The organism is Saccharothrix carnea, assembly GCF_003014735.1.
GTDB classification, from domain to species: Bacteria; Actinomycetota; Actinomycetes; order Mycobacteriales; family Pseudonocardiaceae; genus Actinosynnema; species Actinosynnema carneum.
Genome location: NZ_PYAX01000007.1, coordinates 282,358 through 338,898, shown reverse-complemented (window position 1 = coordinate 338,898; position 56,541 = coordinate 282,358). Strand labels below are relative to the sequence as shown.

The 56,541-nt window shown below is 70.5% G+C and carries 58 protein-coding genes, 1 tRNA gene and 1 pseudogene; 27 read left to right on the top strand and 33 right to left on the bottom strand.

Annotated elements, in window-relative coordinates:
- Positions 1-79 precede the first annotated feature (79 nt).
- Positions 80-1,111, bottom strand: a complete 1,032-nt coding sequence (locus tag B0I31_RS22635) for an SDR family NAD(P)-dependent oxidoreductase (RefSeq protein WP_146173909.1) — start codon at positions 1,109-1,111, stop codon at positions 80-82.
- A 91-nt stretch (positions 1,112-1,202) separates the two neighbouring features.
- Between B0I31_RS22635 and B0I31_RS22630 the strand changes: the two genes are divergently transcribed.
- From B0I31_RS22630 to B0I31_RS22620, 3 genes are all read left to right on the top strand, one after another.
- The gene (locus B0I31_RS22630; protein WP_106617355.1) at positions 1,203-1,586 is read left to right on the top strand and encodes a MerR family transcriptional regulator; all 384 of its coding nucleotides are present in this window, start codon (positions 1,203-1,205) and stop codon (positions 1,584-1,586) included.
- 137 nt (positions 1,587-1,723) lie between these two features.
- Complete coding sequence (locus tag B0I31_RS22625; RefSeq protein ID WP_106617354.1) at positions 1,724-3,163, top strand: GuaB1 family IMP dehydrogenase-related protein; 1,440 nt, start codon at positions 1,724-1,726, stop codon at positions 3,161-3,163.
- Between the two features lie 74 nt (positions 3,164-3,237).
- Positions 3,238-3,948: a Pr6Pr family membrane protein gene (locus tag B0I31_RS22620; RefSeq protein ID WP_106617353.1), complete on the top strand. Its 711-nt coding sequence runs from the start codon at positions 3,238-3,240 to the stop codon at positions 3,946-3,948.
- Here B0I31_RS22620 and phoH2 read toward each other — a convergent pair.
- Positions 3,936-5,225, bottom strand: coding sequence for an RNA 5'-3' helicase PhoH2 (gene phoH2, locus B0I31_RS22615; protein ID WP_073895799.1), 1,290 nt, complete (start codon positions 5,223-5,225; stop codon positions 3,936-3,938). The two genes, B0I31_RS22620 and phoH2, sit on opposite strands and share 13 nt — an antisense overlap.
- Before the next feature lie 462 nt (positions 5,226-5,687).
- Positions 5,688-6,926, bottom strand: a complete 1,239-nt coding sequence (locus B0I31_RS22610; protein WP_106617352.1) for a DUF885 domain-containing protein — start codon at positions 6,924-6,926, stop codon at positions 5,688-5,690.
- Positions 6,927-7,158: 232 nt separating this feature from the next.
- Here B0I31_RS22610 and B0I31_RS22605 point away from each other — a divergent pair, with 232 nt between their 5' ends.
- Positions 7,159-7,470: a hypothetical protein gene (locus B0I31_RS22605; RefSeq protein WP_106617351.1), complete on the top strand. Its 312-nt coding sequence runs from the start codon at positions 7,159-7,161 to the stop codon at positions 7,468-7,470.
- A gap of 343 nt (positions 7,471-7,813) precedes the next feature.
- The gene (locus B0I31_RS22600) at positions 7,814-8,173 is read left to right on the top strand and encodes a hypothetical protein (protein ID WP_106617350.1); all 360 of its coding nucleotides are present in this window, start codon (positions 7,814-7,816) and stop codon (positions 8,171-8,173) included.
- 76 nt (positions 8,174-8,249) lie between these two features.
- Here the strand turns inward: B0I31_RS22600 and B0I31_RS22595 are convergent, their stop codons facing one another.
- Positions 8,250-8,996, bottom strand: coding sequence for an isoprenyl transferase (locus B0I31_RS22595; protein ID WP_387488059.1), 747 nt, complete (start codon positions 8,994-8,996; stop codon positions 8,250-8,252).
- Positions 8,997-9,113: 117 nt separating this feature from the next.
- On the opposite strand from B0I31_RS22595, the gene trhA reads away from it, so the two are divergent.
- Positions 9,114-9,785, top strand: a complete 672-nt coding sequence (gene trhA / locus B0I31_RS22590; RefSeq protein WP_219910758.1) for a PAQR family membrane homeostasis protein TrhA — start codon at positions 9,114-9,116, stop codon at positions 9,783-9,785.
- Positions 9,786-9,824: 39 nt separating this feature from the next.
- Here trhA and B0I31_RS22585 read toward each other — a convergent pair whose 3' ends face one another.
- From B0I31_RS22585 to B0I31_RS22550, 8 genes are all read right to left on the bottom strand, one after another.
- Positions 9,825-11,048, bottom strand: a complete 1,224-nt coding sequence (locus B0I31_RS22585) for a tyrosine-type recombinase/integrase (protein WP_106617348.1) — start codon at positions 11,046-11,048, stop codon at positions 9,825-9,827.
- Positions 11,049-11,084: 36 nt separating this feature from the next.
- A complete protein-coding gene (locus B0I31_RS22580; protein ID WP_073895785.1) occupies positions 11,085-11,264 on the bottom strand; it encodes a helix-turn-helix transcriptional regulator in 180 nt (59 codons plus the stop codon).
- A gap of 14 nt (positions 11,265-11,278) precedes the next feature.
- Positions 11,279-12,907 carry a replication initiator gene (locus tag B0I31_RS22575; RefSeq protein ID WP_106617347.1) on the bottom strand — a complete coding sequence of 543 codons (1,629 nt, stop codon included), beginning with the start codon at positions 12,905-12,907 and terminating at the stop codon, positions 11,279-11,281.
- On the bottom strand, positions 12,904-14,370 hold the full coding sequence (locus B0I31_RS22570; RefSeq protein ID WP_106617346.1) for an FtsK/SpoIIIE domain-containing protein: 1,467 nt from the start codon (positions 14,368-14,370) through the stop codon (positions 12,904-12,906). The genes B0I31_RS22575 and B0I31_RS22570 overlap by 4 nt, the downstream gene beginning before the upstream one ends.
- A gap of 345 nt (positions 14,371-14,715) precedes the next feature.
- Positions 14,716-14,925, bottom strand: coding sequence for a transcriptional regulator (locus B0I31_RS22565; protein WP_245950246.1), 210 nt, complete (start codon positions 14,923-14,925; stop codon positions 14,716-14,718).
- A 62-nt stretch (positions 14,926-14,987) separates the two neighbouring features.
- Complete coding sequence (locus B0I31_RS22560; RefSeq protein WP_106617550.1) at positions 14,988-15,275, bottom strand: AMED_5909 family protein; 288 nt, start codon at positions 15,273-15,275, stop codon at positions 14,988-14,990.
- 10 nt (positions 15,276-15,285) lie between these two features.
- Positions 15,286-15,705: a hypothetical protein gene (locus B0I31_RS22555; RefSeq protein ID WP_106617549.1), complete on the bottom strand. Its 420-nt coding sequence runs from the start codon at positions 15,703-15,705 to the stop codon at positions 15,286-15,288.
- Between the two features lie 135 nt (positions 15,706-15,840).
- Positions 15,841-16,620, bottom strand: coding sequence for a GntR family transcriptional regulator (locus B0I31_RS22550; RefSeq protein WP_106617548.1), 780 nt, complete (start codon positions 16,618-16,620; stop codon positions 15,841-15,843).
- 72 nt (positions 16,621-16,692) lie between these two features.
- Here B0I31_RS22550 and B0I31_RS22545 point away from each other — a divergent pair, with 72 nt between their 5' ends.
- Entirely contained in the window at positions 16,693-17,118 is a 426-nt protein-coding gene (locus B0I31_RS22545; RefSeq protein WP_106617344.1) for an NUDIX hydrolase, read from the top strand.
- Between the two features lie 320 nt (positions 17,119-17,438).
- On the opposite strand, the gene B0I31_RS22540 is transcribed toward B0I31_RS22545, so the two are convergent.
- The 4 genes from B0I31_RS22540 to B0I31_RS22530 form a co-directional block, all read right to left on the bottom strand.
- Positions 17,439-18,278 carry a DUF2188 domain-containing protein gene (locus B0I31_RS22540; protein WP_181320283.1) on the bottom strand — a complete coding sequence of 280 codons (840 nt, stop codon included), beginning with the start codon at positions 18,276-18,278 and terminating at the stop codon, positions 17,439-17,441.
- Positions 18,272-18,871: a hypothetical protein gene (locus B0I31_RS40070; protein ID WP_146173908.1), complete on the bottom strand. Its 600-nt coding sequence runs from the start codon at positions 18,869-18,871 to the stop codon at positions 18,272-18,274. The genes B0I31_RS22540 and B0I31_RS40070 overlap by 7 nt, the downstream gene beginning before the upstream one ends.
- 278 nt (positions 18,872-19,149) lie before the next feature.
- Positions 19,150-19,707: a hypothetical protein gene (locus B0I31_RS22535; RefSeq protein WP_106617342.1), complete on the bottom strand. Its 558-nt coding sequence runs from the start codon at positions 19,705-19,707 to the stop codon at positions 19,150-19,152.
- Positions 19,708-19,782: 75 nt separating this feature from the next.
- Entirely contained in the window at positions 19,783-21,750 is a 1,968-nt protein-coding gene (locus tag B0I31_RS22530) for a thioredoxin domain-containing protein (protein ID WP_106617341.1), read from the bottom strand.
- 86 nt (positions 21,751-21,836) lie between these two features.
- Here B0I31_RS22530 and B0I31_RS22525 point away from each other — a divergent pair.
- A pseudogene (locus B0I31_RS22525) lies at positions 21,837-22,609 on the top strand (metallophosphoesterase); the annotation flags it as partial.
- Positions 22,579-26,118 carry a serine protease gene (locus tag B0I31_RS22520; RefSeq protein ID WP_106617339.1) on the top strand — a complete coding sequence of 1,180 codons (3,540 nt, stop codon included), beginning with the start codon at positions 22,579-22,581 and terminating at the stop codon, positions 26,116-26,118. The pseudogene B0I31_RS22525 and the gene B0I31_RS22520, both read left to right, overlap by 31 nt.
- Here the strand turns inward: B0I31_RS22520 and B0I31_RS22515 are convergent, their stop codons facing one another.
- Complete coding sequence (locus B0I31_RS22515) at positions 26,119-26,406, bottom strand: hypothetical protein (protein ID WP_342751492.1); 288 nt, start codon at positions 26,404-26,406, stop codon at positions 26,119-26,121.
- Positions 26,403-27,284 (bottom strand): mycothiol conjugate amidase Mca, encoded by an 882-nt coding sequence (mca, locus tag B0I31_RS22510; RefSeq protein ID WP_106617338.1) that lies wholly within the window; start codon positions 27,282-27,284, stop codon positions 26,403-26,405. Before mca ends, B0I31_RS22515 begins: the two co-directional genes overlap by 4 nt.
- A 111-nt stretch (positions 27,285-27,395) precedes the next feature.
- On the opposite strand from mca, the gene B0I31_RS22505 reads away from it, so the two are divergent.
- The gene (locus B0I31_RS22505) at positions 27,396-27,806 is read left to right on the top strand and encodes a DUF4307 domain-containing protein (RefSeq protein WP_106617337.1); all 411 of its coding nucleotides are present in this window, start codon (positions 27,396-27,398) and stop codon (positions 27,804-27,806) included.
- Between the two features lie 185 nt (positions 27,807-27,991).
- Positions 27,992-28,486 carry a transcription elongation factor GreA gene (gene greA / locus B0I31_RS22500; RefSeq protein WP_106617336.1) on the top strand — a complete coding sequence of 165 codons (495 nt, stop codon included), beginning with the start codon at positions 27,992-27,994 and terminating at the stop codon, positions 28,484-28,486.
- Between the two features lie 79 nt (positions 28,487-28,565).
- Here the strand turns inward: greA and B0I31_RS22495 are convergent, their stop codons facing one another.
- Entirely contained in the window at positions 28,566-29,060 is a 495-nt protein-coding gene (locus B0I31_RS22495) for an Lrp/AsnC family transcriptional regulator (protein ID WP_106617335.1), read from the bottom strand.
- A 75-nt stretch (positions 29,061-29,135) separates the two neighbouring features.
- On the opposite strand from B0I31_RS22495, the gene hppD reads away from it, so the two are divergent.
- From hppD to B0I31_RS22480, 3 genes are all read left to right on the top strand, one after another.
- On the top strand, positions 29,136-30,317 hold the full coding sequence (gene hppD / locus B0I31_RS22490) for a 4-hydroxyphenylpyruvate dioxygenase (protein WP_106617334.1): 1,182 nt from the start codon (positions 29,136-29,138) through the stop codon (positions 30,315-30,317).
- 175 nt (positions 30,318-30,492) lie between these two features.
- Positions 30,493-30,723, top strand: coding sequence for a hypothetical protein (locus B0I31_RS22485; protein ID WP_106617333.1), 231 nt, complete (start codon positions 30,493-30,495; stop codon positions 30,721-30,723).
- A 31-nt stretch (positions 30,724-30,754) separates the two neighbouring features.
- The gene (locus B0I31_RS22480; RefSeq protein ID WP_106617332.1) at positions 30,755-31,027 is read left to right on the top strand and encodes a DUF2277 domain-containing protein; all 273 of its coding nucleotides are present in this window, start codon (positions 30,755-30,757) and stop codon (positions 31,025-31,027) included.
- 225 nt (positions 31,028-31,252) lie between these two features.
- On the opposite strand, the gene B0I31_RS22475 is transcribed toward B0I31_RS22480, so the two are convergent.
- The 3 genes from B0I31_RS22475 to B0I31_RS22465 all read right to left on the bottom strand — a co-directional run bounded on the left by B0I31_RS22475 (position 31,253) and on the right by B0I31_RS22465 (position 35,099).
- On the bottom strand, positions 31,253-32,404 hold the full coding sequence (locus B0I31_RS22475; protein ID WP_106617331.1) for a cystathionine gamma-synthase: 1,152 nt from the start codon (positions 32,402-32,404) through the stop codon (positions 31,253-31,255).
- An 82-nt stretch (positions 32,405-32,486) separates the two neighbouring features.
- Positions 32,487-33,578, bottom strand: coding sequence for an RDD family protein (locus B0I31_RS22470; protein ID WP_106617330.1), 1,092 nt, complete (start codon positions 33,576-33,578; stop codon positions 32,487-32,489).
- A gap of 150 nt (positions 33,579-33,728) precedes the next feature.
- Positions 33,729-35,099: a cystathionine beta-synthase gene (locus B0I31_RS22465; RefSeq protein WP_106617329.1), complete on the bottom strand. Its 1,371-nt coding sequence runs from the start codon at positions 35,097-35,099 to the stop codon at positions 33,729-33,731.
- Between the two features lie 177 nt (positions 35,100-35,276).
- On the opposite strand from B0I31_RS22465, the gene B0I31_RS22460 reads away from it, so the two are divergent.
- Positions 35,277-36,497, top strand: a complete 1,221-nt coding sequence (locus tag B0I31_RS22460) for an acetyl-CoA C-acetyltransferase (RefSeq protein WP_106617328.1) — start codon at positions 35,277-35,279, stop codon at positions 36,495-36,497.
- A gap of 55 nt (positions 36,498-36,552) precedes the next feature.
- On the top strand, positions 36,553-36,765 hold the full coding sequence (locus B0I31_RS22455) for a hypothetical protein (RefSeq protein WP_106617327.1): 213 nt from the start codon (positions 36,553-36,555) through the stop codon (positions 36,763-36,765).
- A 199-nt stretch (positions 36,766-36,964) separates the two neighbouring features.
- Here the strand turns inward: B0I31_RS22455 and B0I31_RS22450 are convergent, their stop codons facing one another.
- Positions 36,965-37,765, bottom strand: a complete 801-nt coding sequence (locus tag B0I31_RS22450; protein WP_106617547.1) for a Bax inhibitor-1/YccA family protein — start codon at positions 37,763-37,765, stop codon at positions 36,965-36,967.
- A 249-nt stretch (positions 37,766-38,014) separates the two neighbouring features.
- On the opposite strand from B0I31_RS22450, the gene B0I31_RS22445 reads away from it, so the two are divergent.
- The 11 genes from B0I31_RS22445 to B0I31_RS22395 all read left to right on the top strand — a co-directional run bounded on the left by B0I31_RS22445 (position 38,015) and on the right by B0I31_RS22395 (position 48,127).
- On the top strand, positions 38,015-39,430 hold the full coding sequence (locus B0I31_RS22445) for an MSCRAMM family protein (RefSeq protein ID WP_106617326.1): 1,416 nt from the start codon (positions 38,015-38,017) through the stop codon (positions 39,428-39,430).
- Complete coding sequence (locus tag B0I31_RS22440; RefSeq protein WP_245950244.1) at positions 39,427-40,128, top strand: class F sortase; 702 nt, start codon at positions 39,427-39,429, stop codon at positions 40,126-40,128. The genes B0I31_RS22445 and B0I31_RS22440 overlap by 4 nt, the downstream gene beginning before the upstream one ends.
- 70 nt (positions 40,129-40,198) lie before the next feature.
- Positions 40,199-41,356, top strand: a complete 1,158-nt coding sequence (locus tag B0I31_RS22435) for a polysaccharide deacetylase family protein (protein ID WP_106617325.1) — start codon at positions 40,199-40,201, stop codon at positions 41,354-41,356.
- A gap of 77 nt (positions 41,357-41,433) precedes the next feature.
- Positions 41,434-41,529 (top strand): pyrroloquinoline quinone precursor peptide PqqA, encoded by a 96-nt coding sequence (gene pqqA, locus B0I31_RS22430; RefSeq protein ID WP_073895738.1) that lies wholly within the window; start codon positions 41,434-41,436, stop codon positions 41,527-41,529.
- 72 nt (positions 41,530-41,601) lie between these two features.
- On the top strand, positions 41,602-42,312 hold the full coding sequence (gene pqqC / locus B0I31_RS22425) for a pyrroloquinoline-quinone synthase PqqC (protein WP_245950242.1): 711 nt from the start codon (positions 41,602-41,604) through the stop codon (positions 42,310-42,312).
- Positions 42,309-42,578, top strand: coding sequence for a pyrroloquinoline quinone biosynthesis peptide chaperone PqqD (pqqD, locus tag B0I31_RS22420; protein WP_106617324.1), 270 nt, complete (start codon positions 42,309-42,311; stop codon positions 42,576-42,578). Before pqqC ends, pqqD begins: the two co-directional genes overlap by 4 nt.
- A complete protein-coding gene (gene pqqE / locus B0I31_RS22415) occupies positions 42,571-43,638 on the top strand; it encodes a pyrroloquinoline quinone biosynthesis protein PqqE (RefSeq protein WP_106617323.1) in 1,068 nt (355 codons plus the stop codon). Before pqqD ends, pqqE begins: the two co-directional genes overlap by 8 nt.
- Entirely contained in the window at positions 43,635-44,510 is an 876-nt protein-coding gene (gene pqqB / locus B0I31_RS22410; protein WP_106617322.1) for a pyrroloquinoline quinone biosynthesis protein PqqB, read from the top strand. The genes pqqE and pqqB overlap by 4 nt, the downstream gene beginning before the upstream one ends.
- Positions 44,511-44,568: 58 nt before the next feature.
- On the top strand, positions 44,569-45,846 hold the full coding sequence (locus B0I31_RS22405) for a sensor histidine kinase (protein ID WP_106617321.1): 1,278 nt from the start codon (positions 44,569-44,571) through the stop codon (positions 45,844-45,846).
- A complete protein-coding gene (locus tag B0I31_RS22400) occupies positions 45,798-46,445 on the top strand; it encodes a LuxR C-terminal-related transcriptional regulator (RefSeq protein ID WP_106617320.1) in 648 nt (215 codons plus the stop codon). Before B0I31_RS22405 ends, B0I31_RS22400 begins: the two co-directional genes overlap by 49 nt.
- A 53-nt stretch (positions 46,446-46,498) precedes the next feature.
- The gene (locus tag B0I31_RS22395) at positions 46,499-48,127 is read left to right on the top strand and encodes a DUF885 domain-containing protein (RefSeq protein WP_106617319.1); all 1,629 of its coding nucleotides are present in this window, start codon (positions 46,499-46,501) and stop codon (positions 48,125-48,127) included.
- Positions 48,128-48,285: 158 nt separating this feature from the next.
- Here B0I31_RS22395 and B0I31_RS22390 read toward each other — a convergent pair.
- From B0I31_RS22390 to B0I31_RS22350, 10 genes are all read right to left on the bottom strand, one after another.
- Positions 48,286-48,359: transfer RNA gene (locus B0I31_RS22390), tRNA-Leu, on the bottom strand.
- Between the two features lie 87 nt (positions 48,360-48,446).
- A complete protein-coding gene (locus B0I31_RS22385) occupies positions 48,447-49,517 on the bottom strand; it encodes a SagB family peptide dehydrogenase (RefSeq protein ID WP_106617318.1) in 1,071 nt (356 codons plus the stop codon).
- A complete protein-coding gene (locus B0I31_RS22380) occupies positions 49,498-50,616 on the bottom strand; it encodes an ATP-grasp domain-containing protein (RefSeq protein WP_106617317.1) in 1,119 nt (372 codons plus the stop codon). The genes B0I31_RS22385 and B0I31_RS22380 overlap by 20 nt, the downstream gene beginning before the upstream one ends.
- 3 nt (positions 50,617-50,619) lie before the next feature.
- On the bottom strand, positions 50,620-50,742 hold the full coding sequence (locus B0I31_RS42635) for a hypothetical protein (RefSeq protein ID WP_267935188.1): 123 nt from the start codon (positions 50,740-50,742) through the stop codon (positions 50,620-50,622).
- Positions 50,743-50,937: 195 nt separating this feature from the next.
- Positions 50,938-52,263, bottom strand: a complete 1,326-nt coding sequence (locus B0I31_RS22375) for an NAD(P)/FAD-dependent oxidoreductase (RefSeq protein WP_106617316.1) — start codon at positions 52,261-52,263, stop codon at positions 50,938-50,940.
- 170 nt (positions 52,264-52,433) lie between these two features.
- On the bottom strand, positions 52,434-52,940 hold the full coding sequence (locus B0I31_RS40750; protein ID WP_106617315.1) for a hypothetical protein: 507 nt from the start codon (positions 52,938-52,940) through the stop codon (positions 52,434-52,436).
- A gap of 79 nt (positions 52,941-53,019) precedes the next feature.
- Positions 53,020-54,414 carry a DUF58 domain-containing protein gene (locus tag B0I31_RS42630; RefSeq protein ID WP_106617314.1) on the bottom strand — a complete coding sequence of 465 codons (1,395 nt, stop codon included), beginning with the start codon at positions 54,412-54,414 and terminating at the stop codon, positions 53,020-53,022.
- On the bottom strand, positions 54,411-55,382 hold the full coding sequence (locus B0I31_RS22360) for an AAA family ATPase (RefSeq protein ID WP_245950240.1): 972 nt from the start codon (positions 55,380-55,382) through the stop codon (positions 54,411-54,413). Before B0I31_RS22360 ends, B0I31_RS42630 begins: the two co-directional genes overlap by 4 nt.
- A complete protein-coding gene (locus B0I31_RS22355) occupies positions 55,379-55,846 on the bottom strand; it encodes a hypothetical protein (RefSeq protein ID WP_106617313.1) in 468 nt (155 codons plus the stop codon). The genes B0I31_RS22360 and B0I31_RS22355 overlap by 4 nt, the downstream gene beginning before the upstream one ends.
- The gene (locus B0I31_RS22350; protein ID WP_106617312.1) at positions 55,843-56,502 is read right to left on the bottom strand and encodes a DUF4129 domain-containing protein; all 660 of its coding nucleotides are present in this window, start codon (positions 56,500-56,502) and stop codon (positions 55,843-55,845) included. Before B0I31_RS22350 ends, B0I31_RS22355 begins: the two co-directional genes overlap by 4 nt.
- Between the last annotated feature and the right edge of the window lie 39 nt (positions 56,503-56,541).

The following is a 56,541-nucleotide window of genomic DNA, read 5'->3' as shown; positions in this document are numbered from 1 at the left end:
CCAGCCGCCTCTCCAGGCCAGTCCGTCCGGTCGGGTCGGCACGGCGGCGGTCGGGTCGCGGCTGCGGTGGGCGCCTGACTCACGAGAGCGCCGCGGCGTGGTACTGGCGGATCAGCCAACGGTCCGCGATGCGCTGGGCGATGATCGACAGGCGGATCGGGCGGGGCTCGGAGGTGGGGGTGGTGAAGGTCGCGTCCGCGAAACCGGCGACGATTCCGTCGCCCAGCGCGGTTGCGTGCAGCACCTTCGCGGTGGCGCGAAATCCGTTCGGGACGGCGTGGTAGTAGGCGGAGATCTCCGCGGGACCCACGAGCAGGCTCGGGGTGAGGCCTTGGAACACGGCGTCCTCGGCGAACAGCGACACGATGTCCGACCACCGCCGATCGTCGAACGCCGTCTGCCAGGCGCCCACCAGGTCGGCCACGATGCTGTCCGCCCCGGCCTCCTCCGCCGCCCGCGCGCGGCCGTGAGTGCTGTGCACGACTTCCCGCTCCCACCGGTGCCGGGGTTGGGTGTGCAGCCGCCAGTAGTGCTCCGCGATGTCATCGGGATCGAAGGCCGTTCCCGGCGCGACCGGGCCGTCGACGGTGACGGTCGCCACGTGCACCCCGGCCGGACCGTACTGCTCGTCGAGCAGTCCCACGAGCGCTCGAACGCCGGCCTTGCCGAGGGACAGGCTCACGTACGCCGGCTTCGGCTCGGGCATCCCGCCGGTGATGATGAACGAACCGCTGCCGCGTCGCGCCATCGCCGGTGCGACGTGCGCCGCCGCCGTGATCGCGCCGACCACGTTGACCGCCCACGCGTCCTGGTGGCCGGCCACCGACAACTCACCCGGGAGGTCGGCTCGGATGACCGCCGCGTTGTACACGACCACGTCCGGCACGCCGATCCGCTCGCTCACGGCGTCGAGAGCCGAACGCAGCGCCGTCTCGTCCGTGCTGTCCGCGGCCCGGGCGAAAACGGGAACGCCCGCCAAGCTCTCCGCCACCGCGGTCAACTTCACCTCCGATCGTGCGACGACGGCGACCGACCACCCCTCGCGCGCGAAGCGACGGGCGACCGACAACCCGATGCCCGGTCCGGCCCCGATGATCACCACGCCCGACATGAACACACCTTCTTCCTCCTCCGACGACGGATGGAGGAAAGCTAAAGTCTCACACCAGTGAGAAGGTCAACCGCGAACGAGTGAGGCGCCCGTGCAGATCGGTGCCCTGGCCCGCAGAACCGGGGTGAACGAGCGCCTGCTGCGGTACTACGAGGAGCAGGGCCTGCTCCGGGCGCGCCGCCGGTCCAACGGCTACCGCGAGTACGACGAGTCCCACGTGACCACGGTGGGGCACATCCGCGCCCTGCTCGCGGCCGGGTTGTCCACCGCGGTCATCGCCGAGGTGCTGCACTGCGTGCACGGCGAGGGTGAGCGACTCCGACCGGCGCCCTGTCCCGGCATGATCGGCCACCTGCGACGGGAGCACACCCGGATCGACGAGACGATCACCCGGCTCCAGGCCTCCCGGCAAGCGCTCGACGCGCTCCTCGCCGACGCCCTGAGCGGGCCCGGTGACGAACCCGGCGCCAACTGACGCGACCGGGGGTGACGCGGTGGTGGCCGCACGAGTGCGGTTTGGAGGATGACACAACCGCAGACCCCGTACCGATCGCGCCTCTGGTGCGCACAACCAGGGCGAATTCGCCGCGACGCGGGTATCGTCAAGCTCTCGTGCGGTTCATCGAAGGGCATCGGCCCAGCTACGACCTGACCTACGACGACGTGTTCCTCGTGCCCGGCCGATCGGCCGTCGACTCGAGGTTCGGTGTCGACTTGTCGACCTCCGACGGAACGGGGGCGACGATCCCGATCGTGGTCGCGAACATGACCGCGGTGGCGGGACGGCGGATGGCGGAAACCGTGGCGCGGCGCGGCGGGCTGGTGGTGCTCCCGCAGGACGTGGCGCCGGAGGCGGTGGCGGAGATCGTCCAGTGGGTGAAGGCACGGCACACCGTGTGGGACACCCCGTTGACCCTGCGCTCCGGTGACTCGGTCGCCGACGCGGTCAACCTCCTGCACAAGCGCGCGCACGGCGCGGTGGTCGTGATCGACGACGACGGCCGGCCCACGGGTGTCGTGGACGAGGCGGCGTGCGCGGGCGTCGACCGGTTCACCCGGTTGCACGACGTGGCCGACGAACGGATCGTCACACTTCCGATGGACACCGCTCCGCGTGACGTCTTCGAGCGGCTCCACGACGGCACCCAGCGGGTCGCGCTCGGGGTCGACGCCGAGGGCCGACTGCGCGGCGTGATGACCAGCCTGGGCGCCCTGCGCGCGGGCGTCTACCAACCCGCCCTCGACGACGCGAACAGGCTGCGCGTCGCCGCCGCGATCGGCGTGAACGGCGACGTCACCGCCAAGGCCGAGCAACTGCTCCAAGCCGGGGTGGACACCCTCGTCGTCGACACGGCGCACGGTCACCAGGAGAAGATGCTCGCCGCGCTCAAGGCCGTCCGCGAGGCCCGCCCGACCGTCCCGGTCGTCGCCGGCAACGTCGTCACCGCCGAGGGCGTCCGCGACCTGGTGGAAGCGGGCGCGGACATCGTCAAGGTCGGCGTCGGCCCGGGCGCGATGTGCACCACCCGGATGATGACCGGCGTCGGACGCCCGCAGTTCTCCGCCGTCGCCGAGTGCGCCGCCGAGGCGCGCAGGCTCGGCAAGCACGTCTGGGCCGATGGCGGTGTCCGGCACCCGCGCGACGTCGCCCTCGCCCTGGCCGCCGGCGCGTCCAGCGTCATGATCGGCTCCTGGTTCGCCGGCACCTACGAGTCGCCCGGCGACCTGCAGCGCGACGAGCAGGGCCGGCTCTACAAGGAGTCGTTCGGCATGGCGTCCAAGCGCGCCGTGTCCGCCCGCACCCGCACCGACAACGCGTTCGACCGCGCCAGGAAGGGCCTGTTCGAGGAGGGCATCTCCACCTCGCGCATGCGCCTGGACCCGACCAGCCCCGGTGTCGAGGACCTGCTCGACGCCATCACCGCGGGCGTCCGCAGCGCCTGCACCTACGCCGGCGCCCAGACGCTGGAGGAGTTCCACGCCAAGGCCACGATCGGCGTGCAGAGCGCCGCCGGGTTCGCCGAGGGCCGCCCGCTGCCGTCTGGCTGGTAGACCGCGCGACCGCCAGGGCCCGGTGCCCTGGCGGTCGCCGAGCGAAACCGCCGCACCGGCCCGATGATCCGACGATGAGCAGCGCACCCCGGCACACCGGCTCACGGGTCTGGCACGGCGTCCTGGCGGCCGTGATCGCCGCGTCCCTGATCACCCAACTGGTCCTGATCTTCACCGGCGGGGCGGACGTCAACACCGGTCAGGCCGAGGGGCACGTCACGCTCGGTGTCCGCCTCATACGCCTGTTCAGCTACTTCACCATCCAGAGCAACCTGTTCGTGCTGTACGTGGCGATCACCCTGGCGCTGGACCCGGCCCGCGACGGCCGCGGTTGGCGGGTGGCCCGGCTGGACGCCCTGCTCGGCATCACGATCACCGGCATCGTGTTCGCCCTCGTGCTCGCACCGCTGGTCCACCACGTCGGCATCGGCTGGTGGGTGAACGCCGGCTTCCACCAGGTGTCACCGGTGCTCGCCGTGCTCGGCTGGCTGCTGTTCGGCCCGCGCCCGCGCGTCGACTGGGCGACCGCGGCCAAGGCGCTGCTCATCTGGCCGGTCCTGTGGATCGCCTACACGTTCGTCCACGGCGCGCTCACCGACTGGTACCCGTACCCGTTCCTCGACGCGACCGAGCTGGGCTTCGGCACCGCCCTGCGCAACGCCCTGTTCGTGCTGGTCGCCGCCGCGGTCCTGGCGGTGGTCGCGAAGGCCCTGGACGGCAAGATGACAGCCGCCCCGGTCCAGGCGACCGGGGCGGCTGCGGCGTCACGGCGTCAGGAGGCGTAGTCCTCCAGCATCTCGGTGACCAGCGCGGCGATCGGTGAACGCTCCGACCGCGTCAACGTGACGTGCGCGAACAGCGGGTGGCCCTTCAGCTTCTCGATGACGGCCGCCACCCCGTCGTGCCGCCCCACGCGCAGGTTGTCGCGCTGCGCCACGTCGTGCGTCAGCACGACCCGCGAGTTGGCGCCCAACCGCGACAGCACGGTCAGCAGCACGTTGCGCTCCAACGACTGCGCCTCGTCCACGATCACGAACGAGTCGTGCAGCGACCGGCCGCGGATGTGGGTCAGCGGCATGACCTCCAGCATGCCGCGGTCCATGACCTCCTCGACCACGTCCTGGCTGACCAGCGCGCCGAGGGTGTCGAACACCGCCTGCGCCCACGGCTGCATCTTCTCGCTCTCGGAACCGGGCAGGTACCCCAGCTCCTGCCCGCCGACCGCGTACAGCGGGCGGAACACCACGACCTTGCGGTGCTGGCGGCGTTCCATGACCGCCTCCAGCCCCGCGCACAGCGCGAGCGCCGACTTGCCGGTACCGGCCCGTCCGCCCAGCGAGACGATGCCGACCTCGGTGTCCAGCAGCAGGTCCAGCGCCACGCGCTGCTCGGCCGACCGACCGTGCAGCCCGAACGCCTCCCGGTCGCCGCGCACCAGCCGCAGCTGCTTGTCCGGCGTGACCCGGCCCAACGCGCTCGACGTGCCCGCCAGCAGCCGCAACCCGCTGTGGCACGGCAGTTCGCCGACGTGCGCCAGGTCGAACAGCGCCGGGTCGATCACGGTGTCGCGGTACAGCGCGTCCACGACGGACTGGTCGACGTCCAGGTCGGACATCCCGGAGTAACCGGACAACGTGACGTCGTGCGCCCGGTACTCCTCGGCGGCCAGGCCGACCGCGCCCGCCTTGACCCGCAGCGGCATGTCCTTGGTGACCAGCGTGACGCTGTCGCGCTCGGCCGCGAGGTTGAGCGCGCAGGCCAGGATGCGGGCGTCGTTGGAGTCCGTGCGGAAACCCGCGGGCAGCACCTCCGGGTCGCTGTGGTTGAGCTCGACGCGCAACGTGCCGCCCTGGTCGCCGATCGGGACCGGGTGGTCCAACCGGCCGTGCCGCAGGCGCAGGTCGTCGAGCAGGCGCAACGCCTCCCGGGCGAACCAACCCAGCTCCGGGTGGTGCCGCTTGCCCTCCAGCTCGCTGATCACCACGAGCGGCAGCACGACCTCGTGCTCGGCGAACCGCGTGGTGGCGAGGGGATCGGAGAGCAGCACGGACGTGTCCACCACGTACGTGTTGGTCGTCGGCGCGCCACGGCGCCGGGAAGTGCTGCGCGATGAGCCTGAGGAACGGCTCGCGGGTCGTCGTGCGTTCACGGCAACTCCCTCACGAACGCGGCACCCGCGTCCGCTCCTCGCTGGGCCAGGCACCACCCCGATCGACCGGCACGCCGTCTAGCTCAGGCGTGCCGACCACGAGGGCCGGGTGCCGGCCCCCTCGCGCTTACCGCCACGATCAGGGCCTCCCTGCGCGGTCCGCAGTGGACGCGTCCCGCCAACCGGAAGTTACCTCCGCAGGTCCCTCTTATGCAGGCAGCCACACAGGTGATTCGTCAATTCGTCACTTCTCCGCAAAACTGAAGAAAGATGGCCACGTTGGGTGCGCACGGGCCACCACCGGCCGTCACATCGGCGCAACACGAGCTCGTCCACGCAGCTCAGAGCCGGTGCGGCTGGACGTGGGACCCTCCGTCACCCAGGGTCGCCGGACAGCCAGGGCACGCCGGCCGCGACCTCCTCCGCCAACGCCGCCGGCACCAGTGGTTCGTCAAGAAGTCTCAGGTAGCGGTCACTCAACGTGTCCGTGCGGGCGCGGAGGTCGAGCCACGCGCGGACGAGGCGCACGCCCTCCACGTAGGTCGTCGTGTACGCCCGCCACAGAGGGTCACCGAGGAACCGCAGCATGTGGCGGGCACGGCGTTCGGGGACCAGCAGCCACCGGCACAGGTAGTCCACCACGTCATCCGGATGGGCACGCCGGTCGTGCAGCATCAGGGCGGCGTCCTGACGCACCGTGAGCAGGCCTGACAGCGCGTTCTCCACCCGCTCGGCGAGTTCGCCCTCCATCCGCAGGCCCAGGTCGGCCATGATCTCCTCGGCCCACCGGCCCCAGCCCGCGCCGACCACCGCGTGCAGGCCGAGTTCGGCCATGCCCTCGGCCATCAGGCACTGCGGCGTGTTGATCAGGAACAGCGACTGCTCGGCGTGCCCGCGCTTGCCGACCAGGCCCACCTCCTTGCGGCAGTGCTCGGTGTGGTGGCCGGGGTAGGACTCGTGCGCGACCAGGTGCGGCAGGTTCGACATGCGGTGGCCCAGGTCGGCGTTGATCGCCACCCTCGACCGGAAGCCGCCCAGGTAGTAGTTGAAGCCGCTCCACGGCTTGTCGGTGACCACCTCGTACTCCACCACCTCGTTCGAGGGCAGCTCGAACCGCTGCCGCACGCGGTCGCGCAGCGCGCTCGACAGGGCGTGCACGGTGGCCTTGAGCCGGCGCGGAGGCACCTCGTCCAGCACGCGGTGGTCGGCAAGGCGTTCGGCCAGCGTGCCGGGGCCGGGCAGCAGCTCGTCCAGGTTCGCGTGCGCGCGGCGGTAGGTGTCGGGGTGGCCGGGGCGGATGTCTACCTGGAAGTACGCACTCACCTCCTCCACGAAGCCGACGCGCACGCCCGCGAACTTGCGCGCGATCGTCTCGGCGGCCACCAGGTGGGCGTCCAGGAAGCGCTTGCGGTCCGGTTCCAGGTCGGCGCCGGGCAGTTCGCGGCGCAGCAGCCTGGCCTGCTCGGTCAGCGCGACGGGGTGCGGCCTCGGCTCGACGTCCACGGCGCGGCGCAGCGCCCGGTCGCCGGTGAACGAGTCGACCAGGCCGGGTTGCAGCCGGTCGAGCCGCAGCCCGAGCAGCAGGTACTCACGCACGATCCGGTCGCCGTCCACGGACTGAAGACCATACGAGATGACCGCCCGGTTTACCACAGTGGAACGGTGCCGACGAATTATGGCGACAAACGACACCGTAACGAGGGACAACCACGATCGGCCGATCACACAATGGTGTTACGTAGATCCACCTGGGGGCGGAGATTCGGTAGTTTGCCGGACAGGTGGCCACGCCCGGCTTCCGGGCGGTGCCGGATGAACCGGGGAAACCCGCAAAGAGGAGTGTGAAGTGCTGAAGAAGGCAGGTACGCTCGCCGCGGTCGTGGCCGGGCTGATGCTGGTCGGTGCCCCGGCGTTCGCCGTGACCGGTGAGCCCCACGAGGAGGAGCACGGTTCCGAGCCCGGCTTCACCTTCGTGAACGAAGACGACGGCGACGGGAACGTGGTCGACCAGTTCGGCCTGCTCAACTTCGGCAACGACTCCGACGTCGCGAGCGGCCTGAACGTGTGCGACGTCGAGGTGAACGCCGTGCTCGGCATCCCGGTCCTGTCGAACAACGACGAGAGCCTCTGCCTCACCTCGGACAACGACGGCAGCTGAGAGTTCCCGACCTGCCCGACCGACCTCCGAGCCGGCGGATGCGCCCAGGTCGCCGAACGGGCGACCGACGACGTGCGCACCGTCGAATAACCGGATAGCGCGCAATACCGTGGATATGCCCCGACACCAACATGTGGGCAGGACGTCCGGATTTCAAGTTCGGCGTCAAACCAGAGAATAAATCATTCACACGATGGTGTTCATCCGGGTGCAATCCGCAACACCAGCCAGTAAATTACCGGAGCGAGGGCAAACGCCTGAGCCGCAGACTCCCCGAATGCTCGGAACGCACGAGCAAGGTTATGGGCGTCACATCAATTCCCCACTAGAGGAGTGTGTTTACATGTTCAAGAAGGCAGGTGCCGTCGCCATCGCCGCGGCCGGTCTCATGCTGTTGGGCTCCCCCGCGTTCGCGACTCCGCACGGCGGGGACTACGACGACGGCCACTACACCGCCGTTGGCGAGTACCACAACCAGCAGTACTTCGAGGACGACGAGGACGGCGGCCAGTACGCCGACCAGTTCGGCCTCATCAACTTCGGCAACGACTCCGACCTGCTGAGCCAGGTCAACGTCTGCAACATCGAGGTCAACGTCCTCGCGATCCCGATCCTCTCGAACAACGACGAGAACCTCTGCATCGCGACCGACAACGACGACAACGACAGCGAAGACGCCGGGGACAACAGCTCGGAAGACTGAGTCCCACGCTGGAGTTCCCGAGGGCGGCACCTCCCGTTGGGGGTGCCGCCCTCGGGCGTTGCGGGGGTGCGGCGTCCTAGGAGCCGAAGCGGCGGTGCCGGATGGCGTAGTCGCGCAGGGCGCGCAGGAAGTCGGTGCGGCGGAACTCGGGCCAGTAGGCCTCGGTGAACCAGAACTCGGAGTGCGCGGACTGCCACAGCATGAACCCGGACAGCCGCTGCTCGCCCGAGGTGCGGATGAGCAGGTCCGGGTCGGGTTGGCCGGACGTGTAGAGGTGCTCGGCGATGTGGTCGACGTCCAGCACCTCGGCGAGTTCCTCGATCGTGCCGCCGGACTCGGCGTGCTTCTGCAGCAGCTTGCGGACCGCGTCGGCGATCTCCTGCCGGCCGCCGTAGCCGACCGCGACGTTGACCTCCAGGCCGGTGCGGCCCTTGGTGCGCAGTGCCGCCGCGGACAGCCGGGCCGCGGTCTCGGTCGGCAGCATGTCCAGCGCTCCGACGTGCCGGATGCGCCACGGGTTACCCGGTTCGGCGAGTTCGTCGACGATGTCGGCGATGATGTCGAGCAGCGGGTCCAGCTCCTCGGCCGGGCGGTTGAGGTTGTCCGTGGACAGCATCCACAGCGTGACCACCTCGACCTCGGCCTCGCGGCACCAGCTCAGCAGTTCCAGGATCTTGCGGGCGCCGGCGCGGTGGCCGTGGGCGACGTCGGTGAAGCCCGCCTCCTTGGCCCACCGGCGGTTGCCGTCGAGCACCACGCCGACGTGACGTGGTCGTTGCTTGCCGTCGAGCCATCGGTTGAGGCGGTACTCGTAGACCGGCAGGAGGAGCTTGTCCTTGATGCGCTCGCGAAGACCCACGCTGGAAGAGCGTACGCCGGGTGGTCGCGGTCACGCCGTCGTGTGCTGACCGGGTCACCTACGCTCCCGTAACCTCGGGGCGTGACCACGTCGACTCACCAGCCACAGCCGGCCCTGCGGCCCCGCCTGCGGGGATGGCTGCACCTCTGGTCGTTCGTGGTGTCCGTGGCGACGGGCGCCACGCTGGTCGCCCTGGCCGCCGCCACCGTGTCCGCGAAGGCCGCGCTGGCGACGTCGGTGTACGGGGTGACGGTGCTCGGCCTGTTCGGCGTCAGCGCCCTCTACCACCGGGTGAACTGGGTGAGCGTGCGGGCGCGGACGTGGATGAAGCGCCTCGACCACTCGATGATCTTCGTCTTCATCGCCGGCACCTACACCCCGTTCGCCCTGCTGGCGATGGACCCCGGCACCGGCAACGTGGTGCTGATCGTGGTCTGGGCCGGTGCCCTGGGCGGCGTGACGCTGAAACTGGCCTGGCCGCACGCCCCGAGGTGGCTGGGCGTGCCGATCTACATCGCGCTCGGCTGGGTGGCGGTCTTCGTCCTGCCCGACCTGCTGCACCACGTCGGCGTGGCGGCCCTGGTCCTGCTCCTCGTCGGCGGCCTGCTCTACACGGCCGGCGCCGTCTTCTACGCGACCCGCTGGCCGAACCCCTGGCCGGAAGTCTTCGGCTACCACGAGTTCTTCCACGCGGCCACCGTGCTGGCGGCGTTGTGCCACTACATCGCCATCTGGTTCGCGATCTACTCCTGACCTGGGCTTTCATGGCCTGGACACCCCTGATTTCCATGATCAGGCCGTCTCCAGGCCGTCAGGCCGTTTCCGGGGCTTGAAGAGGCGGTCGACCGCTCTGCGGCTGCGGTCGTGACTGGTCGGCATCAGGTGCGTGTAGGTCCGGAGCGTGAAGCCCGGGTCGTTGTGGCCGAGGAGCGCCGACAGCACCTTGATGGAGACGCCGTTCTCCAGCTGGCTGGATGCGTACAGGTGCCGGAGGCCGTGCATCCCGTCGTCCTGCGGCCGGTAGACGAGCCCTGCGGCTTCGAACGCCGGTCGCCACACGCCCATGTTGAACGTCTGGCGTCGGCATGCCTCACCGTTCATCGTGAGGACCAGACGGACCGTGAACGGCTCCCCACCCGGCCGTTCCCACGGAAGCGTGACGTCCACCGGCGGGTGTGCCTCCAGGTGATCGTCCAGGGCGTCCAGGACACCACCGCCCAGCGGCACGGTTCGGGTCTTCTTGCTCTTGGGCATGGCGAACACCAGCTGGTTCGCCACGATCCGCACTTGACGCACGACGTGCAGCTCCATCGCGTCGCGGTCGATGTCCTCCACCGCCAGGCCGAACACCTCTCCCTGCCGCAGGCCCGCCCCTCCAGCGAGGACAGGCGCTATCTGGAACTCGGCGGGCAACGCGAGCTGGACCATGCGCATCCGTGCCACCGGCCACGTGGTGACCTTGCGCTCCGGTGGTGACGGCCGCTGCACGCTCCGCGCCTTGCACGGGTTGGAGGTGATGATCTTCTCCTCCACGGCCGCGTTCAGGATCGAGGACAGCCGATCGAAGAGAAGTTGCTGGTAACGGAGGCTCAGGCTCTCCTCGGTCATCCAGCCGATCCACTCACGGACCCTCGGGATGGTCACGGCCTTCATGCTCATTGCGCCGAAGAACGGGGTCAGGCGCTTCTCCACCTGGTTGTGCAGGTTCTCCTGCGTCGCCGCGTCCTGCGACTGACCGCCGTACCAGGTCTCGACGTACGTGGAGAACTTGATCTCTCCGGCTTTCGGGTCGACGTACTTGCCTTCCCGCTTGTCTGACTCGACCGCCAGCAGGAAGTCTTCCGCCCGCTTCTTCTGCCGGTCCGGGAAGCTCTTGCTCTTCTCGGTGCCCTGTGGGTCGAGGTAGCGGACCTTGTAGCGCAGGCCCTTGCCGTACGAGGAGGTCTTGACCCGCGTGACCTGCTGCGTCACGGGGTCGCGCTCCTCCTTCCACCAGCGATCTTGGATGTGCCCCACGACAGACTCCTCCTGTCTGTTGAACTGCTGAAACAGCTAGGCGGCGAGGTCTTCGACCCACCGGCGGACTTGTGCAGGCACGTAGCGGAGGTGCTTGCCGACCTTCCGCACTGGCGGCCCGTAGCGACGCCATTTCCACTGGTAGAGCGTTTTCACCGGCACTCCCAGGAACGCCGAGACCTCTTCCACGCCCCACAGCGGTTCGATCTCCCCCACGGCTCCCCCCTTGATCAAGCTGCGATTGCTGAAAGGTCCGGCGGAGGTGCCGACGCGGCTTGTGCCTGCTGGTACTCGGCCTGCCAGGCGAGCCGCTGGGCGATCATGTGCATCAGCAGCTCTGTCCGGGACGGGGCGTGCGGGTCACCGGGGCGGACCGGTCCCCACTGGAGCCGGGCGCGTTCGTCCTCTGGCTTGGCGATGCCCGCAGCCTTGAGCGCTTCCCGAACGAACGTGGCCCGGTCCGCCTTGTGTTCGGCCAGCGTCTTGCCCGACCAGCGACGCGAGACCAGGACACGACGGCCGGGCAGGCCGAGGGTGTCTCGGCGGTGCGCCTTGCCCTTGCAGTGGCCAGGGGTGGTCTTGGACGTGACGCCCTTGGGTTGGACGCCGTAGAGCAGCCAGACCGCGCAGCGCTCCGAGCAGGGCGTGACGGCCAGCTCTGCGGCCAGGCGGTCAGCGTGGTCGGCCAGGCGTGGTGAGGTGTCCGCGTCCACCACTTCGGTGATCGACTTGGTGAGGTACTTGGTCAGATAGCCGATGTGCCGCCCGGACTCCTCCGTGCCGCCGAGGATGCCCTTGGAGTGCACTTGACGACCGAACTCGACCACGTGGGCCGGGCCGTCGAGGTCCGTCACGGCGTCGGCCCAGGTGGTCAACGGCTGCTCGGTGTCCGGGTCCACGAAGCCCTTGGTCCGCATGTCCCAGACCGGCAGCCGGTCGCCGCCGTAGACCATCCGGTCGTGCTGTGGCCACCACACCTGCAAGTACGTGGCCGCTGTGACCTGGCGGACGACCTTGTGCGGGATCGAGCCGCGCACGGCGAAGTGCGCATGAGGGGTGATCCGGCGCTGGGGCTCGACCGTGCCGAAGTACTGGACGTCCCAGCCGACGACCCGACGAAGGTTCTGCCACCACCGGTCGACCAGCGAGGCGAAGTGCACCGCGTCCCGAGCCGCCCGCCGGTAGTCGTAGGTGTCGGGGTCGACCGGGGCACCGTCCGGCCCGACCTTGCCGTACGAGTCGAGGGTGAGCGTGACGAAGGTCGACGGCCGGTACTTGCCCGCGAACTCGCGGCCGACCGTGCGCTTGGCGACCTTCCGCCGAGGCAGGTTGGGCGCGTCCTGCCTGCGCCGGGTGGACCGCGTGGGCGCCGGTCGCCCGGGCCTCTCGACGTTGGGGAGGTTCCCGCGAACTCCCTCCCGCTTCAGGTCCGCGTCCGCCTCCCGGATGCCCTCGCGCAGGTCTTCCACCTGATCGACCGCGCCCTCAGCCACGGCGCGGCGGTACTCGGCGGTCAGATCCGAGCGGTAGGTGACCAGCTCAACCTGGTCGACCGTGGGCGCGTGCCGCTCGGCCACGGGCTCGTGGTCGAGGTGCCAGCCCTCACGGCACTGGGCCATGCGGGAGCGACGGTTGCGCTCGGCGCAGGCCGGGCACTTGGACGCCTGAGTGGAGTTGCAACGGATACCGACGATCCGCACCTCTCCGGTGTCCAGGTCCACTACTTCGCGCAGCACGGGCCGGGTGCAGACGCCGTGTTGCTCGGCGGCTGCCTTCACCACGTCGAGAGATAGCGGCAGCCGGGCGCGTTCGGCCGAGGTCATGCCCGCCACGTCCAGCGGCACGGCAGGGATCGTCATGCCGCCACCTCCCCAGTGCCGTCCGGACGAGTGGGGAACTCGTGCACCGCCGCGTCAGCCAGGAAGACGCCCAGCTCGACCAAGTCCGCGTCGGTCACGTGAAAGGCCCGAGCCCGCTCCGGTTCTCCCCTGCCGTCTGTCTTCACCCAGGCGACGCCGGGTGTCTGCTCGCTGATCTCGTGGGCCGCAGCGCCACGGGCACGGGCACCGTCGCCAAGGACCATGTCGACCTGCGCCGACTCGTCCAGGCGTAGCGCGATGCGTGTACCGAACAGGTGTCGGAAGCCCACGACCTCCTTGCGCGGGTCCTGCACCAGGCCCAGGACACAGAAGCCCGGAGCCCGGCCCTGGGAAGTGATGGTCTGGATGGCGCGGGTGGCCCGCTCACGAAGGCCCTTGTCCGGTTGATAGGCGATCAGGTCCGCCAGCTCATCGACCACCAGCACCGTGAACGGCTCACCGTTCGAGCGCGCCCACAGCCGGCGGACACCCCGGTACCGTGCCGCCCGATCCTTGACTTCAGCCGCCAGCTCCTCCAGCAGCTCGACCGCCTCACGGCCGTTGTCGAACACCAGTCGGGCGAACGCGTCCGGGCACTGCCCCAGCTCCATACCACCCTTGGGGTCGATGCCCACCAGGCGCACGAGACCGGCCCGCACTGCCGGAGCGAGGTGCCAGATGATCGACCACAGCACCGATCCCTTGCCCGCACCCTGCACGCCGACGCCAAGGACTTGGTTGCCCTGCAAGCGAATCCGCCACGACTTACCGGTCTCCGTGCGCCCGACCACGACTCGCTTCAAATCGACCACATCAGCGTCATTGGCCAGTGCGGGCACTGGCAGCGACCGGGCCAACGGGTCGGAGTGGATGAAGTCGAGTTCGATCACCTTCGGCCGCAGCACCCGCACCCGGCACGACTGCGCTCCGAACGAGTGCGCCAGGCCGTCACGGCGCAGCTCCCACGCCTCAGGAGCCTGCGCCGGGATCATCCGCACCCGTACCCGGTCCCGCCATCCCTCGGAGCGGACCCGCCGCAGCCTGGGCCGGTACTCACGTCCCCGGTTGTCCTTGGCCAGCTCCGCCAAGCGCATGGTGGTGCGCCAACGCGGCACGTACACCGTCGCCCGCCGATACTCGGTGACGAGCCGGAACCACACGTGCCGCAGGAACGATGCCCGATCCAGGCCAGCCCAGACCGTGAGCCCCACCGTCAGGCTCAGCAAGGCCAGGACCAGCGGCGACAGCCCGAACCGCAGCCAGGACCAGGCCGCCGTCAACGGCGCCAGCGTGACCACCGGGTACCGGACCACGACGAGCGCCAGGCGTACGACGCCGACCACAGCCAGCCACACCACGGCGACCAGCAGTGCCAGCCACTTCAGCTTGCCCGGCACCAACGCCCACCACGGCACCCGAGGCCGAGCACCCTCGAACGGAGCCGGATCGACCCATCGCGCCATCAGGCCACACCCCTTGCAGGGGTGAAGATGAGCGCGAGCCACCCCAGGCAGGCGCAGCAGGCGAGCTGTCCGGGCGCGAACACACCGAACCGCTTGCACCGCTGGCACTTCGAACCGTTGGACAGCTTCCACCCTGACGAGGCGACGGCCCGATTTGACGCACGTCCCCCGCGACGAGATACCCTTGACATGTCTGGAATCCCTTGTGTGTCAACAAAAGTGCATGGCGAAGCCAGTCAGGTGAGTCGCAGGGAGACAGCCGGAGCCCGCCAAGACTTGGACTGTCTCCCCGCGACCATCACCGACCAGCCGCATCTGTTCAGTTGTCACGCACCCACGGCACGGCTACGACTCCGGCACGACCTCGAACAGGTCCTCGAACTGCACCGACAGCGGCGCGAAAGCCGCCAACGCACCGGCGATGAACGCCGCACCAGGCCGGATCTCGCCCGTCAACACCCGCGACACGGTCGAGCGGTTCACACCCATCGCGGGAGCCAACACGTAGTCGGAGTACAGCGCCGACCGACGCGCCGCCCGCTGAAACTCAGCCACCCGCAGCCGCACCGTGTACCGGTTACCTGCGCCGCTCTTGGCGACCGGTCTGGGCCGTCCCGTCACCGGTCGTTCCCATCGTTCGCCACCGACCCTGACGCCAGGGCACGCGCGATCTCCTCGCCCTTCTCCCGTTCCCGCTTCGCCCAGTACAACGCCTCGTGGTGATGTCCACGGTCGATCTCCGCGACCCGCCCGTACACCTCGGCCGACCGCAGGTAGAAGTCCCGCCACTGCTTCCGAGGCGCGTCCGGCGCGGGCATCACCGGCACCAACGCCGTATGCGCCTCGTGGAGCGTCCGCACCGCCCGAGCCTCCTTCCACGGATCAGGCTTCTTCTGCTGCGCCATCGCCTGCCACCTACGCCACAGCCGCCGGGGCATCCGGCTTGCCCGACGACCGCCGTCCCTTCGCGGCGTCCTGAGGCGACAACATCTCCTCGGCCCAGATCGTGTAGTTGACCCAGCCGTCCCGCACGTACGGCGACACCTTCAGACCGGTGAACACCGCCGGGCGGAACGGCGTACCGGGCAGCACCTCGGGCGGCACCGGCTGGTACTCCGAGGCGATCTTGACCACCGCCCCGGTGTTCTTGCCGCGCGCCGAGGGGTCCGTGCCCTGCACCGTCCACACCGGCAGGCCCGTCACCTTGTCGTTGGCCGGACGCGGCGCCTTGCCGTCGTTGAACTCTTGCGCCCGCTCCACCTTCAGCACGTAGAACCCTTGCGGGAACAGCTCGTCGAAGGTGATCGGGAACCTGTGACCAGCAGGAATAGCCATCATTGACCTTTCTCGATCTTCCGCGCTCCTCGACCGGAGCAAATCAGCTCACCTAGTCCTCTAGACAAGCACACGGTAGCTAGTCGTCTAGAGGAGTTCAACTAGTCCGCCATTCTCTTCGCATTCGCAACTGCTCTACCTGGCCGGAACGTCGTACTCCAGCACGAACGACGTGGCCACCTTGACCGTGTCGCAGACCTCCACCGCACGGCCCGTGGTGTCGAACGCCGTGCGGACCAACGTCAACACCGGCGACCCGGACCCGATCTCCAACGCCTTGCGCTCATCCGGCGAGGGCATCCGCGCCGACACCTCCTCGGTGAACCGCGCCAGCTCGTGCCCCGCCTCCTCGATCCGCGCGTAGATGCCACCAGGCCCGGTGTTGACCTCCGCGATGGGAGTCCCCTTCGCGATCGACTCGGGGATGTACGACGTCGCCACCTCCACCGGCCGCCCATCAGCCAGGTACCGCCGCGACCGCACGATCACCCGTTCCCGCGGCTTCAACCCCAACCGCTCCGCCACCTCAGCCGACGCAGCCTCGTTGGTCACCCGGATCTGATCAACCCCCGGCACATGCCCAGCCGCCTCCGCCTCAGCCAGGAAGGCCGACTTCCCCTCCTGCCGATGCCGCCGCGCGAACCGGTCCGACGCCAACCGACGCACCGGCGGCGCCGACCGCACGAAGACACCCTTACCGTGCTGCGCCACCACCAAGCCCTCGGTTCGCAGCTCCTTGATGGCCTCACGAACCGTCATCCGAGCCACGCCGTAGTGCTCGATCATCACGGCCTCGGACGGCAACTGCTCCCCAGGAGCCAGGCGACCGCGCTCGATGTGCTGACGCAGGATGTCAGCGATCTGCCGATACGGCGGACGATCCACCGTTCTGTCTATAGTTCCTAGATCGAGCATGACCACCTACTCCTACAGACGACTAGACATGTTCATGCTCCCACAGGTCCACTCAGTCACGGAAGCAGGAGAATGGCCGACACGCCGCGTCATTCGGTCAGCGTCGCCGGAATCGTGGTCAACGATTCCGACCAGGTACTCGTCATCCGACGCAGGGACAACGGCCACTGGGAGCCACCCGGCGGAGTCTTGGAGATGACCGAGACCTTCGAGGAAGGCGTCAGGCGCGAGGTGCTGGAGGAGACCGGCATCTCGGTGCAGGTCGAGCGCCTGACCGGCGTCTACAAGAACATGCAGCGCGGCATCGTCGCCCTGGTTTACCGCTGCACTCCACGGGACGAACCCGAACGCGCTACCACAGAGGCGAGCGAGGTCCGCTGGATGACTCTGGACGAAGTCCGCGAAGCAATGTCGCCGGCGTACGCAGTGCGAGTAACCGACGCCTTCGAGACCGAGCTACACACTCGCGCTCACGACGGCGTGAACCTCCTGCCGTAGCACTGCCGAATTCCGCTGTATGGGATCAAGACGCGCCGCCTGCGGCGACGCGCTGCCAGTCCCAACGCACGTTTGCACCGACTCCCCGCATCGCGGCACGCCGGGCTCCCGCTCCGCTCCGCCCGTCGGCCGCGCGCGGAGTCGGTGCACGTGGCCAGGAAGACGGCGCGACACCCAGACGCGAGCCCCACCAAGCCGCTTCCAGCTGCCAGAGTGGGGACGATCGCGCGGTCATCTGCTTGACAACGTGAGCACGGCGATCGACGGCCCTCAATGCTCCGCATCGACGGCCAACGCGCTATACGCATTGCGCCCCCGCATCAGTTAGACGACCTAATGCGACGAACTTTACCACCAGAGGTGTGCACCCTTACTTCACCACCACCTTTTGCCGCCACCTCGCGTGCATACTGCACTGCCTCACGCTGCGTTGCTGCATGAAAGCTTGCGCCCTCCACACCGGGCACTAGTACGTCCCACCCACCCTGCTCACCTGGAACAACATCTCTGTCAACGAAGGATTCCTCAGCGGCATTCGCGATTATACCGATTGCCGCCTCTATCACGTTTCGATCATCCTGCGGACCCCGACGGACGACAATAGAGATACGCGGATCTCGGTATTCTTCGAGCGTGCGCGCAACATTTTCTTCCACGCCGTAACCAAGGAATACGAGAAGCCCTCTACTGCCAGACCCTGCGGTTTCCATGTACCGCCGAAGTTGATGAATCGCGTTCATCGCAGTCTTCTCCTCCCCCCGACGTAGTGCTTTCACCTCGACAATGAGCGGAGGACCATTACGGACACTTAGTATGATGTCAGCTTCGCGGTCCTCGGCAAGTCTCGGCCTAAGTTGGATATCGAGAAGGTCCCGGCCAATATTGGCAAACTTGTCCGCAAGAATTCTCAGGAAAGTAGCCTCGCTTCGCCAATAGCCAGGATCTTTCTGCGGCTGTTCGGCGACTGGACGAACCGAATCCACCGGTAGAACTACAGTTTCTCGGCCGCCATCCGGCAGACTCACAGCCACGAGAACCCTAGTTGCACCTCCCAACTGATAGATATTCTCTATTTCACCTTCCACCTCATCCAATCCCCAGGCGACAACAACGGCATCGCCAACCTGCGGACTCCAATTCTCATGCTTATCGTTCACCATGGCCGCCCGCATCCCAAAAACTGATTGAGGTAATCTGCCGCGAGATCATCCAAAGTTTCCGCCAAGCCGTCAAGATGACTCACCCATCGACGCACCTGGGATAGGTTGATCGGGTAGCCCTGAGCCTTCAATCTAGCCAACTTTTCATCGTCGGCATGAGCGATACCATTTCGGGCCTCAATGAGCTTTTCGAGGCTTTGATTCCAAATCAACCCCTTACTTTCACCCACCTCAGCGTATACCGCAGGCCACAACCGCATACCAAGCCGGGAGAAGTCCTTCGATATCTGCGTGGGTCCCGCGTTGCCTTTATCAAGGAGTCGCCCGCCCGTAAGTTGAATACGTAAGAGATCTTGGAGCGGAATATTATCCACACCGACCGAAATAACGAACTTCTCCACCGCGAGATCATGCAAATCGCGACAGTAACCTTGAAACTCGCCCGCGATTCGCATTACCATCGACCAATTCAGTTGCTCGGTCCGCCATCGTCGCCCCGGCGCGGTGCCTCCTACTGCACGGTGAGCGGTCACCAACTGTTCGATCCGCGACTTGCGGACCGTCGTCCATGACTTGAGGGCATCCGAGGTCACAGGGCCAGCCTAGTCTGCGTGCTTGATCTTGTGAGCTGTCACAGGTTCCGTGCACCGCCGAGCTAGGCCGTGCACAGGCCGTGAGACGTCCAGTGACTGTGAGAAGCAACGAGGACTAGTGAACATCATCCACGCTGCTCAGCGGCCCATCGATCTTTGTTACGCACAACCGCCCGTCTCAGCGATCAAATCATCGCCATCTGGTTCGCGATCTACTCCTGACCAGCGGTTGAGGATGATCCTCGTTCCCCGGGGACAGCCGGGGAACGAGGGTGGTGTCACGTCAGATCAGGGCCCTGGGCGCGCAGGTCGTCCACGCGGGTCATGGCCGCGCGCAACTCGGTCAGCCACGTGTCCGCGTGCTCGCCGACGAGGCGTACGGCCCAGGCCAGGGCCTCCGACCGTGACCTCGCCACACCCGCGGCGACCAGGGTGTCCAGCACCATTCGCTCGGGCTGCCGCAGCCGCGTCATCACGGGCACCGACAGCGTGGTGAACAGTTCCTCCGTCCCGCCGAGCCGCGCGCCCCAGGCGACCTTGCGCCGGTAGCGGTGTTCGGCTTGGCGGGCGATTTCGATCCGCTCGTCCCTGGTCTGCTCGCGGAACCGGCTGATGCGGCCCGACTCGGCCGCCGCGCGTTCGGCGTCGTCGGTGAACTCGCCCTCCAGCGCGGGCAGCGTGCCCACGACCAGGATTTCCTCACGGTCCACCGTCACCACCGGTGCCTCGGTGAACCAGCCGTCCGGCAACCTGCCGCTGAACCAGGCCGCCGCGTCGTCCGCCGGTGGCTGCTCGGCCTGCTGCCAGCCGCCCCGGCCTCCCCATCCACGTCGCATCTCGCACCACCTTGATTACATGATTACGACGGTGCCGACGTTACGCCGGTAAAGCATCGGGAGCGGGAGGGTTCGCTACCGGTGGACAGCCAGGGCAGCGGTCAGGTCGGCCACGGACGTCACCGGCCGGTCGCACACGTAGCCGTGGCACACGTAAGCCGCCGCACCGCCGTCCACCAGCGGCCGGTCGGTCAGCAGCGGGGCGGAGCCCGGGTCGCCCGCCACCACCACGCCACCGCCGTGCACGCCGGTCCACGCGGCACGCACCAGGTCCGGCGCGTCACCGACCACGGCGACCTGCACGGGACCGAGCGCCAACGCCTCGGCCACGCTCAACCAGTGCCCGGCGAACCGGGGCTCGCGCGCGGCCAGCAGCCCGGCCCGGTCGACGGCGGCCTCGGCGGCTTCGCGGTAGGTCGACGGTCCGCCCAGCACGGACGCCGTCACCAGCGCCGAGGCCAGCGACGACGCCCCGGACGGGCTCGCGTTGTCCGATGGGTCGGACGGCCGCTGCACCAACGCCTCGGCGTCGTCGGCCGTGTCGTAGTAGACGCCGGGCTCCTCGCCCGCGAACCGGGCCAGCGCGGTGTCCAGCAGCCCGCAGGCGGTGGTGAACCACCGGACGTCACCGGTCGCCTGGTGCAGCGCGAGCAGCCCTTCGGCGAAGCAGCCGTAGTCCTCCAGCACCCCCACCGCCGTGCCCGCCACACCGTTGCGGGACGTGCGCAGCAGCCGCCCGTCGACCAGGTGCACGTCCAGCACCAGCGACGCCGCCCGCACGGCCGCCTCCACCCACCGCGGCTCGCCGAACACCGCGCCCGCCTCGGCCAGGGCCACGATCGCCAGGCCGTTCCACGCCGTCACGACCTTGTCGTCACGCCCCGGCTGCGGTCGGCGGTCACGGGCCTCCAGCAGCCTGGCGGCGATCTCCGGGTCCGGTTCGCCGAGCATCCGCAACGTCGACGTGCCGTGCTCGAACGTGCCCTCGTCCGTCACGCCGTACAGCGCCGCAGCGCGCGCTCCGGTCGCCAACCCGAGCACCTCGACCAACTGCGCGGGCGTCCACACGTACGTCGCGCCCTCGACGCCCAGGGTGTCCGCGTCCAGCGACGCGGCGAACCCTCCTTCCGCCGTGCCGAGGTCGCGGATCAGGAACCCGGCCGTCTCCCGGACCACCTGGCGGTACCGGGGGTTGTCGTCACGGCGGCTCAGGTGCGTGTACGCGCGCAGCAGCAAAGCGTTGTCGTACAACATCTTCTCGAAGTGCGGCACCACCCACGCCGCGTCCACGCCGTACCGCGCGAACCCGCCCGCCAGCTGGTCGTACAGCCCGCCGTTCGCCATCGCGTCGCACGTGGCCCGCGCCATCGACAGCGCCTCCACCGACCCGGTCCGCTCGTGGTGGCGCAGCAGGAACTCCAGCACCATCGACGGCGGGAACTTCGGCGCGCCACCGAAACCGGCGTTGGCCCGGTCGAAGTGGCCGAGCAGCGACACCACCGCGCCGGACAGCACGTCGCCGTCCACTGTGGACTGCGGCAGCGGCTTGAACGCCAGCTGCGCCACGATCCCGGCGGCCGACTCGCGCACCTCGTCGCCCTGTTCGCGCCACGCGTGGTCGATGGCCTCCAGCACCTGCCGGAACGACGGCAGGCCGGGGTGCGGCCGCGGCGGGTAGTACGTGCCCGCGTAGAACGGCTCGCCGTCCGGGGTGAGGAAGCACGTCATGGGCCAGCCGCCGTGCCCGCTGAGCGCCTGCGTGACCGCCATGTAGACCGCGTCCACGTCCGGCCGCTCCTCGCGGTCCACCTTCACGTTCACGAAGTGCTCGTTCATGAACGCCGCGGTGGCCTCGTCCTCGAACGACTCGTGCGCCATCACGTGGCACCAGTGGCACGCCGCGTACCCGACCGACAGCAGCACCGGCACGTTCCGCTCGCGCGCCTCCTCGAACGCCTCCGGCGACCACGGCCACCAGTGCACCGGGTTGTCCGCGTGCTGGAGGAGGTACGGGCTGGTCGAGGACGCGAGCCGGTTCGTCATGGCTCCACAGTAATTCCCGGACAACCGCCGGACGTGTCGATCAGACTGGGCGCATGGAGCCTCCCGCCGAGCCGTCCGAGCCGTCCGAGCCGCTGCCGCACGACCTGCGCCACGAGACCGGGCCGTTCGACGTGGTCGGCGACGTGCACGGGTGCCGCGTCGAACTCGTCCACCTGCTGCGGGAGTTGGGCTACTCCGCCGAGGGCGTGCACCCGGAGGGGCGCAAGGTGGCGTTCCTGGGCGACCTGGTCGACCGCGGCCCGGACACGCCGGGCGTGCTGCGGCTGGTGATGCCGATGGTGGCGGCGGGCAACGCCGTGTGCGTGCGCGGGAACCACGAGGAGAAACTGGTCCGGGCGTTGCAGGGGCACGAAGTGCAGGTCAACCACGGGTTGGAGCGGTCGTTGGACCAACTGGCCGGTGAGACGGCGGAGTTCCGGGCCGAGGTGCTGGCGTTCTGCGACTCCCTGGTGCCGCACTACGTGCTGGACGGCGGCAAGCTCGTCATCGCCCACGCCGGGCTGCCCGAGCGGTACCACGGGCGCGAGTCGGCCCGGATGCGGTCGCTGGCGCTGTGGGGCGTCCGCACGGGCGAGTACGACGCGCGCGGCTTCCCCGTCCGCTACCCGTGGGCCTGCGACTACCGCGGTGCCGCGATGGTCCTTTATGGACACACACCGGTCGAGGAACCGGAGTGGGTGAACGGAACCCTGTGCCTGGACACCGGCTGCGTGTTCGGCGGCAGGCTCACCGCGCTGCGCTACCCCGAACGCGAACTGGTCTCCGTCCCGGCCCGCCGCACCTGGTACGAGCAGTAAGGTCGGCGGGGTGCGCGCGAGCTACCGGGAACGCCCGCCCTGGTTAGCCCGGGTGGGTGACCTCGGTGCGGGCGTGCTCGTCGCACCGGACGTGGTGCTCACCTGCTCGCACGTCGTGCCGCACGACGAGGTGGACGTGACGCTGGTCCACGCCGGGGTGACGGTCGCCGCGTCGGTCGAGCTCCGCGACGACGACGGTGACCTGGCCGTGCTGCGGCTCGCGGCACCCGTCGCCGCCGTGTGCGCGCCGCTGCGCGCGCCGTCCGCGTTGAGCGATCACCCGTACGTGGTGCAGGGGTTCGCGGGCGGTCACCACACCGAGTCGCGCGGGCGGCTGGGCGGCCGGGTCGGTCCGGGCTGGGTGCAGCTGGAGCACACGTCCGGCCACCGCGTCGACCGCGGCTTCTCCGGCGCGCCGGTGTGGGACGACGTGCTGCGGGCCGTGGTGGGCATCGTCGTGACGGCGCACGCGGCCGTGGGCGGCGGCAACCTGATCCCGGTCGAGGAGATCACCCGGCGGTGGCCGCCCGCCGCGGCGTTCACCGGCTGGCGGGTCGACCTGGACGACGCCTTCGACACGCACTGGCTGCCGCGGGCGCGCGGCGTCGAACCGCACGAGCCGACCGACGTCTGGCACTTCGTCGGCAGGCGGCGGGCGCTGACCGAGTTGGCGTTCTACCTGGGCGGACCCGCGGACGGCCGGGTGCGGGCGGTGGTCGGCGCGCCGGGCAGCGGCAAGAGCGCCGTGCTCGCCAGGACCGTCGTGCTGGCCGACCGCACGGGCCTGCCCCTCGTGCCGCCGGACGGCCTGCCGCCCGACGTCGCGCTGCCGCCGGTCGGCAGCGTCACCGTCGCCGTGCACGCCCGTGGCCGGACGGTGGCCGACGTGGTCCGCGCGATCGCCGACGCGGCCGAGGTGGAGGCCGCCGACCCGACCGAGCTGCTCCAGCGCTGCGGCCCGGTGTCGGTCGTGGTCGACGCGCTGGACGAAGCCGCGGGCGCCGCGCCGATGGCCATCGCCACCCTGCTCAACCGGCTGGCCGCGCACCCAGGACGGCACGTCGTCGTGGGCACGCGCGTGGGTGCACGGGGGTCGGCGTCGCACGCGTTGCTGGCCAGGCTCGGCAACCCGGTGGTGCTCGACCTCGACTCCGAGGCCTACCTCGACCACCGGGACGTGGTCGCCTACGCGCGACGGCGGGTCGGCGACCCGGTGCGGGCGGCGGCGATCGCGGCGCACGCGGGCGGCAACTTCCTGATCGCGCAGCTGGCGTGCCTGACCGACTCGGACCGGCTGCCGACCAGCGTCGGCGCGGCCGTGGACGACTACCTGACCGTGCGGTTCGACGAGCCGCAGGTCGTGCGTGACCTGCTGTTGCCGCTGGCCTACGCCGAGGGTGACGGCCTGCCCGAAGGTCCGCTGTGGTTGGCGCTGGCCAACGCGCTGGGTGCCGCCGCCTACACGCCCCGGGACCTGCGTGCCGTGCTGACGTCGGCGGCGAGCTACCTGGTCGAGCAGGCGGGTGGGTCGTACCGGCTGTTCCACCAGGCGTTGGACGACACGTTCCGCGCCGAACGGCCGGGCGTGGAACCCGCGGTCTACGAGACGCTGCGGGGTCAGGTGGGCGATTGGGAGGACGCGCCCGAGTACGTGCGGACGCACCTCGCCCAGCACGCCGCCGCGGCGGGCAGGCTGGACGAACTGGTCGACGACGTGGGTTTCCTCGTCGTCGCACCGCCGGAACGGCTCGTGCCGCACCTGGCACGCGTGACGTCCGAGCAGGCCCGGGTGCACGCGCGCGTCTACCGCAAGACCAGCCACCACCTCGCCGGCTTCTACTCGAGCGAGCGCGCGGCACGCCTCGCGTTGACGGCCCGGCAGCTGGGGTACTCGCGCTTCGCCGACCGGCTCGCGGAGCGGTTCGAGCTGCCGTGGCGGGCCGAAGTGCTCGCGTGGGAGGACCAGGGCTCGCAGCAGGTGCTCGCCCGACTGCCCGGCGCCGATGACGTCGTGCTGTGGCTGGACGCTTCCGGTGAGCCGGCCGCGTTCGCCCTCTACCCCGAGCGGGCCGTGCTCTACCGGTTCCGCGATCACCGACTGGTCCCGGTGTCGGACATGTCCGTGTACCTCGGCAGGTCGCGCGGCGCACCCGTTCACGTGGTGCTCGAAGACGGGACGGAGGTCGGGCTGACGGCCTCCTTCGGGGGCCAGGTGTGCAAGTGGTCGTTCACCGGTGGCCTGCGGATGTCCGGCGCGCTGGAGGACGTGCACGCGAGGGACCTGGCCGGGGTGCGCTCCGGTGACAGGCTGCTCGCGGTCGTCGCCGAGCGGGAGGCGGTGCTCCTGGTCGACTGGACCGCGGACGACCCCGTCGTCCTGGACCGGGTCGTCGTCCGCAACGCGTTGGCCGGGCTCGTCGCGATGGGTGTCCAGGACGGCGTGGTGCTCGTGGCGCTGCGCGGCGACAACGCGCTGCGGCTGTACCGGGTGGCGGACGACCGCCTGACACCGGTCGGAGAGCCGCTCGAACTCGCGTGGGAACCGTACCCGCTGCGGTTCGTCACCCGGCCCGATGGACGCCTGCTGCTCCTGTGCCCGGAGGGATCGGACCTCACCTGCTACGGCGTCGGCGACCGCGGCCCGACCCGCGAATCGGTGGTCCCGGGGCTGTTCGCCGCCGAGTTCGCCGAGGCGCGGTTGGCGGACGGACGGGTGATCGTGGCGATCCGGGGCGAGTTCGGCGTCATCTCGGTGTGGTCGCTGGGCGACGGGCTGAGCCGTGGCGGCCCGGCCTGGCGCAACGACGAGATCGGCGTCGGCAAGATCGCGACCGGGCTCGGACCGGAGGGACGGCCGGTGGTCCTCGCGGTGGATGCCGACGCCCGCGTCCACCTGTGGGAGGTGGAGTACGACCCGCCCGAGCCGGACGCGCGCCGACCTCCGCTGCCGGTGATGGCGAGACTCCCCTCGGTGGTGCTCTTCACGACCGACGACGGACGGGTCGCGGCGGCGCTGACCCCCTGGCTGGATGGCCGGGACACCGTGCTGGCGGAGCCCGGGCTGCCACCGCTGAGCGCGACGGCGTGGCGGCGGTTCGCGCGGCGACACCGCCCACGACCGCGCCCGCGTCGCAGCGACGGGCCCGCGCTTCGGCTGTTCGCGCTGCCCGACCGCGGCGAGCCACGCGAACTCGTCCCGTTGGCGGAGTTCGTCGACTTCGCCGCCCTCGACCCCGCCTGGATCCCCGTCACATCCCGGATCGCGCTGTACACGTGGACCGCGCACGACTTGACGCTGTGGGCGCCGCCCTGGGCGGGAGTCGCCCGCGCGGACACCAAGGCGGCGACGACGTTGCGCGGCGATCGGGCGTTCGTGGCGCTCGGCGACGACAGCGGAGGGCTGGGGGTGTGGTCCTGCCCACCCGGTGGCCGGGCGCGCGTCGTGGCGGCGATCGAGCTGGACACGCCGGTGACCGACCTGATCTGGCACCCGGACGGCACGCTCGTCGTGTGGTGCCGGTCCGGGGTGCTCAAGCTCGGCTTCGGCTAGCTAGTCGTCCTTCTTCGCGCCGCCGTTGCCGTTCCCGGCCTTCGCCTCAGGCTTGGCCTCGGCCTCGGGCTGGTCGAACGAGGCGGGCAGCTTCTTCAGGTGCTTGTTCATCGACTTGACCAGGAAGAACACGGCGATGAAGAACAGCACCAGGATCAGCAGGCCCAACGGGGAGGACTTGCCGAAGTCCTCCTGCTGGCCGCCCGGGTCCTTGTCGGTGGACGGCGGCTGCTGGGCCAGGACGATCGCCGTGGTCTGCTCCCACGGGATCGGGTCGAACGAGGTCACGCGGTCACCCTCTCCTGGACGCCCGCGAACAGGTCGTCCTCGGGCACGGTGCTGTCGACCAGCGACCGTGCCAGTTCGTACTCCTCGGTCGGCCACACCTTGCGCTGCATCTCACTCGGCACGGCGAACCAGCGGCTCTCGGGGTCGATCTGGGTGGCGTGGGCCTTGAGGGCCTCGTCGCGCACCGGGAAGTAGTCGGCGCACTCGACGCGGGTGGTGACCCGCTCGATGACGTCCGGGCGGTCGGTGGGCCAGCCCGCCAGCCACTCGGCGTACGGCGACTCCAGGCCCTCCGCGATCATGGCCTCGTGGAACGCCAGCAGCTTGGCGCGCGAGAAGCCGTGCGAGTAGTACAGCTTCAGCGGCTGCCACGGCTCGCCCAGCTCGGGGTAGCGCTCCGGGTCGCCCGCCGCGTCGAACGCGGCCACCGACACCTCGTGGCAGCGGATGTGGTCGGGGTGCGGGTAGCCGCCGTTCTCGTCGTAGGTGACGATCACGTGCGGCCGGAACTCGCGGATCACCTGGACCAGCGGCGGCGTGGACACTTCCAGCGGCACGAGCGCGAAGCAGCCCTCGGGCAGCGGCGGCAGCGGGTCTCCCTCGGGCAGGCCCGAGTCCACGAAACCGAGCCAGCGGTGCTGGACGCCCAGGATCCCGGCGGCGCGCGCCATCTCCTGCCGACGGATCTCGGCGATGTTCTCCAGCACGTCGGGGCGGTCCATGGCCGGGTTGAGGATGCTGCCCGCCTCACCGCCCGTGCAGGTCACGACCATGACCTCGTGGCCCTCGGCCACGTAGCGGGCCATCGTGGCGGCGCCCTTGCTCGACTCGTCGTCGGGGTGCGCGTGCACCGCCATCAGGCGCAGCTTGTCAACCATGACGGTGGATGCTCCCTCTCGCCCCTGCCGAACCGGTCCGGTCCAGTCCCTGAGACACTCAACGCGGTGGTCGAGGGACATTGTTCCCCACGGGCAGGGAGGCGTTGGACAGTGGCACTGCCCGAGGGGCGTTACGGCACTCCCCGCAGGCCCCTGCCCAGGTGGGCGCGCTGGTCACTGCCCGTGATCGCGGTGCTGGTGGGTGCGGTCGTCGCGTGGGTCGGCTACCGCAACCTCGGCACCATGCCCGTCGAGGCGAAGCAGACCGCGTTCGAGGTGCTGGACGACAGCACGGTCGAAATCACGTTCGAAGTGGTCAGGCAGACACCCGAGAAGCCCGTCGTGTGCATCGTGCGGGCGCGTTCCCAGGACGGCGACGAGACAGGCCGGCGGGAGGTCATGGTCGACCCGGGAGCCGACACCGTCCGCGCCACGACCGTGCTGAAGACGTCCAAACCCCCGGTCACCGGTGAGGTCTTCGGGTGCTCCTACCAGGTTCCGGCGTACCTGTCCACGAGGTAGCGGCCAAGCGGGTGATCTGCGGGTTTAGTGGCCGATCCGGGAACAAAACGCCGTCGCCGAACGTTCTGTGCGTGTTACTCTGGCCTTTCAGCACGGCCCCGACGCGGGCCGTGTTTTTCCGTTCCGGGCTGGTGCGCCCGGGAACTGCCAGCCCACGCCGTGGGCGGGAGCAAGACGAGGAGTTGGTGACCGTGAGCGACACTGAGGTGACCTGGCTGACCCAGGAGGCCTACGACCGGCTCAAGGGGGAGCTGGACGAGATGATCGAGAATCGCCCGGTCATTGCTGCGGAGATCAACGCGCGTCGCGAAGAGGGTGACCTCCGCGAGAACGGCGGGTACCACGCGGCCCGCGAGGAGCAGGGCAAGCAGGAAGCCCGCATCCGCCAGCTGCAGGAGCTGCTGAGGGTCGCCAAGGTCGGCGAGGCGCCCACGGTGACGGGCGTCGCGGCGCCCGGCATGGTGCTCACTGTGCGTTACGACGGGGACGACGAGACCGAGGAGTTCCTGCTCGCCACCCGTGAGGAGGGTGCGCACGGTGCCCTCGAGGTCTACTCGCCCTCGTCGCCGCTGGGCAAGGCGTTGCTCGGCGCGAAGGAGGGCGAGGCGCGTGAGTACGAACTGCCCAACGGCAGCACGATGAAAGTCACGCTGATCAAGGCCGTGCCGTACGCCGGCTGACCCCCAAGACACCGGGAGGGCGGCCACCACGCGGGGTGGCCGCCCTTCTGCTGTCGCGGCACGTGTTTCTCCAAGGCGCTCACGTGACGCGTTCCAGCAGGGGGCGCACGCGGGGCGGGACCGGGGTCGAGAGCGCGATCGAGGTCGACAGCCGCTGCACGCCCGGCACGTCCACGATCGAGTCGATCACGCGTTGCAGGTCGGCGTTGGACCGGGCCACGACCCGCGCGAACAGGTCACCCGGCCCGGTCGTCGCGTGCACCTCGCACACCTCGTTGATCGCGGCCAGGCCCTGCGACACCTCGTGCCGCCGCCCCTGGGCGATCTCCAGCACGGCGAACGCGGTCAGCCCGTAGCCCATCGCGGCCAGGTCGAGCGCGGGCGGGAAGCCGGTCAGCACGCCGCGCGCCACCAGCCGGTCCAGCCTGGCCTGCACCGTGCCGCGGGCCACGCCGAGGCGCCGTGAGCACTCCAGCACGCCCAGCCTGGGCTCGTCGGTGAGCAGCAGCAACAGCCGTGCGTCCAGCGCGTCGACGGCCTGGTCAGAGTGTTCAATTTGCGGGTCGGAAGGCATGAACCACTGTACAAGCTGACCAGCTCAATCCAGGACTGTTGCGCACCCTGACCAGCATTCCACATGCTGTGAGGTATGACGCAGCAGCTTGACGACGTGAGCTACGACCAGCTCCGCCAACTCGTGGGTCTGGTCGACTACGACGGGACGCGCGACCCGTTCCCCGTCCGCTCGATGGACGCCGTGGTCTTCGTGGTCGGCAACGCGACCCAGACCGCGTGGTTCTACCAGGTCGCCTTCGGGATGCAGCTCGTCGCGTACTCCGGGCCGGAGACCGGGCAGCGGGACCACAAGTCCTTCGTGCTCAAGTCCGGCTCTGCGCGGTTCGTGATCAACGGCGGCGTGCGGCCGGACAGCCCGCTGCTCGACCACCACCGCCAGCACGGTGACGGCGTGGTGGACCTCGCGCTGGAGGTCGCCGACGTCGACAGGTGCGTCGAGCACGCGCGTGCCCAGGGCGCGACCGTGCTCGAAGAGCCCCACGACCTCACCGACGAGCACGGCACCGTGCGGCTCGCCGCCATCGCCACCTACGGCGAGACCCGCCACACCCTGGTCGACCGGTCGCGCTACCGCGGGCCGTACCTGCCGGGGTACGAGGCGCGGGAGAGCACGGTCGTGCGGCCCGCCGGCGCGCCGAAGCGGTTGTTCCAGGCGGTCGACCACTGCGTGGGCAACGTCGAGCTCGGCAGGATGGACCACTGGGTCGAGTTCTACAACCGGGTGATGGGCTTCGTGAACATGGCGGAGTTCATCGGCGACGACATCGCCACCGACTACTCGGCGCTGATGAGCAAGGTCGTCTCCAACGGCAACCACCGGGTGAAGTTCCCGTTGAACGAGCCGGCGGTGGCGAAGCGGAAGTCGCAGATCGACGAGTACCTGGAGTTCTACTCCGGTGCCGGCGTGCAGCACATCGCGCTGGCGACCAACGACATCGTGGCCACGTTGACCGCGATGCGGGCGGCGGGCGTGGAGTTCCTGGAGACGCCCGACTCGTACTACGACGACCCGGAGCTGCGGGCGCGCATCGGCGAGGTGCGCGTGCCGATCGAGGTGCTCAAGGAGCACCGCATCCTGGTCGACCGGGACGAGGACGGGTACCTCCTGCAGATCTTCACCAAGCCGATCGGCGACCGACCGACCGTGTTCTACGAGCTGATCGAGCGGCACGGGTCGCTCGGCTTCGGCAAGGGCAACTTCAAGGCCCTGTTCGAGGCGATCGAGCGTGAGCAGGAGCGTCGGGGCAACCTCTAGGTCCCTCGCGGCGGTCCAGGCCGGTCCGGGCACCACCCGGGCCGGCCTTTCGCGTCTCCGGTGCCGCCCGTTCGGCCGGATCCTGTCGGAACACTGACGATGGCCGTACCGCACGCGCCGGGACCGGTACTCTCGGTTCGGGGCTGGCTCACACAGCATTCACCTGGAGGGTGGCATGGCACTCGCGGCACGGGTCACCGCGGTGCTCCCGCTCGTCGGAGCGGTGGTCACGGCCGTGGCGTTGACCGGCGCGGCCTTCTTCACCGTCGCCCACGCGGGGTGCGCGGACACGGGGCGGTTCGTGGAGCGCGACGGCGTGGTGGAGTTCGTCGGCGGGTGCGTGGACGGGCACGACCTGCCCGCCGTGCCCCGGGTGGAGAACGCCCGGTACGACTTCAAGCCCTGACGTCGTCGCCGTTGTGGGCGATAGTGGAGCCATGTGTCGCAACATCAGGGTGCTCCACAACTTCGAACCGCCCGCCACCGAGGACGAGGTCCATGCGGCGGCTGTTCAGTACGTGCGCAAGGTGAGCGGGTCGGCGCGTCCGTCGGCGGCGAACCAGGAGGCGTTCGACGCCGCCGTGGAGGCGGTCGCCGAGGCGACCCGCGTGCTGCTGGAATCCCTGGTCACGAACGCCCCACCCCGTGACCGCGAGGTGGAGGCCGCCAAGGCCAAGGAACGCTCCGCCGCCCGCTTCGGCCCCCGCTGACCCGCGAGAGTCCAACGCTCACGCGCCGTGAGTCCAACGCTCAGAACGCGAGAGTCCAACCTTCACGCCGCGCGTGTCCTACGTTCGGAACACCCGAGTTGAACACTCAGAACGCCACGAACCCCGCGCCCGGGTGGCTGAGCGCGGGGTTCGGGTGTTCCGAGCGTTGAATTCAGGTGTCCTGAACGTAGGACACGCGCGGCGTGAAGGTTGGACTCTCGCGGGTTAGGCGAGGGCGGTGGTGAGGTCGGTGATCAGGTCGTCGGCGGATTCGATGCCCACGGACAGGCGGACCAGGTCGGCCGGGACCTCCAGCAGCGAGCCGGCGGTGCTGGCGTGGGTCATCCGGCCCGGGTGCTCGATCAGCGACTCCACGCCGCCCAGCGACTCGGCCAGGGTGAACAGCTTGGTGCGGGCGCACACGTCCAGAGCGGCCTGCTCGCCGCCGGCGACGGTGAACGAGATCATCCCGCCGAACCGGCGCATCTGCTTCGCCGCGACCTCGTGACCGGGGTGCCCGGGCAGGCCCGGGTAGTACACGTGGGTCACCTTCGGGTGCCGCAGCAGCGCCTCGACGACCTTCTCGGCGTTGTCCGAGTGCTTCTCCATGCGCACTTCGAGCGTCTTGATCCCGCGCAACGTCAACCACGCGTCGAACGGCCCCGGCACGGCACCGGCACCGTTCTGCAGGAACCCGAACTGCGCGTCGAGCTCGTCGTCCGACGTGATCAGCGCACCGCCGACGACGTCCGAGTGCCCGCCCACGTACTTGGTGGTCGAGTGCAGCACCACGTCCGCACCCAGCTCCAGCGGGTTCTGCAGGTACGGCGAGGCGAACGTGTTGTCCACCACCAGCCGCGCGCCCGCCGAGTGCGCGACCTGCGCGAGCAGCGCGATGTCGGCGATGTTGAGCAGCGGGTTGGTCGGCGTCTCGATCCAGACCACCTTGGTGTTCGGCCGGATCGCCGCGCGCACCGCGTCGACGTCGGACAGCGGCGCCGGGGTGTGCTCGACGCCCCAGTGCGACAGCACCTTGTCGATCAGCCGGAACGTGCCGCCGTACGCGTCGTTCGGGATGACGACGTGGTCCCCGGGACGGCACATCGCGCGCAGGGCCGTGTCGGTCGCGCCCATGCCCGACGCGAACGCGCGGGCGTGCCGCCCGCCTTCGAGCGCCGCCAGGCACTCCTCCAGCGCGGCACGGGTGGGGTTGCCGGTGCGGGAGTACTCGAACCCGCCGCGCAGCCCGCCCACGCCGTCCTGCGCGTAGGTGGAGGTGGCGTGGATCGGCACGATGACCGAGCCCGTCGTCGGGTCGGGGTCCTGCCCGGCGTGGATAGCCCTGGTCGCGAAACCGTAGTGGCCGGTGTCCGTCATCCCTCTAGGGTACGGCGACCGAAAAAGCAACCGCCCGTCGACCGCATGGGCGACGGGCGGTTGGGTGAACCGGTGACCTAGCTCACCACTGCTGCTGCGGCGGCTGCTGGCCGTAGGGGTTCTGCTGCTGCGGCTGGCCGTACGGGTTCGACGCGGGCGCCGAGCCGTACGGGTTGGGCTGGCCGTAACCGCCCGCACCGGGGTAGCCGCCGGGCGCCGAGCCCTCGGGCGCGTTGACCACGATGGTGCCCAGGATCTTGTCCGCCCACGTCTGCTTCTTGGCCTCCCACAGGGGCGCGAACCAGCCCGCGTAGCAGGGCAGCGAGTCGACGAAGTGGCACAGGTGGCGCACGAAGGCGTTGCCGAAACCGATCGGCTGCCCCGTCTCCTCCTTGATGAGCTTGATCTTGGCGATCTTCTTGCCCATCGACTGGCCGGTGGTGCCCGCCAGGTACCAGGAGTTGTAGATCAGGAAGCCGAGCAGGCCGACGTAGCCGACGAGGCTGAGGATCAGCGCGAGCGTCGGGTCACCGGTGGCCGCACCGATACCGGCCAGGATGCCGACGACCAGACCGGGCGCGGCGTAGTCGATCAGGGCACCGACCGCGCGGCTGCCCCACTCCGCGTAACCACCCGAAGGCGCACCGTAAGCGGCCTGGGCGGGGTACGCGGCGGGCTGCTGCGCGCCCCACGCCTGCTGCTGCGGCTGGCCGTACGGGTTCGCCTGGGGCTGGCCGTACGGGTTGGACTGCGGCTGCTGGGGCTGGCCGTACGGGTTCGACTGCGGCTGGCCGTACGGGTTGGACTGCGGCTGCTGCGGCTGCCCGTACGGCTGCTGGCCGTACTGGGCGGGCTGCTGCTGGCCGTAGGCGGGTGGCTGCTGGGCCGGGAAGGCGCCCGAACCCGGCTGCTGCGCCGGCTGACCGTACGGGTTGGACGCGGGCTGCTGCGGCGCACCCGGCGGCACGACCTGGGTCGCGTCCGGGTTCGACTGCGGCTGCTGCTGGCCGGAGGGCACGACCTGGGTCGCCTCCGGCGGCGGGAAAGCAGGGGGCTGGCCGCCGCCCGGCACGACCTGCGTCGCGTCGGCGTTCGGGGGCTGGGCACCCTGCCCCTGCTCCTGCTGGTTTTGACCGCCGAACTGCTGGTTCCCTGGCGGCTGCGGAGCGTTCATCGGAGTTTCCAACCCCCTTGGCACGGGCCGTAGGTGTACGAGTCGGTGGCCAACGCTAGCGGATGCCACCGCCCCGACCACGCACAACCGGCCAACCTGTCCCGATCCGCGCGGGGATCGGGACACGTTGACCGTCCGGGAGCGGCCGATCTAGCGACCGGCGAGGAAACCCAGGACGTCCTGCCGGGTGACGACCCCGGCGGGCTTGCCGTCCTCCAGCACCAGCGCACCGTCCGCTGAGGACAGTGCCGCCATGGCGGAGCTGATCGACTCGCCCGCGCCGATCGTGGGCAGCTTCAACGACATGTGCCGGTCCAGCCGGTCGGTCAGCTGCGCCTTGCCGGTGAACAGCGCGTCGAGCAGGTCGCGCTCGTTGACCGCGCCGGCGACCTCGGCGGCCATCACGGGCGGTTCGGCGTTGACGACCGGCATCTGGGAGACGCCGTACTCGCGCATGATCGCGACCGCCTCGGCGACCGTCTCGTTGGGATGGCCGTGCACGAGGTCCGGCATCGTGCCGTCCTTGCGCCGCAACACGTCACCGACGGTCGCGCCGGACGTGTCGGGCGACAGGAAGCCGTACTGCGCCATCCACTTGTCGTTGAACACGCTCGACAGGTAGCCGCGCCCGCCGTCCGGCAGCAGCACCACGATCACGTCGTCCGGGCCCGCGCTGTCGGCCACCCGCAGCGCCGCCGCGACGGCCATGCCGCACGAGCCGCCGACGAGCAGCCCTTCCTCGCGGGCCAGCCGGCGGGTGATCTCGAACGAGTCCGAGTCGCTCACCGCGACGATCTCGTCGCACACGTCGCGGTCGTAGGCGTCCGGCCAGAAGTCCTCGCCGACGCCCTCGACCAGGTACGGCCGACCGGTGCCGCCGGAGTAGACCGAGCCCTCCGGGTCCGCGCCGATGATCTTCACGCGGCCCTCGGACACCTCCTTGAGGTAACGGCCGGTGCCGGAGATCGTGCCGCCGGTGCCGACGCCCGCGACGAAGTGCGTGATCCTGCCCTCGGTCTGCCGCCACACCTCGGGACCAGTGCCGTGGTAGTGGCTGGCCGGGTTCTCCGGGTTGGCGTACTGGTTGGGCTTCCAGGCGCCGGGGATCTCGGCGACCAGGCGGTCGGAGACGTTGTAGTAGGAGTCGGGGTGCTCCGGCGCGACCGCGGTCGGGCACACCACGACCTCGGCGCCGTAGGCCTTGAGCACGTTGCGCTTGTCCACGCTGACCTTGTCCGGGCAGACGAAGACGCACTTGTAGCCCTTCTGCTGGGCCACGAGCGCCAGGCCGACGCCGGTGTTGCCCGAGGTGGGCTCGACGATCGTGCCGCCGGGTTCGAGCTCGCCGCTGCGCTCGGCCGCCTCGACCATGCGCAGCGCGATGCGGTCCTTCACGCTGCCGCCGGGGTTGAGGTACTCGACCTTGGCCAGGATGAGCGGCCGGCGGCCTTCGGCCACCGCGTTCAGCTTCACCAGCGGCGTGTTGCCGACCAGGTCTACGACGCTCTCGACGTACTCCACGACGGACCTTCCAGTTCTTGAGATGACGCGCTGAGCGTATATCGGTGACGCGGCGGTCGGCCTGGTGGACGACGGGGGGTCGCGGTGCGGCGTCGTTCGTCACGAGTGCTGGCCGCGCTGAACGGGCGTTAACTAGGCTGCACGTCACACGTTGCGGCGAAACAAAGGAGTTCCGTAATGCCTGAGGCCGTGATCGTCTCCGCCGCCCGGTCGCCCATCGGGCGCGCGGGCAAGGGCTCGCTCAAGGACATCCGCGCCGACGACCTCACCGTGCAGGTCCTCAAGGCCGCGCTGGCGAAGGTGCCGCAGCTCGACCCGAACGACATCGACGACCTCATGCTCGGCTGCGGCCTGCCCGGCGGCGAGCAGGGCTTCAACCTGGGCCGCGTGGTGTCCGTGCTGGCCGGGTACGACAACCTCCCGGGCACGACGGTGACCCGTTACTGCGCGTCGAGCGTGCAGACGACCCGGATGGCGCTGCACGCGATCAAGGCCGGCGAGGGTGACGTGTTCATCAGCGCCGGTGTGGAGACCGTGTCGAGCTTCGCGCGCGGGTCGTCCGACTCGTGGCCCGGCACGCACAACCCGGTGTTCGCCGACGCCGAGGCCCGCACGGCGGCGGTGGCCGGGTCCGGCGCGTCGGAGTGGGTGGACCCGCGCGCGAACGGGCAGCTGCCCGACATCTACATCGCCATGGGCCAGACCGCGGAGAACCTGGCGCTGGCCAAGGGCGTGACGCGGCAGGAGATGGACGAGTTCGGCGTGCGGTCGCAGAACCTCGCCGAGAAGGCCATCGCCAACGGGTTCTGGGCGCGGGAGATCACGCCGGTGACGCTGCCGGACGGCACGGTCGTGTCGGCCGACGACGGCCCGCGACCCGGCGTGACGATCGAGGGCGTGTCGGGGCTCAAGCCGGTGTTCCGGCCGGACGGCCGGGTCACGGCGGGCAACTGCTGCCCGTTGAACGACGGCGCCGCGGCGGTGGTGGTCATGAGCGACGTGAAGGCGAAGGAGCTGGGCATCACGCCGTTGGCGCGGATCGTGTCGACCGGCGTGTCCGGGCTGTCGCCGGAGATCATGGGTCTCGGGCCGGTGGAGGCGTCGAAGCGGGCGCTGGCGCTGGCCGGGATGTCGATCTCGGACATCGACCTGGTCGAGATCAACGAGGCGTTCGCGGCGCAGGTCATCCCGTCCTACCGGGACCTGGGTATCGACCTGGACCGGCTCAACGTCAACGGCGGTGCCATCGCCGTGGGTCACCCGTTCGGGATGACGGGCGCGCGGATCACCACGACGCTGATCAACTCGCTCCAGTTCCACGACAAGCAGTTCGGCTTGGAGACGATGTGCGTCGGCGGCGGCCAGGGCATGGCGATGGTCGTCGAACGGCTGAGCTGAACCGCGTCACGATTACTGTTACCCGACGTCCTACCCTTGAGTAAGGGAGGTCGGGGTGACGATGCCGTACGTGTGGTGGCACAGCGGTTACGACCGGCTGTGCCACGCCTTTTCGGTGGCGCAGGCCTCGGAGGCGTACTTCGAGGCCGCCTGCGCCCACTCGGTGCCGCCGGACCTGCTGGTCCGGTCGCCGAGTGGCACGTTGTGCGTGCCGTGCCTGGTCAGAGTCGGTTCGACGTTGGAGGGCGACGGCGGCTGGCGCGACTGACCCCCTCCGGCCCGCGCGTCCTGAGCGTTGAATTCAGGGGTCCTGAACGTTGGACACACGCGTTCTGAACGTACGACTCTCGCGTTCTGAACGTTGGACACACGCGTTCTGAACGTACGACTCTCGTGTTCGGAAGGTAGGAAACGCCGAAGGGCGCCCTGGCGGAGCCGGGACGCCCTTCGGGTGCGTGCGGGTGGTGCTAGTCGTTCTGGAAGTACGACAGCAGGCGCAGGATCTCCAGGTACAGCCAGACGAGCGTGGTCATCAGGCCGAACGCGGCGAGCCAGGCGTACTTGGCCGGCATGGCGGCGCGGATCATCTCGTTGGCCGCCTCGAAGTCCAGCAGGAAGCTGAACGCCGCGATGCCGATGACCACCAGGCTGAAGATGATCGCCAGGGTGCCGCCGTCACGCAGGCCCATGTTCACGCCGAACAGGCCCATGACCAGGTTGCCGAGCATGAGCACGACCACGCCGACGGTCGCGCCGATGATCCACTTGGTCAGGCGCGGGGTGACCCGGATCGCGCCCGTCTTGTAGACCACGAGCATCGCGGCGAACACGCCGAACGTGCCCAGGATCGCCTGCCAGGCGATACCGGAGAACATCATCTCGAACACGCCGGTGATGGCGCCGAGGAACACGCCCTCCGCCGCCGAGTAGGCGAGCACCATCGGGCCGCTGGGCTTGTTCCGGAAGATGATGATCAGGGCCAGGACCAGGCCGACGATCATGCCGGGGACCGCGAGCGCGAAGGGCTGGACCGCGCCGGAGAGCACCATCCACGCCGAGACGAACCCGGTGAGGATGGCCACACCGAGGGTCGTCGCGGTCTTGGTGACCACGTCGTCGATCGTGATGGGGCGCTCGCCGGTGGTCGGCGGCGCCTGCTGGTAGCCGCCGTACTGCTGCGCCTCGTAGGGCTGGCCGAAGCCTGCGTAGTTACCGCTACCGCCGCCGGTCGGCAGGTTGCGGAACGCGGGGTTGCTGGTGGTACGCACCTCGTCCTCCTGTGGCGTGCTGACGCCGTCACGGGGTTCAACGACCACACGAGTCGATCGGTTCCCGTCGGGTAAAAGCGACTTTACTCGGGCTGTCGATCTCGGATCCACACCCCGCGCTGCGGAGCGTAGTCGGCGTTCCACCCCGCTGGTGGCTTGTCGACGTGATCTCGGACCCGTAAGGCTCAGTGCCGGCAGCTCTCACCGACCGGCGAAGCCCACCGGCTCGCCCGAGGGGTTCAGGACATCATGGTGTGGAGACGACTCGCCGGCGCGGTGCTCGCGGCCGGTCTGGTCCTGCTCGCGGCGCCCGTCACAGCCGGGGCGCAAGCGCAGGAGGGCATCGGCTACGAGACCGACCCGCAGGGTTACCTCAACAAGCCGGCGGGCGGTGACTGGCTCGGTTCGTACCTCTGGCGCGGCCAGCAGGTGTGGTGCGTGCAGTACTCGCTGCTCGCCCCGGACAGCTCGGTGGAGTACAAGGAAGGCGACGAGCTGCTCTCCAAGGGCGGCGCGCGGCTCGCCGACGACGTCGCGGGCAGCATCTCCTACCTCCTGCTGAGGTACGCGAACACCCAATCGGCCGACGAGGCCGCGGCGCTGGCCCACCTGCTGCACACGTGGACCGCGTTCGAGGACCCGGCGAGGGGCATCTCGCTCGACCCGAACAGCGACTTCCGGCACATCGCCTACAACGCGGACTTCCACTTCCAGCAGCTCGGGCGCTTCGGCCAGGCCCAGCAGGCGGTGGGCAGGCTGCAGGCCGAGGCGGCGGCCAACCGCGGCCCGTGGACGGCCAAGGTGAGCGCTCCGGACAAGGAGCAGGTCATCGGCACGCCGGACACGTGGGTGGTGGACATCACCAAGACCGATGGCGGCCAGGTCGCCGGCGCGCCGGTCACGGTGGAGCTGACCGACGCGACCCTGGAGGACGGGACGGCCGCCGGTGAGCTGACCACGTCCACGGACGGCAAGGCGCTGGCGGTGAAGGTGGTGCCGACCGGGCCGAACCCGTCGTTCACGGTGAAGCTGGACAGCCCGGCCGACCGGCCGAAGGTGCACGTCCCGGCGAACGACAACATGCAGCGGATCGTCACCACGGGCGGCGAGAAGAAGCTGACCGCGAACGCGTCGACGACCGCGAAGACCCCGCCGGGCGTGGTGAAGGTCGGCAAGACCGACGCCGAGACCGGCAAGGCGATCGCGGGCGTGGCGCTGAAGGTGACCGCGCCGGACGGCCAGTCGCCCGCGAAGCGGCAGGACGACACCGCGCTGACCGGCCCGGAGGGCGAGGCGCTCGTCCTGCAGACCGCCACCGACGGCACCGCGACCGTGCCGGACCTGCGCACGCCGCAGGAGGTCTGCCTGATCGAGGTCGCCCCGGCCAAGGGCTACGAGGAGTTCTTCGACCCCAACGCGCCGCCGAAGGTGTGCGGGACCGTCGAACCGGGGCAGACGCTGGTGCTCGCGCTGACCAACAAGCCGGACAAACCGGTCGTCCCGATCACCATCCCGGCCGGCTCCGAGGGTGCCGGGGTGGTCGCGAAGGCCGCGTACACCACCGAGGTGTCGACCGGCGCGCTGGTCGGGTTCGGCGGTGTGGTGCTGATCGGCGCGACGCTGGTCGGCCTGCTGGTGCGGCGACGGGCGACCTCGCGGTCGTGAAGGCTCTGCTGACCGGCGCGGCGGTGGCGGCCCTGCTCGCCTCCGCCGCGCTCGTCTCCACCCAGGCGCCGGACGTCGTGCTGGCGGGCCGGCCGATCCCCGGTGACGCCGTGGTGCCGCACCCGTTGGGCGACAGCGCGCGCTCCGGCCGGGGAGTGGACCTGGCCGGCATGCCGGTCGGCGCCAACCCGCCCTCGGCACCGCCGGCCGTGACGACGACCACCGCCGCTCCCCCGCCGGCCGCCGAACCGCCCAGGCAGCAGCCCGGGACGGTGCGGCTGCCCGGTGGCGGGCTGGCGACGCTGGTGCGCGAGGAGGTCACCGCGGACGGCGTGCTGCCGATCCCGGAGGCGCTCGGCGAGGCGACGTGGTGGGGCGTGGACCTCGGCGCGGCCGAGGGTGCGACGGTGCTGGCCGGGCACGTGAACTGGAAGGGCCTGACCGGGCCGTTCGACGTGCTGTGGCGCGCGTCGGTCGGGCAGGACGTGACCGTGGTCGACACCGCGGGCCGCACGTTCCGGTTCCGGGTGAGCAAGGTCGAGACGGTGCGCAAGGACGACCTGCCGTCGCGGGCGGTGGAGCTGTTCGGGCCGCGTGGCGGGCACCGGCTGGTGCTGGTGACGTGCGGCGGGCGGTGGGTCGGCGGTGACACCGGGTACGAGGAGAACCAGGTCGTCACGGCCACGCCGGTGCCGTGACGGGGTAGTCACGAGTGGTAATCACGTCACGTTGAGGCAACCTCCGGCTACTTCCCGTCGTCTTGGGGGTGTGAAGCGATGGGGCTGGCTGAGCACGGGCGTCGCGCTGGCACTCACCCTCGTGGTGTTGGCGGTGCTGGGCGCCCGCGAACCCCCACCGGCGCACGACGCGGGCGACCTGGCCGCGCCGCTGCCGATGGCTCCGCGCACGAGCGGCACCACCAGCGCCGCCGCGCCGCCGACCGTGCCGCCCGCGGCCTCGCCACCGTCGTGGATGCGGCGCATGCAGCCGGGCGAGAAGCCGCCGCAGTTCGTGCTGTTCTCGTTCGACGGCGCCGCGTCCAAGCCGCACTGGGACCGGATCATGCCGATCGCCAGGCAGGCCAACGCGCACGTCACCGGCCTGCTGTCGGGCGTGTACCTGGTGCCCGACGAGGAGGCCGCCACCTACACCGGTCCCGGCCACCGGGCGGGCTACTCGTCGATCGGGTTCGGCGGCAGCCGCGCGGACGTGGCGCTGCGGATCGGCTACCTCAACGAGGCCCTCGCGGCGGGCCACGAGATCGGCACCCACTACAACGGGCACTTCTGCGTCGGTGCCGAGCCGAACGTCGACACCTGGAACACCGACCAGTGGAACCGCGAGCTGGACCTGTTCTTCGGGATCGTGGAGAAGGCCAGGCAGCAGGGGTTCCAGCTGGACCCCGCGACGGTGCGGGGCGGCCGGACGCCGTGCCTGGAAGGGCAGTGGGGACAGGCGTTCCCGGCGATGCGCGGGCACGGCCTGGCCTACGACACCAGCCACGTCAGCCTCGGCGTGGTGTGGCCGTTCGTGCACGAGGGGCTGTGGGAGTTCCCCATGCCGGAGGTGCGCGTGCCCGCCCTGGGCAAGCAGGTCGTGATGATGGACTTCAACCTCTGGTACGCGCTCAACGGCGCGAAGGACGAGCCGGACCGGGCCGGTGACTACACGCGGATCGTGCTGGACACGTACCGGTCGGTGTACCAGGCGGCGGCCAACGGCAACCGCGCGCCGATCGTGATCGGCAACCACTTCAACGAGTGGGCGGGCGGTGCGTTCAGCAACGCGGTGGAGGGGTTCCTCGGCGAGGTGTGTGTCAAGCCGGACACGGTGTGCGCCACCTATACAGAGGTGATCCAGTGGATGCAGTTGCAGGATCCGGTGGTGCTGGAACAGTTGAGACGCATGCCCGCCGCCCGCAACTAGCGCGGTAGCCGCCGCAAGCTCTACGGTGGGTTACCGCCGCACCACGGAGAAGCACCACCGCATCCGAGGAGTAGCGCATGACCACCGAGCCCGAGAAGCGACCCTGGGTCAAGCCCGATTTCCGGGACGTCGACACCCCGATGGAAGTCACCGCTTACGCCGCTCGCAGCTGAGCCCGCCCGCCGTGCCCTTCCGGCGTTCCCGGAAGGGTGCGGCGCCCGCGTACCGAGAGGTGCCCTCCCGTCGTGCCCACTTCCGAGCTGACCGACGCCGCGACGTCGGTGTTGACCCCGGACGAGTTCACCGCGCGCCTGCGCGCCCTGGCGCCCCGCTACTGGGACCGCCACCCGTTCCACCTCCGGCTGCACGAGGGCCGGTTGAGCAGGCACGAGCTGCGGCTGTGGGCGGCCAACCGCTGGTACTACCAGCGGGCGATACCGCGCAAGGACGCGGCGATCCTGGCCAACTGCCCGGACGTCGAGGTCCGCCGGGCGTGGCGCGAGCGGATCGTCTGGCACGACGGCAGCGGACCCGGCGAGGGTGGCGCGGAGAACTGGCTGCGCTTGGCCGAGGCCGTCGGGCTGACCCGGGAGGAAGTGCTGGACGAGCGGCACGTGCTGCCCGGCACGCGGTTCGCGGTGGACGCCTACGTGACGTTCGCCCGCACCCGGCCGTGGGTGGAGGCGGTGGCGTCCGGGCTGACCGAGATGTTCTCCCGCGGCCTGATGGCGCGGCGGCTGGTCGACATGCGCCGGCACTACCCGTGGATCGCCGAGGCGGGCTTCACCTACTTCACCACCAGGCTCCAGGTGATCGCCGACGAGGGGAGGTCCACTGTGGACATCGTGGTGCGCAACTGCCGCACGCGCGAGCAGCAGGAGGCGGCGGTCGCCGCGCTGGCCTTCAAGTGCGACGTGCTGCGCGCGGTGCTGGACGCCGTGGACTACTACTCATGACGGGCTTCGACGCGGTGCCGCGCTTGCGTCGTGGCGTGAAGGCGGCGTTCGACGAGACGCGGGACAGCCACGTGGTGCTGTTCCCCGAAGGCGTGCTGGTGCTCAACGAGACCGCGGCGGCGGTGGTGTCCTTGTGCGACGGGCGCACGTCCGTCGAGGGGATCGCGTTGAAGTTGGCCGAGCGGTTCGACGGGGTGGAGGCGGACGACGTGGCCGAGCTCGTCGCCCGGCTGGTGGCGCGGCGGGTGGTGGACGTCGATGGGTGAGGCGCCCGGGGCCGACGCGCCGTTCGGGCTGCTCGCCGAGCTGACCCACCGGTGCCCGCTGCGCTGCGGGTACTGCTCCAACCCCGTCGACCTGGTCGGGCGGGGCGACGAGCTGGACACCGCGACGTGGTGCTCGGTGTTCGACCAGGCACGGGCGCTCGGCGTGCTGCAGGTGCACCTGTCCGGCGGGGAACCACTGGCGCGCAAGGACTTGCCGGAGCTGGTCGGCCACGCGGCCGGGCTCGGCTGCTACGTGAACCTGGTGACCAGCGGGCTGGGGTTGACGCCGGAGCGGCTGGCCGGGATCGACCACGTGCAGCTGTCCGTGCAGGACGCGGACGAGGCGGGGGCGAACCGGATCGCCGGGGTGAAGGCGTTCGGCGCGAAGCTGAGGGCCGCCGAGGTGGTGCGGGAGGCCGGGCTGCCGCTGACCGTGAACGTGGTGCTGCACCGGCTCAACCTCGACCACGTCGGTGGGATCGTCGCGCTGGCCGAGCGGATGGGCGCGGATCGGTTGGAGCTGGCCAACACCCAGTACTACGGGTGGGCACTGCGCAACCGGGCCGCGCTGCTGCCGACCGAGGAGCAGTTGGCGCGAGCCGGTGAGGTGGTGGCCGACGCGCAGGCGAGGTTGGCGCAGGTGATGGAGATCGTGTACGTGATCGCCGACTACCACGAGGCCCACCCGAAGCCGTGCATGCACGGGTGGGGTGCGCGGCAGCTGACCGTGGCGCCGAACGGCGACGTGCTGCCGTGCCCGGCGGCGGGGGTGATCGAGGGGTTGGGGGTGGAGAACGTGCGGGACCGGCCGCTGGCCGACATCTGGTACTCGTCGCCCGCTTTCACGGCGTTCCGCGGCTATGAGTGGATGCGTGAGCCCTGTCGTTCTTGCGCGCGCCGTGAAGTGGACTTCGGCGGGTGCCGGTGCCAGGCGTTCCAGCTGACCGGCGACGCGGCGGCGACCGATCCGGTGTGCACGCTGTCGCCGCACCGGGGTGTGGTGGACGCGATCCTGGCGGGCGGGCCGACCGAGGTCGGGCACCGCGCGGTCGTGCGGTGAGGGCGGTCGTGCTCGGCACGGCGGCCGGTGGTGGTGTGCCGCAGTGGAACTGCGCGTGCGGGCTGTGCGTGGCGGTGCGGCAGGGCCGGTTGCCGGCGCGGACGCAGGACGCTCTCGCGGTCAGCGCGGACGGCGCGCAGTGGTGGTTGGTCAACGCGTCACCGGACATCGGCGTGCAGCTCGCGGCCACGCCGGGGCTCGCCCCGGGTCCCGGGCCGCGGGACACGCCGGTGCGCGGGGTGCTGTTCACCGACGCCGAACTGGATCACACGCTGGGGCTGGCGGTGCTGCGCGGCGCGGCCGGGTTGCAGGTCCACGCGCCCGCGGCCGTGCTGCACGCGCTCGCGCCCACACGTGCCGTGCTCGCGACGTACGGCGAGTGGTCGTGGCGGCGGGTGGAGCCGGAGCAGCCGGTCGTGCTCGCGGGCGGGCTGGAGGTGACGGCGTTCCCGGTGAGCGGCAAGCGGCCCCGGTACGCCGCGGACTGCCCGGTGGCGGGTCACTGGGTGGTGGCCTACCGGTTCCGCGACCCGGCCACCGGCGGCGTGCTGCTGTACGCGCCGTGCCTGGCGTCCTGGCCGGCCGGCTTCGACGTGCTGGTGGCGGAGGCGGACGTGGTGCTGCTGGACGGCACGTTCCACGCACCGACCGAGATGGGCACGGCCACCGGCAGGCCGAGCGGGCAGGCCGCGATGGGGCACCTGCCGATCGCGCACAGCCTGCCCGAGCTGCGCCGGCACCCGTCGACCCGGCGGATCTACACGCACCTCAACAACACCAACCCGGTGCTCGACCCGGCGTCACCGGAGCACGCCGAGATCACCGGAGCGGGCGTGGAGGTCGTCGCGGACGGCACGGTCATCGAGGTGTAGCGGCATTGGGGGGTTAAACCCACCGATTTGCCTGTGGGCAGCCGGAAGAATCGACGCCATGACGGACCACGACCTGGTGCGCGGGGCACGCGTTCGGTTGACGCAGGCCGGATGGGGGCTGGTGCGGGCGCCGCTGTGCGTCGCGGGCCTGGTCCTGATCCCGTTGCAGCTCTACGCGTACCCGCTGATCCTGGTGACGATCGGCATACCGCTGCTGCTGCTGTTCACGGCGCTGGCCCGCCGCTACACCGGCTTCTTCCGCTGGTGGGCCTCGCAGGTGCTGGAGGAGGACATCCCGTCGCCGTACCGGCTGCCCGCCAACCGGGGCCCGATGACGAGGGTCCGGACCATCGCCACCGACCCGGCGACGTGGCGCGACCTGGCGTTCCTGCCGGTCAACGCGATCGTCGGGATCCTCTGCGGCGTGCTGCCGGCCGGGTTCTGGATCAACGGCGTGCTGGGGTTCGTGATGCCGCTGATCTGGCTCGACCACGGGCGCGTCGACTACGTCCTGCTCGACTACGACACGCCGGGCAACATGGTGTTCGCACCGCTGCTCGGCATCGGCTTCCTGGTGCTGGCCTGGTGGGCGACGCCCCGCGCCGCCCGGCTGCACGCCACGGTGGTCAAGTGGCTGCTCGCGCCCAGCGCCACCGCCGCCCTGACCGACCGGGTGCGGGTGCTGGCCGACTCGCGGGCCGACACGGTCGACGCGCAGGCCGCCGAGCTGCGCCGGATCGAACGGGACCTGCACGACGGCGCGCAGGCCAGGCTGGTCGCGCTCGGGCTGAGCCTGGGCATGGCCGAGGAGCTGCTGGCCCGTGACCCGCGGGCGGCGCGGGAGCTGCTGGCCGAAGCACGCCAGTCGTCCACCCAGGCGTTGGCCGAGCTGCGGGACCTGGTGCGCGGCATCCACCCGCCGGTGCTGGCCGACCGCGGGCTGGACGGCGCGCTGCGCGCGTTGGCGCTGGCGCACCCGCTGCCGGTGGAGGTGGACCTCGAGCTGGCGGGCCGGCCGGAGGCGCCGGTCGAGTCGGCGGCCTACTTCGCGGTCGCCGAGACGTTGACGAACGTGGCCAAGCACAGCGGCGCGACCGGCGCGTGGGTCCGGGTCCGGTACGAGGACGGCCTGCTGTCGCTGATGATCGGCGACGACGGGCGCGGCGGCGCGGCGGCGACCGAGCAGGGCGGGTTGCGCGGGATCGAGCGCCGGCTGGCCGCGTTCGACGGCACACTCGGGATCGCGAGCCCGGTCGGCGGGCCGACCATCGTGACCATGGAGCTGCCGTGCGAGTTGTCCTCGGTGAAGACCTCGTCCTCCTCCGGGACGGCCTGATCCGGCTGCTGGAGGCCTACGACTTCGACGTGGTGGAGGCGGTCGACTCCGGTCCCGCCCTCCTCAAGGCACTGGTCGACCACCGCCCGGACGTGGCGGTGGTCGACGTGCGCCTGCCGCCGACGTTCACCGACGAGGGCCTGCGTGCCGCGATCGGGGCGCGCAAGCAGGTACCGGGCCTGCCGATCCTGGTGCTCTCCCAGTACGTGGAACAGCTGTACGCGCGCGAACTGCTGTCCGACCGCGGTGGCGCGGTCGGTTACCTGCTCAAGGACCGGGTGTCGGACGTCAAGCAGTTCGTGGCCGCCATTCGCCGGGTCGCCGCGGGCGGTACCGCGATGGATCCCGAGGTCATCACCCAACTGCTCGCCCGCGGCGCCCGGGACCGGCCGCTGGCCACGTTGACGCCGCGCGAGCGGGAAGTGCTGTCGCTGATGGCGGAGGGCCGTTCCAACGGCGCGATCGCGGCGCGGCTGTTCGTCACCGAGAAAGCCGTCGGCAAACACATCGCGAACATCTTCGGCAAGTTGGACCTGCCGTTGTCCGAGGACGACAACCGGCGGGTGCTCGCCGTGCTCGCCTATTTGGACCGGGTGTAAATCGTTTCTTAGCCTAAGTACCATCTTGGTTCACCACGACCAAGGGGGTGCGCATGGGCACGACGGCGGAGTTGGCCGACGAACTGCTCGACCTGATGTTCACGCAGGCGCCGTTGGGCGCGACCGTCTACGGCGTGCCCGGCTACGACCACCTGCTCGCCGACCACCGGCTGGAGACCGAGCAGGCGGCGCGGGCACGGGCGGTGGACATCGCCGACCGGGCGCGCTCCCTGCCCGAGGACGACGACCCGGTGACGCGTGCGGTGGTCGTCCAGCAGGCCGAGGCGTTGGTGGACCAGATCGACGCGCTGGGCGTCGAGTACACGATCACCGACTCGTTCTTCGCGCCCGCGGCCGAGCTGCTGTCGGTCATGCCGACGACGGTGCTGCCCGACCCGGAGTCGGAGCGGGCGTACCTGGACCGGCTCGCCGCGATCCCCGACTTCTTGCGCCGGATCGCCGACCGGCACCTCGCGGGCGCCGCGGCGGGCCGCACGCCGGTGCAGCACCTGGTGGACGCCGCCGTGGCGCACGTGGACCGCTACCTGGCCGCCGACGCCGACCCGCTGGCCCGGCCGGCGGGCGGCGAGGCGTTCGAGGCCGAGCGGGAGCGCCTGCTGGCCGACGTGGTGCGGCCCGCGTTCGCCGCCTACCGGGACGTGATCGCGGGCATCGGGGGCCGCCCGACCGACCAGGTGGGCCTGAGCCGGCTGCCCGGCGGTGAGGCGATGTACGCGGCGCTGGCCCGGGTCCAGACCACGACCGACCGCACGCCCGAGGAGCTGCACCGGACCGGCCTGGACGTGATCGCGGGCCTGGCGCGGGAGTACGCCGAGGTGGGCAGGCGGGTGTTCGGCACGTCGGACGTGGCCGAGGTGCTGGAGCGGATGCGCACCGACCCGGCCCTGCGCTGGACCAGCGAGGACGAGCTGATCACCGCCGCGCGCGAGGCCGTGACCAGGGCGGAGCAGGCCGCGCCGCGCTGGTTCGGCCGGGTGCCCGAGCAGCGCTGCCAGGTCGAGCCGGTGCCTGCGGCGGACGCGCCGGGCGCTCCGATCGCCTACTATTCGCCGCCGTCGCCGGACGGGCTGCGGGCCGGCATCTACTACGCGAACACCTACCGGGTGCAGGAGCGGTTCCGCTACCAGGCCGAGGCGATCGCGTTCCACGAGGCCGTGCCCGGGCACCACTTCCAGATCACGCTGGCGCAGCAGCTCACCGAGCTGCCGGTGCTGCGCCGGATCGCGCACGTGACCGCGTACCTGGAGGGCTGGGGCCTCTACACCGAGCGGCTGGCCGACGAGATGGGCCTGTACTCCGACGACGTGGCGCGGCTCGGGATGCTGGCGATGGACTCGATGCGCGCCGGGCGGCTCGTGGTGGACACCGGGCTGCACGCGCACGGGTGGAGCCGCGAGCGGGCGGTCGGGTACCTGCTGGCGAACACGCCGCTGGCGCTGGTCGAGATCGAGAACGAGGTCGACCGGTACCTCGCCGCGCCCGGCCAGGCGCTGGCCTACATGGTGGGCCGGTTGGAGATCCAGCGGATCCGGGCGGCGGCCGAGGAGTCGTTGGGTGACCGGTTCGACATCCGCGAGTTCCACGACGTGCTGCTGGGCGGCGGGCCGCTGCCGTTGGCGGTGCTGGACCAGGTCGTCGCGGAATGGGTGCGCACCCGCTGAACTTCACTCGTCACCCGATCGGGCGCCACGAGTGGCGGGGGTCCGATCGGGTGACCCCGGTGGTGACCGGCGCGAACCGGTACCACTCGACGCGACCGGCACGGCGCAGCGCTTTGTGTTCACCCGGCAGATGGGTGAAGTCAATCCGGCGCCGAACGTGCCCCCGACGGGATTCGAACCCGTACTGTGACTCTTTTAAGGAGCCTGCCTCTACCGGTTGGGCTACGGGGGCAGCGGGGAGCCTAAGCGGTTACCGAGCGTTCGTGGGGCCGGTTCACAAGAAGTCCCCCGCACGGCTCAATGAGATCCGCTATTGCGCTCATTCGGGTAATGGACCCAAGGCGCTCAGACCGAGTACGACTTCGTGATAAGCGTCACAGCCGAGTGCTTGTTCGACCAGCTCATCCCGCAATGCTGCGGTGAAGCCGATACCAAAACCCATTGCCGTAGCAACCAGATAAGCCGTTTGGGACAGATGTCCTACGTCCATTTGCACAACACGGTAAGCACGTGACGTGTCGTAACGCCATCTAGTCCGTTCGAGTACGCCGGTGTACGCGAGGACCAACGGCGCCTGCCCGACCCAGTCCTGGTCACCCGCCGCGGCGGTCATCTCGGCAGGTCCCCACGTCACCCCGATGGGTTCCAGCGCGTGCGCGAGCCCGTCGTAGTGGTACCAGCCGGGTTCCAGCGCCTCGACTCCCCGGACGTGGGCGTACAGCTCGACCGGGTGCCGACCGCCGCCGGACGGGCTGGTCTTGAACACCGTGCCGGACCGCCCGATCCGCGACCGCACCGGCGACGGACCGCCCAGCACGGCCAGCAGCTCGGCGACCTTCGTCAGCGGCAGGGGTCCCGGACCGAACTCGCGGGTCGTGCGGCGGGCCAGCAGCACGTCCAGCAGGCCCGCCGAGGACCACTTCGAGGTGCCGTCCAGGCGCGGCAGCAGCACGGCGGTGCGCCCGAGGCTGCGGAACGGCGCCGGCGGCGGCTCCTCGGTCAGCTTGGCGTCCAGCACCGCGTCGTGCTCCTCCGAGCCCTGGTACGGCGCGTCGGCGAGCGTGCGGCTGGCGAAGTGGAAGTGCCGGGCCGATGGGCCCCAATCGCGCCACGCGGCGAGCAGCCGTCGTTCCCGCTCGTGCTCGGGCGAGCCCTCCACGATCAGCACACCGGCTTCGACCAGCTCGTCCAGCACCTTGCGCAGCGCCGCCCGGTCACCCTCGGCCAGCGGGGCGAGCAGCTCGTCCACGTCGGTGAACTCGGTGAACTTGCGGCACAGCAGCTCGGCGGTCTCGCTGATGGCGAACTGCCGGTGGTGGAGGTAGTCGTCCCACACCACGGCGCCGTCCGAGTAGAACAGCGTCGCGTGCTCAGCGACCTTTGCCCGCACCCAGAAGCTCCTTGAAGCGCGTCGCCACCCACTCGTGCACGGCGTCGGACACCCGCGAGTCCTGGGCCCGGTGCTCGAACCACCGCCAGTCGCAGTTGACGTTGACCTCCAGGAACACGTGGTCGCCGCCGGAGACCAGCAGGTCGAACGCGGCCACCTGCAGCCGCCAGTGCCTGGCCAGCGCGAGCAGCCGGTCGGTGAGCGAGGTCGGCACGTCGACGGGCGTGACGCAGACCGCCTCGGGGTCGACCCACAGCTGCGCCGGGTCCAGCTTGTCGACCTGGAAGGCCAGGCACCGCTCGCCGACCACGAACACCCGCAGCTCGGTGTCGGAGGGCACGTACTCCTGCACGATCACCGGCGCGGACTCGGGCACGTCACCGGACCGGCTGGTCTCCAGCGGGCGCGGGAACAGGCCGTGCTGCATGCCGGGGCGCGGTTCGAGCAGGTGGCGGCCGGAGGTCTTGACGATGCACCGACCGCCGCCGGGCCTGGTGCGGCCGGGTCGGGTGGTGACCGTGGTGCGGGGCACCTTCAGGCCGAACGCGGAGGCGTCGGCGAGCTGGGTGAGCCGGTTGAGGTGCGAGGTGTTGCGGCTGGGGTTGACGTGCGCCCAGTCGCCCCGGCTGGACAGCCAGTCGGCGACCGCGCCCCACTGGTCCACGGCGTACGCGCCGGCCAGCGTGCCGGGTTCGAGGGGCAGGGCGGTCAGCTCGAAGTGCCTGCGCCACACCAGCAGCGGGCGCAGCAGCCAGCGGTCGAGTTCCAGCAGCGGCTGGTCGGTGTAGACGGTCAGCGGCAGGTCGACGGAGCGGTCGGCGTCGATGCGGGCCATCCGGATGCCGCGTTCGGCGAGCGCGATGGAGAGCTCGTTCATCTCCATGTCGGCGGCCCGGGCGAGGACCAGCACGCACGGCACGGGACTGCCGTCGCCCTCGTCCACCATGCCGAGGCGGTGCACCTGCTCCTGGAAGTCCAGGCACTTGGGTTGCGACCGGAAGAGGTAGTCCTGGCCTTGGAGCAACAGCGGGGGCGGTTTCGCCGGTCTGGCGGCCTCGGGTGGGGGAACGGTCTCGTTCCCCCACCCGGAGACGGTCATGACTCAGTCGTCTTTCTTGCTGCAAAAACGCTTTTCGGCGGTGGCGTACTCCGCGGAGTACTCCGCCAGCGCACGATCCTCGATCTCACCGCGGCGAAGCTGTGCGGCCAGCTCCTCAAGGGACATCGCGGTCACCTCTCTCCCCACTGATGCATCACACATTCAGGCGATACACCAGCTGTATTCTCGGGTTCACGTTACGCAATGTCAAGGCGACAGGCGGCGCGTTAGCCCGGATGGGGGCTCAAGATCGAGGACTGAGCCGGACGGCCCCACGCCTGCCACACCCGAACGGCGCAGCGTGCGCGGGGCCGTTCGCGATCAGCTCTTGGTGGCCCGGTCGAACTCGGCCTTCGGCTCGTGGATCTGGCCCAGCGCGACGACCTCGCGGCCCGAGAACAGCGCCTGCGTCCAGTCCACGAACACCCGGAACTTGCGGTTGACCGTGGGCATGAACATGACGTGGTAGCTGCGGTGCATGAACCAGGCGACGACGCCCTTGAACCGCAGGCCGAACACGTCGGCCACGCCCTTGTACAGGCCCAGGCCGGCGACCGAGCCCAGGTACTTGTGCTCGTAGTCCTTGGGCTGCTTGCCGCGCAGCGAGGCCACGATGTTCTTGGCCAGCAGCTTGGACTGGCGGATGGCGTGCTGCGCGTTGGGCACGCAGGTCGCCGTGGGGTCCTCCTCGGTGCGCGAGAGGTCCGGCACGGCCGAGCAGTCGCCCGCGGCCCAGACCCCCGGCAGGCCCACGACCTGCATCGCCGCCGTGCAGCGGACCCGGCCGCGCTCGTCGAGCGGCAGGTCGGTGTTGCGCAGCATCGGGTTGGCCTTCATGCCCGCGGTCCAGATGATGGTGTCCGAGTCGAACTCGGTGCCGTCGTCCAGGACGACGTGGCCGCCCTCCATGCTCTTGACGCGCGTGTCGAGGTAGCACTTGATGCCGCGCTTCTCGAGCTGCTCGACGGTGTAGACGCCGAGCCGGGCGCTCACCTCGGGCATGATCCGGCCGGTGGCCTCGACCAGCACCCAGTGCATGTCCGACTGCTTGAGGCCCTCGTAGTAGCGCAGCGCGTAGCGGGCCATGTCCTCCAGCTCCGCCAGCGTCTCGATGCCCGCGAAGCCGCCGCCGATGACCACGAAGCTCAGCAAGCGCTTGCGCAGCTCCGGGTCGTTCGTGCTGGCGGCCTGGTCGAGCCGCGACAGCACGTGGTTGCGCAGGTAGATGGCCTCGCCGATGGTCTTCATGCCGATGCCGACCTCGGGCAGGCCCGGGATGGGCAGCGTGCGCGAGATGGCGCCGAGCGCCGAGACGAGCACGTCGTACTCGTACTCCTCGACATGGCCGTCGGCGAGCTCGACCGTGACGGCCTTGCGCTCGTGCTCGATGCGGGTGGCGCGGCCGGTGACGACGTGGCAGCGCTTGAGGACCTTGCGCAGCGGCACGACGACGTGGCGCGGCTCGATGGAACCGGCCGCCGCCTCGGGGAGGAACGGCTGGTAGGTCATGTGCGGCTGGGGGTCGATCACCGTGACGGACGCCTCGCCGGAACGCAGCTTCTTCTGCAATCCCAGCGCGGTGTACATGCCGACGTACCCACCGCCGACAATCACGATCCGTGTGGGTTGCGACTTCACAGCAGCCATACACACATGGTCGCACCGCGCGGGCCGTTCCGGCGCATCGAGCGGGCCCGTTGTGACCACAGTCGCCGGGTGATTGCGGACACGCCGCCCCTGACCAGCGCGGCTCGGTGAACGTGCTGAGAGGAACGATCCAGATGCTCAGCTCGCGCTGAGCCCGGAGGGGGTGTTCCTCAGCCTTTGCGGCGCATCAGCAGGACCGCTCCGACCACCAGCCCCACGGCGCACACGAGCCCGACCACCTCGACCGCCTCGTCCGTTCGGCCGCCCGGCACCAGGAGGACCACGATCGCGAAGGCGAGCACGGAGAGTTGCACAACGGCGAACCTCTTCGCCGGTGCCTTTAGTGCATCCAGGTGAACGCGTGACCCGATCGGGAGGATCGCCGCATAAGCGGACAAAACGTGCAACAGGTGCAGCAGGACGACCAGCACGAGCACACCCGGCCACGACGGCTCGTCACCGGTGAACACCATCGCCGCCGCCGGGTACCCGATGATCAACGCGACCGCGGCCGACGCCGGGATCGCCACCGCCGCCACCACCAGGGCCCCGTACAGCGCGAGCGCGGGCCACTCGACCCCGTTGACCGCGAGCACCGCCGCCACCCCGGCCGCGGCCACCCCGACCGCCGCCCGCAACACCCACGCCGGCAACCCGGCTCCCAGCTCGACCCTCACCGCTCCCCCGCCTCCGCGCGTGTCCTGCGTTCGGAACGCGCATGTCCTGCGTTCAGGACCCCCGAGTTGAACGTTCGCGTCATCGGGACACCCGGCGGGCGGTGCGGGCGGCACGCAGGACCCCCGCGATCGGCGCGCCCCACGGCAGCACGGCCACACCGTGCTGCCGCATCGCCTCCAGCCTCACGTCGTGCTCCAACCGGATCACCTTCAGCGCGCTCTCGCCCCACGGCGTCTCCGGATCGGCCCGCAACGGCGACGGCAGCACGTCCACCGCCAGCACGACGTTGCCCCGCCGCGCCGCGTGCACGGCCAGCTCCACCACCTCGGCGTCCAGGAACGGCGACAGCACCACCACCAGCGCACCGTGCGGCACCTGCTCGGGCCGCAGCACGGGCCGCTGCGCCCACCCCGCCGACCGCGCGCACACCACGAGCTGGTTGCGCAGCCGCAGCAGCTGCCGCCGCCCCGCGCCCGCCCGGGCACCCAGCTGCGGCCGGCCGAGGTCCACCAGACCCACCCGGTCACCCTGCCGCAGGTACCCCGCCGCCAACGACGCCGCCGCCCGCACGGCCAGGTCGAGGCTGCCACCGGGCCGGACGGTCGTGCCGCGCGACGTCAACGACCACTCGCCGAGCGACCGGCCGGGCGTGCGGCCCGCCGCGGCCCGCCCCGGAGACGCCCAGTCACCCAGCTCCGCGCCGACGTCGTGCCGCGTGTCCAACGCCAGCACCACGTCCGCGTCCGCCTCCGCGTGGTGCTCGCGGACGTGCAGGTTCGTGCCCTCCGCGCCCGCGGCCGCCGCCCGCAACGACACCCGCCAGTCGATCCGCCGCAGCTTGTCACCCGGCTGGAACGCCCGGATGTCGCGCAGCTCCACCGAGTCACCCGGCCGCCGCGCCCGGTGCGCGCCGACCAGCCCCACGGCCCGCGCGGGCAGCAACCCGGCGGGCAGCGCCTCGACGGGCGGCAGGATCACCCGGCCGCGCTCGGGCGCCGTCACCGGACCGTGCACGAACAACGCGTCCGGCCCCGCCACCAGGTGGTCCGGCCTCAGGTCGACACCCTCGCCCCACGCGTCACGCCGCAGCACGACCTCGATCTCGCGCGCCGTGCCGGTCACCAGGTGCACCGGCCCGATGCCCTCGCCGACGCCCGGCAGCCGGATCGCCAGCACCTCGGCGCCCAGGCCCGGCTCGACCTCCACCACCGACTTGGCCGCACCGATCTCGCCGGTCCGCGGCAGCCCGCGCACCCGGACCTGCGGTGTCCCCAGCACCGGCGTGACCAGCGCCAACAGCGTCGAGAGCAGCAACGGCGCGCCGAACAGCACCAGCTCCACCTCGTGCAGCAGGCCGCCGAGCACCACCATCCCGACACCCAGCACCAAGCCGCGCACCAACGCGTCGGTCGGGTGCCAGTGCGCGCCGCGCCCGCTGGTGAACGCCTCGCGCAGCCGCTGTGCTCGATTCACGGGCGTGCGCTCGCGGGGCCCGCCACCCGGCCCAGCAGCTCGGTCACGACTTCCACGCCGGTGACGCCGGACGTCCACGTCTCCGGGCGCAGCGTGAGCCGGTGCGCCAACGCGGGCACGGCGCACTCCTTGATGTCCTCGGGCAGCACGAAGTCCCGCCCGTCCAGCACCGCCAACGCCCGTCCGACCAGCACCAACGCCTGCGCGCCCCGGGGTGACGCGCCGACCTCTACCGCACCGTGCGCGCGGGTCGCGGACGCCAGGTCGACGCAGTACCGCAGTACGTCGTCGTCCACCGCCACCTGCTCCACGCCGTGCTGCAGCGCACGCAGCCTGGTCGTGTCCAGCACGGGCTCGACCTCGGTCTCCTCGCGCTGCCGGGTGAGCCTGCGGCGCAGCACCTCGACCTCCTCGGCGGGCGGCGGGTAGCCGATGTCCAGCCGCAGCAGGAACCGGTCCAGCTGCGCCTCCGGCAGCGGGTACGTGCCCTCGTACTCCACCGGGTTCGCGGTCGCCAGCACGTGGAACGGCCGCGGCAGGCCGAACGTGCGGCCCTCGACCGTGACCTGGCGTTCCTGCATGGCCTCCAGCAGCGCGGACTGCGTCTTCGGCGGGGTGCGGTTGATCTCGTCGGCCAGCAGCAGGCCGGTGAACAGCGGACCCTCGCGGAAGGTGAACTCGCGGTCGCCGGGGTTGTAGAGGAACGAGCCGGTGACGTCGGCGGGCAGCAGGTCGGGCGTGCACTGCAGGCGCTTGAAGTCCAGCTTCAACGCCTGCGCCAGCGACCGCGCCATCAGCGTCTTGCCCAGGCCGGGCACGTCCTCCAGCAGCACGTGCCCGCCCGCGAGGATCGCCGCCAGCGCCAGCCGCAACGACCGCTCCCGGCCGACGACGACGGTGCCGACCGCGGCCAGCACCGCCTTGGCCTCGGCCGCGATCGTCTCGACGCCCACATCGTCGGTGGTCACAGGTTCTCCAAGAGGTCGGCGAGCTTCGACGGCTCGGGCAGCGGCGCTTTCGGGTCGGTGAGCAGGCGGTGCAGGTCGTCGCCGAGCACTTCCCGGGCTCTCGGGTGGTGGATGTCGTGCAGCCCGTGTTGTTGCCGCAGCCGTGCCTCGGCGAGCCTGCGCAGCCGGGGCTGGACGCGGTTGACGAACCGGTCCTGGTCGACGGCGGCCTCGGCGAGGCGGCTCGCCAGCGTGCTGGCCTGCACGGACGTGGCGGTGGAGACGTGCGCGGGTGCGGGCGCCCACAGGATGTCGGTGGCGCGCGGCAGCCGTGCGACGAGCAGGGCCAACGCGCCCACAGGCAGGCTCAGCGCCACCGCCCACAGCCACGGCGCGCCGACGCGGGCCAGCACCAGCGCGGTGCCCGCGGCGACCGCGACGGCCAGCGCCACCGCCCGTCCCAGTCCGCCGACGATCGGGGTCACCGCAGGTCCCGCACGATGTGCTCCAACGCCTCGGTGGCGGTGCGGGCGTCCGCCGGGGTGACCTCGGCCGTGCCGAACCGGGCCCGCTGGTAGACGCGCTTGAGCGTGCCGGCGGCGTGCTCGTCCACCCGGTAGCGGCGCAGCAGGTCGCCGGTGAACTCGGTGGCCGTCTGGTGTTCCTCGCGGGGCACGCCGCTGTCCGCCGCGGCCCGTTCGAGGGTGAGCCAGGCGGCGATCACCGCGTCACCGGGCGGGCCGTCGCCGTGGCCGCGCAGCTGGTCGAGGGCTTCGGCGGCACGGCGGAGGAGGATCGGCGGCGGCTTCGCGTGGTCTTCGGGCAGGTCGGGCGCGTCGACCGCGGTACCGACCCCCCGCCTGCGCCGCCGCCGGAACACGCCGAGCGAGACCAACAGCGACACCACCCCGACCACGGCCACCGCGATCAGCACGATCAGGAAGACCAGCAACGACCCGGCCGCCGCCGAGCCACCCACCTCCGTGTCCAGCGGCGGCAGCGACTGGGAGGTGGACGGGGCAACCTCGTCCTCACCAACCGGCCGCTCCTGGTAGCGCACCGGCGACGTCCCCCGCGCCGCGAGCGCGATGAGGGCGAGCGCCGACCCCACCGCGAGGACGAGCGCGAGCCGGGGCTTCATGCACCCAGGATGCCTGGCGGCCCGGTGCGACGCGGTCGG

Excerpts from the sequence above, each read along its gene's own strand:
- B0I31_RS22635 (WP_146173909.1), bottom strand. The coding sequence starts at position 1,111 with ATGTCGGGCGTGGTGATCATCGGGGCCGGACCGGGCATCGGGTTGTCG.
- B0I31_RS22620 (WP_106617353.1), top strand. The coding sequence starts at position 3,238 with ATGAGCAGCGCACCCCGGCACACCGGCTCACGGGTCTGGCACGGCGTC.
- B0I31_RS22600 (WP_106617350.1), top strand. The coding sequence starts at position 7,814 with ATGTTCAAGAAGGCAGGTGCCGTCGCCATCGCCGCGGCCGGTCTCATG.
- B0I31_RS22575 (WP_106617347.1), bottom strand. The coding sequence starts at position 12,907 with ATGACGATCCCTGCCGTGCCGCTGGACGTGGCGGGCATGACCTCGGCC.
- B0I31_RS22570 (WP_106617346.1), bottom strand. The coding sequence starts at position 14,370 with ATGGCGCGATGGGTCGATCCGGCTCCGTTCGAGGGTGCTCGGCCTCGG.
- B0I31_RS22560 (WP_106617550.1), bottom strand. The coding sequence starts at position 15,275 with ATGGCGCAGCAGAAGAAGCCTGATCCGTGGAAGGAGGCTCGGGCGGTG.
- B0I31_RS22555 (WP_106617549.1), bottom strand. The coding sequence starts at position 15,705 with ATGGCTATTCCTGCTGGTCACAGGTTCCCGATCACCTTCGACGAGCTG.
- B0I31_RS22550 (WP_106617548.1), bottom strand. The coding sequence starts at position 16,620 with ATGCTCGATCTAGGAACTATAGACAGAACGGTGGATCGTCCGCCGTAT.
- B0I31_RS22545 (WP_106617344.1), top strand. The coding sequence starts at position 16,693 with ATGGCCGACACGCCGCGTCATTCGGTCAGCGTCGCCGGAATCGTGGTC.
- B0I31_RS22540 (WP_181320283.1), bottom strand. The coding sequence starts at position 18,278 with ATGGTGAACGATAAGCATGAGAATTGGAGTCCGCAGGTTGGCGATGCC.
- B0I31_RS22535 (WP_106617342.1), bottom strand. The coding sequence starts at position 19,707 with ATGCGACGTGGATGGGGAGGCCGGGGCGGCTGGCAGCAGGCCGAGCAG.
- B0I31_RS22530 (WP_106617341.1), bottom strand. The coding sequence starts at position 21,750 with ATGACGAACCGGCTCGCGTCCTCGACCAGCCCGTACCTCCTCCAGCAC.
- mca (WP_106617338.1), bottom strand. The coding sequence starts at position 27,284 with ATGGTTGACAAGCTGCGCCTGATGGCGGTGCACGCGCACCCCGACGAC.
- B0I31_RS22495 (WP_106617335.1), bottom strand. The coding sequence starts at position 29,060 with ATGCCTTCCGACCCGCAAATTGAACACTCTGACCAGGCCGTCGACGCG.
- hppD (WP_106617334.1), top strand. The coding sequence starts at position 29,136 with ATGACGCAGCAGCTTGACGACGTGAGCTACGACCAGCTCCGCCAACTC.
- B0I31_RS22485 (WP_106617333.1), top strand. The coding sequence starts at position 30,493 with ATGGCACTCGCGGCACGGGTCACCGCGGTGCTCCCGCTCGTCGGAGCG.
- B0I31_RS22480 (WP_106617332.1), top strand. The coding sequence starts at position 30,755 with ATGTGTCGCAACATCAGGGTGCTCCACAACTTCGAACCGCCCGCCACC.
- B0I31_RS22475 (WP_106617331.1), bottom strand. The coding sequence starts at position 32,404 with ATGACGGACACCGGCCACTACGGTTTCGCGACCAGGGCTATCCACGCC.
- B0I31_RS22470 (WP_106617330.1), bottom strand. The coding sequence starts at position 33,578 with ATGAACGCTCCGCAGCCGCCAGGGAACCAGCAGTTCGGCGGTCAAAAC.
- B0I31_RS22460 (WP_106617328.1), top strand. The coding sequence starts at position 35,277 with ATGCCTGAGGCCGTGATCGTCTCCGCCGCCCGGTCGCCCATCGGGCGC.
- B0I31_RS22445 (WP_106617326.1), top strand. The coding sequence starts at position 38,015 with ATGGTGTGGAGACGACTCGCCGGCGCGGTGCTCGCGGCCGGTCTGGTC.
- pqqA (WP_073895738.1), top strand. The coding sequence starts at position 41,434 with ATGACCACCGAGCCCGAGAAGCGACCCTGGGTCAAGCCCGATTTCCGG.
- pqqD (WP_106617324.1), top strand. The coding sequence starts at position 42,309 with ATGACGGGCTTCGACGCGGTGCCGCGCTTGCGTCGTGGCGTGAAGGCG.
- pqqE (WP_106617323.1), top strand. The coding sequence starts at position 42,571 with ATGGGTGAGGCGCCCGGGGCCGACGCGCCGTTCGGGCTGCTCGCCGAG.
- B0I31_RS22405 (WP_106617321.1), top strand. The coding sequence starts at position 44,569 with ATGACGGACCACGACCTGGTGCGCGGGGCACGCGTTCGGTTGACGCAG.
- B0I31_RS22395 (WP_106617319.1), top strand. The coding sequence starts at position 46,499 with ATGGGCACGACGGCGGAGTTGGCCGACGAACTGCTCGACCTGATGTTC.
- B0I31_RS22380 (WP_106617317.1), bottom strand. The coding sequence starts at position 50,616 with ATGACCGTCTCCGGGTGGGGGAACGAGACCGTTCCCCCACCCGAGGCC.
- B0I31_RS42635 (WP_267935188.1), bottom strand. The coding sequence starts at position 50,742 with ATGTCCCTTGAGGAGCTGGCCGCACAGCTTCGCCGCGGTGAGATCGAG.
- B0I31_RS22375 (WP_106617316.1), bottom strand. The coding sequence starts at position 52,263 with ATGGCTGCTGTGAAGTCGCAACCCACACGGATCGTGATTGTCGGCGGT.
- B0I31_RS22350 (WP_106617312.1), bottom strand. The coding sequence starts at position 56,502 with ATGAAGCCCCGGCTCGCGCTCGTCCTCGCGGTGGGGTCGGCGCTCGCC.